The following is a 57,671-nucleotide window of genomic DNA, read 5'->3' on the forward strand; positions in this document are numbered from 1 at the left end:
TATGAGATTCGAAAGCATCATCAACTCCTCTAGTTCCCGAAGTTTTGAATCATTAATTTCTTTGATGTTGCTACCAACTAATTTGACTAAACTATCCACAAAATCATTTCATGATAATAAAAAAGTAGATAAGGAGAAATGTTTCTAGCTTTAATTGATTATCTACAGCATGAGTTGAATATCGAACATGCACATGTAAATATTAAGTATGATAATGATAATGGAATATGGGAAAAAGAATTTTAAAATGTTGTATAAGTCACATCTATATTGTTGTGACTTATTTTTTTATGTTGCATATTTCATGGATCGGAGATGGAAAAGTCTAACTAAAAAGAACTAGCAAACTCAATCATTTGCCAGTTCTTTTTATAATCTGTTCCTTAGTAAACTATGTTAAATGTTCTATAATTTCTTCGCTGCTTTCAGATTTAAACTTTAATGCTGAAGCTAGAAGGAGTAAAATACTTACCGTTCCAATCCAAGTAAGAGCTGATAATGATGCGTTCCAGGTAAGGCCTTCCCCAAAGAACAACAATTCTCGTAAACCTTCAACCATAAAACGCATTGGCAGCCAGGAGTAGATCCAATCACGATAAAAGGATGACATCATCTCTGGAGCTAATGCAATCAATGGTCCCCCGAAAAATAACAATAAAGCAAAAATCGCCACTCCTTTTATCCCTAACCATGACAGAACCGCTGAAATTAATAAAAAGAAGCTAAAGGCTGTAATCGATAAAAATAGCGCTGTATCGAAATAAGTAGGAATGTTGATACCTACCACTTCATTAACTATCCAAGTAAGTCCAAATCCTACAAAGAGAGCAACAATGGCCCCAACTAATATTTGCCCAACTTTTGTAGCTAAATATTCTTTTCGATTGTTAAGTGACAATTTGTTTGCTGCAATAAAGACAAAAGCTGCACTAATCATTATTGCCATCCATAGTGGTTGGAATAATGATACAGGAGCATTACCATTTGCGCTCTTTTCCCCTACTTCATTAATATTTGTTACTTTTTTTGAAACAGGATTTACTAAAGTAGATGCCTGTTCTACCGTTAAAGTTCCTCCTTGCGCTTCAATTCCTGATAATAGTTGGGTACGAACTGTATTATTCATATTGTCCACTACACCATTTAGAATTTGTCCTGCCATTGTTGAAGCAACCATATTCATTCCTTGATTAATATAAATCTGAACCTCTGGTGTGTCTGCTTCAGGTGACAGCTGAGAGGCTTGTTTGACACTAAAATCCTTAGGAATGACTAATGCAGCATAGTATTTTTTTGTATTTAGCCCCTCCTGTACTTCTTCATTAGATTTTACAACAACCCACTTTACTGCAGACTCTTCCCCTTTTTGGGTTTTAGAAGTAGCTTGTATCCCTTCAACAATTGTTTTCCCCACATTCAATTTTGCTTGATTAGGAATTTCTACGCCCCAATCCTCGTTAACAATTGCAATCGGTAAATTTTCTGGCTTTGGCTGGACCGATGGAAATAAGGTTAAAGAAAAAATAAACACAACGATTAATGCGAGAATCGGTGCAATCCATACTAGCTTATTTTTGAACATTTTCATCTATCTCTCCTCTTTTCGAGTTATAATAATGAACAACCTGTTGTTTATTACAACTTGAATTATAGATAGGAATAAATAGTCATTCAATAAGCAAAAACGGAGAAAGTGTTGTTTACGGAACACAATTCAAGAATGTGTCCGATTAAATTTTGGAGGATCCTGTATGCGAGAAAATTTCACAGATCTACGTGTAGTACGAACGATTGAGGCTATTAAAGAAGCATTGGTAGAACTAATTGAAGAAAAAGGCTTTGAATCAATTACAGTGAAGGATATTACATCAAAAGCAAAAATCAATAGAGGCACTTTTTACGCACATTACCGAGATAAGTATGATTTAATGAATCGTTATCAAGATGAACTCATGGGAGTAATGACCAATAATGTAAAACATAATTTATCAAAGTTGCTCACTGATCTTAGTACGAATAGTACGAACAAAATCCCAATAGAAATGACTGTACTAATTTGTGATTTTTTAGATCGGAACAGAAGATTTATGAAAGCCGTATTAGGACCAAAAGGAGATATATCATTTCAAACAAAATTAAAAAATTTCATCTCTAAAGCACTACTCGAAAATTACGGTAGTATAGTAGCACAAGAAAAATTACTTGTTCCGGAAGAATATTTAATTACTTATATAGCTTCTGCACATATTGGTATCATTCAACAATGGTTGCTTGAGGAAAAAAAAGAATCTTCACAGGAAATCTCTGAAATCTTATTAACTATCACACTGAATGGCCCGTTTGTTGCTGCAGGATTAAAAAAATAAAAACGTTTTATCTTATTTGCTTATTATTCGTGTTTTGTGAGTTTATTATAGTGTCCAGCCTGTGGATGTTTCGCATTCACGTTATAAAAAGGCGAATATTGTAGTTTTAATTTAATTATATTGTTCGTTAAATGTTCATGTTATTTTTAATCAATATCGTTTAAATTTTACTAAAATCCCATTTCCCTATAATTTCATAACCATTACCCCAGCCTTTAGGTTTTATGACAATCCCAGTTAAATAAGGTACGTCACCTAACATTACTTCTTTAGGAAAACTGTGGCCAATAATTATCCTATTTTGTCCAATGGCTGGTGGCAGTTCAAGTAATGATTTCGTGTCACGAATGATCGCACTCCGCTCAACATCAGAAATTGTCACTTCTCCACTGAGAGCAACAACTCCTGCCAATGAATAATTAATGCAAATATTCTTATTCGGAAAAGCGATCCTTGCTGTGTTTATTGCTCTACAAAACGGACTTGAAATAATAGTGGCTTCGACTGGAATTCCTTTATTGCTAAAGACAGTTCCAATAATCCTAGCCTGCCACCTTCCAGTCTCACTTAAATTCCTTTGGGTCTGACAATCCGAAAAAATAACTGTAGGATAATCTTTTCCGATCGTTGCTTCACCATGTCTAAAATAGACAATAAAACCACCATTCAGAAGCATGTTAAACTTCATAGAATCCTCCAATCCTATCGTAATAATGTTCAATGATAAGCTAGTCTATTGGATTTCATTTAAAAATGTTACTAATTCCTAAAGATGACTTGTGTCAATAATAAATACCAGGTACAAACCCATATAAAGGTCTGCACCTGGCATAATTTCTAAAAAATATAGTCTTAAAGGAGCTCCAATCGCATAAAAGCGTATTCTCCGTCTCTCAAAATCTCACATTTACGAACAGGAATAGGCTGTTTGAAGATCGGGCCATCGATTACGGTCGTATGGAATTCTCCACCTTCTCCGCACGGGTCAATGCCACGCGCTACGAGCTCCTGCACGTACTCATGAGTTAACGTTCGCCCCAAGTCATCTTCTCGCATGCCTAAGGACAAATTAACAGTAACTAGAATCGTTTGGAATCCTAGATTTATGAATTCTTCCACCGTTTCACGATGATCCATTTCCCATAAGGGCATGCCCAACTTCAAACCAGCATTCTTTGCTACTTTGTCATGCCAACAACCATGAGCAGGAGTATCTAAATCACCTGTTACTAACACCTCAGCACCTTGATTTTTCGCTTTTTTTAGAAGGCTCATAAATACTTCCTCATAATCCTCCCAGCTTGAAGCGGCAGTATATACTGGCAGACCGATAGATGTAGCTTGTGCACGAATAAGCTCTGGAGGCATACCATGGGACCTAGAGCGCTCACCCTCTTCTTCTAGCATAACAATCAGCCCAACTGCCTCACCGACCTTCATCGCTTTATAAAGAGCTAATACACTATCCTTCCCACCACTAAAGGAAGCAATAAATTTTCGGCCGCGCGCATTCGTTTTCCATTCTGTTCCGTCTGTCATACATATCTTTCCCCTCTACTATAAAAACCTATGTTTATTCGATTTTATCACGAATTGGTAATAGTAAGGTCATATTTATGGCAGATGAATAACAAAATTTCGTAAAAATATGTGGAAACGGTTCTCACATATTATAGGAGGCTATTGAAAGTTATGATACACGAGCAATTTTGAAATTTTCATCACTATTATTGAGAATAGCGGCTGATAGAACGAACTAAAACCTAATTTCTCATGCAATATACAGAGAAATTAGGTTTTATAAATTCGGATTATCTTAACGCTGTAAATTCGTCATGTCAGACGCTTGTACCTTTAAAAACAATACGTATCGTACTAACACATATAGGACCATACACGAAGCAATGAATAATTCAACAAAAGTTAAAACATTGAGCAGTTGTTGAGAATGGAAGAATTGAGCTGATGCATTCATCGCTGTCGCCGAAATGACTAACGGAAACGTAAATGCGGCGTAGCTCGGGTAGAATGGTAGCTTTAACAACTTTGGTAATCGCCAAAGTACACTAGCATAAAGCAATTGAGATACGACCAACATAAAGAGTACAAAATACAAATTAGGACTTGTAAAGTGTTGTAGGTATGCCGTTAAACATAGGGATCCTGGTGCAGCTAAAATTGTTGTCAGTGGCATTGTTGGCCCCTCTAGGCTGCGGATTCGTTGCCACACGACCGGAAGCAATAAGATATAAAAAAACAAAGCAATCCAAAACACGATGTCAGTAAACTTGGCTGCGAAATTCCCAGCTGTTATTGGCATAATGGCTGAACCAACATACACAATAAACCAGCTTGGATAGACGGAATGAAAATTCGCCTTAGCTTTCCATACAAATGTATACGTAAAATATAGAATAAGGACCATTTGTAAGCAGGCTGCTATTCCCCACCCTATCGTAGCAATTCCTTGAAGTGAAGTTTGCGCGGCTAGAATGCTACAAATAACCATCATCCCCATTGTAAAGGTTGGCGCTACTGAGGCGATAACCTGATTTTTCAAATCGTTTCGAACATCGGAAAACGTGAATACTATTTTACATAGTATTATTAAAAATATCGTAATTCCAACAGCAAAATAAAACTCTCCTAATAGGTTCATATTTAATGAAAAGTGCAATTTTGCTAGGGATACTAATCCCAGCATCAAGCCACTGATCGGAATCGGTATTGTTTTTAACAGGTTGCTCATCTATATTCCTCCTCGGCTTGTTGATATTTTTATCATAACGGACATTTTACTATTTGAAAAATACATATTATATATAATAATTATTAATAAAGTTAATAATTCAGGAGGAATTTGCATGATCGAGATACTAAAGGTTTTTACAAAGGTATACGAGCTTCAAAACTTTACGAAGGCATCGGAAATTCTATTTATTTCTCAGCCGACGATTTCATTGAAAATTAAGCAGCTCGAAAAGCAATTGAGAGTGCCATTATTTATCCGTCAAGGTCCTAAAAATGTTCAACCTACACCTGCAGCCTCGTATTTGTATGAGAGAGCCATTACGATGATTGAGCAATGGGAAAAAACAGAAGCCTTTCTACAGAATGGGCAGCTCTATGAAAAGAAATGTAAGATTGTATGCTCAAATACTTTTGGTTTATACTATTTGCCTACATTTATGTCTCACCTAATATCGAAATTTCCAAGCTTTGAATTTACAATGCTTGTTGTCAATTCTGAACAAGCAATTGACAAGCTAATGAAGCATGAGGCTGATTTCGCTTTTATAGAAAAGCCGATTGAAACAACAGGTCTCAATAAAAAAGTAATTTTTCAGGATGAGCTCGTTCTTGCTGGTAGGCTCGATTCAAACGACTGGATTATGCGTGAGAAGCATTCCGGTATTCGCTATTTCAATGAGCTGTATATAGCAGAAAATAATATTGAAGCGAACTATATATATGCCAATCATTCAGAGCTCATTATTCGCTTGCTACAGGAGGGAATCGGAAAATCAATCGTTTCTAAAAAAACATTACCTCCTTCGATTCCATTTAAGACACTACCTGAGAAGTATAATCGCCATATCTATTGGTGCAGTCGTTCGATTGATAACGGTCACCCACTACAATCAATCCAGCAATTTATAGCAACTTATTTTCATATAGAGGTGGATTGCAGGTAGCCGCGCCAAAAACAAATCATAAAATAGGGTCAAGCTACATAAACTAAAAGTAATTCATTGACATGTCTATTCTATACTCATACATTGAAGATAGTAAGATTCATGCGTGATGGATCTACAGTAGTACACAGGCGATTGGGTGGCTCCCAGTCGCCTTTTTTTACGCCAAAAACACCGCTCTGTTGGCTAGACAAAGCGGTGGTCCTGTGTATCTGAATGATAGATTTGTCCAATATATCCTCCTTTCAATGAAAAAGGGTACTAGCGATGCCTTACCTACATCCTTCCGTTCAATCAAAGTAATTATAAATAATATGACCTATGATTTCAGGTTGCCAGTATAGAATTTCACGGAGATCATTTGGATGAAGGTCATTTTTATTCATTACTCGCCCATTTTCGATCCGTACAAGTTCATTTAAGTCTTTAGCAGGTAATACTCGAAAAGAAGGCTCAAAGAACTTATTCACTTGAGGTATATCGATAAAATCTTTCATAAAAGGATATTCATAATATCGTGAAACGGCAACAAAAGGATACACTACATGTAAAAAGAGATGAATAGATTGATCATGGAATTGTATTTGGGAATGATAAAAATTTCGTGAAAAGTCCGGCTCCTCAAATACGATAACTTGTCCCTTATGAAAATTAGCAAGGTTATAACAAAGTTGTTTAAATAGTGTATTATCTATCGCAGGTAAATCATCTATCCCAGGGTAAAAAAATCCTGTAATCCCTTTAATTAAAATCATCTGTATTCCCCCACTCTCTATTGCCGATTGCACATCCTACAAATCTGTCATAAACACTTCACAAACGTAAGCAGCAGCACAAATACGAAAAATATTGGGACTTCGAAAAGGGACCGCTCAAAACGCCCGTTATAATACTCCCCTAATGCCTTCATTATGAACAAGCTCGTCATGATACTCGCAATAAATAACCCGTTATAGGAATGGAAATTGTAAAGGCTTATGCCTGCGACAATTGTATATAAGACATACGTTCCAAACACTACAGGAACGTAATAGCTTGCTTTTTTTGACTCTAATTTTTCTTTTCTTTTTGGACTTATTTGCATAATTACTAAAAGGTAGGCTATAAGCGACAGGATCATTAGAAATAACTTTACAACACCTAGGTAGGATTTCTTCGCAAAATTATATATTATAAACTCGATTTGCTTTGCTTCTTCCATCGTTAGAGGGAGGGCTTGCTTCGTATTAATATTTGCAAGTATATATTGATCTTTAGCATCCTCATACAACAAGGCTAGTTGTAAAATTTGACCGTTAGACATTTCTAATAATAGCTGCTCTTCTCGTAATTGCGGTAGTTCTTTCATACGAACATTTGAAGCAAATAATTTTGTTAGAAACGGTTGTACAGTTCCCAACTCATATTCACTTACTTTATTTTTATCAAAATAATACCACTTCGTCATATACCTTACATCTATGGCTGCATCCATATTTATCGCGTAGCCCTTTTCAATATGAAGCGAAGCGGCCGTATCGTTTTCCTCTATCATCGCAGGACTATTCATCATTGAGGTAGCTATAAAGATTAATAACACTGCAGTCGCTACTAAGACACTATAATAATTTCGTTTTTGCTGCCTTTTACGAGTGTTGATTTTTTTTTGAAGCTCACAAAATGATGATTGCTTCGTTTGATTTGATCGCCCCGGTGCCTGTAATCTCTGGAGCTCTTTGTCCATTCTAGTTTCCCCCTTTCATATCTTTTTCAAGTGCCTTCATTCCGCGCTCTGTGTTGTTTTTTACCTTCGCTTCATTCCATCCTAATATAGTTGCGGTCTCTTTAATCGAAAGTCCCTCGATTTTTCTTAACACAATAGCTAATCGATATTCAAGCTTTAACCTAGCAATGGCTGCATACAATGCTCGTTTTTCGTCTGCAATGGATATTAGCTGCTCGGGTGAAAATGTAATGGCTGTTTCTTCTTCATTTTTTGTAAACGGAAGAAACGTAAGTATTTTCTTTCGTTTAAAATGGTCGTATGCACTATTTTTGGCAATGGTTCGTAGCCATGTTAAAACATTTGCCTCCCCTCGATATGTATGCTTCGCTTCATAGGCACGTATGAAGGTCTCCTGCATTAAATCTTCAGCAACGTGCACGTCAAAGGTAAGAAAATATAGTAATTGATAAATTTGATCGCTATGCATTTCATAATGCCGCTCTAATTGAAACACAAGTTCACCCCCTTATTTACATAGACGATTAACTCTTTCATTTTACTCATCATGTAGAAAAAATTGCTAAAAAATAAACCAATCTCTATATTTTAGAAATTGGTTTTACGCAAATTATGTATTTTTATTCTAAAGTCTTTATTCCTCAAAAAACATCTCTACTAATCTCTCGTCATACAAGTCAGCCATCATATAGACTAGCCCGTCTTGATTACTACTTAGTGCTTCTTCCTCGATTAACGCTTCAAAGCCACGTTTTTTATACCATGCATAGCGTTCAATTAATGCTTCTAATGTAATAAATCTATCATTAACGGTATGCGCAATCTCAAAAATTTGATTGATTAAAAATGTTCCATATCCTAGCTCTTGCTTGCCTTTTTGCGTAGCTATACGCGCTATATCTAAACAAGGATAATCAATGGATTCATTTTCAAGCTCTAGCTGTAAACTAGATTTTCTCAAACTAAAAAAGCCTATTAGCTCACCACGATCGAATGCTAGCGTCGTGCTACACTCTCTAGTGATCGTCAGATAATAGGCCTCTTGCTTTAAAAAATTCTCAATACTTGTATTGCCACATGTGAAATTTTGAATACATTCAAAATCATCTAGTGTAATTAATCTAGTCTCGATGGTCACGTAATTTTTCATTCCATTTCTTCAGTGCTTGTTCTTTTCTACTCGCCAATAATTTCGAATTTTTTTCAGCCTTTGATAAAAATTTCATGGCATCTTTCCCTCGAATAATAGGACGCTTGCGCATTTCAATTGCCATATAATAACCTCCTTCTTCATCTTATTATATGCTATAAAGTCTTTTTAAAACAAGATGATGCTCAAACTTCCGTATACATACTATCTCTCAAACCAATCTTTTCGCACAATGTTCTTTATTTTTCACCTTTAATATTACCAGAAAAATTTGAATTGACAAAAACCGTTGCACATAATAACTTATAATTATAAACAAAATTGATTAAAAATACATCGAATGGTAAGGTGGATATAAAATATGGAGATAAGAAAAGCAAAGGTAGCTGATGTACCTGGGATTTATCACTTAATTGAGCAATACGCGAAGACAGGGCAATTATTGATTCGAACACATACGTCAATTTGTGAGGATCTATTAAGCTTCTATGTAGCAGTAGAAGAAGATGAAGTTGTCGGTGTAGGTAGCCTATATATTTATGATGAATCATTAAGCGAGATTCGTTCTCTTGCTGTTTCTGAAAATCATAAAGGGAAAGGAATTGGCAAGGAGCTTACTCAAATAATTGTGGATGACGCGAGGCTGCTAGGAATCGAACGTATGATTTCGCTAACATATCAAATAGAATTCTTTACAAAAATGAGCTTTTATATTATCGAGAAAGAAACGATTCCACAAAAGGTACGTAAAGATTGCTTAGGCTGTCCTAAATTTTTTGCCTGTGATGAGACAGCGATGGTTATTCAATTAAACTAGATTTATAGATTTGAGGAGGACATCATTTGCTTGGTGGTCGCCTTTTTATTTTCGGACTAGATGTGTGTCTAGTGAATATGGTATGGTAAACTTTCTAAATCATAAATATGTAGGTGAACGTGATGCTAGAAGTTAGCGAAAGTAAATTATTACGATATATTGTCCACCACGTTGGTGACAAGCTTATACTAGGAGACGAAGCATTCTCACAGCCTGAAGTGATGCTAGAGGCAGCCTTTGCACAATTGGCCTTCAGCAAAATTGACTGGGAGCAACCTTATGAATTTTTCCATGAAACAGAGCTCGAATTAAATGAGATGTTTACATATGTAAAGAGGATTTTTGACGAGCCCAATCTGTTTCTAGAACAATCTAAAGCAATTGCCTCTCATTTACAAAGTGTATCCGATCATCCAAACATAAAAAATGGCGAATTATTTATCGGCTTATTCGACAATTGTATGATGGCAACGGATATCAAAAAGGTTCTTGCTATTAGTAAAATTGAAGAAAGAGAAATGTTTTTAGATGTTAAAAATGAGCAGGATAAAATGGTTGTGGCTGGCATCGACGGCATTAATGTAAAGAAAGTCAATAATTTGGCTATTATCGTCGATATGGGTAAGGACACACCCCCTGCTGTATTTATTAAAACAAAGCGAAAAGAAGATGTTGTCTACTGGCAGGAACGATTTTTAAAAATTAAGGTGTCGGATGAGCATTATTATAATACAAACTTAGCATTAACAGAGTGCAAAAAATACATTTTAAAAGAAGAGAGCTTTTCAAACACGGAAAAACTCGGCTTTCTTAATAAGACACTGGATTATTTTAAAAATGAGGAAGCCTTTCAAGTGAATGCTTATATCGATTCGGTATTTGAAAAGACAGATGCTGTGCAAAAGGATGTTATTGTAAATTCCGTAAAACCATTTGAAACTGTAATCTCTGAAAGTGCAATTGCCAAGGTAGAAAAAAGCTATAAACGTAAAATAAAACTCGATTCCAACATTGAAATACAGGTGAATGTTCAAAATATCGAGGAAGTAAATGAACTTATTGAAGTCGGGTATGACGAAGCCTCTAACCGAAAATTTTATAAAATCTATTTTCAAGAAGAAGTATAAAGGCAAAACATCAAAAAACTAGGCATCGCCCAATAGACGATACCTAGTTTTTATTGATTACGCGTTCTGTATTGATTTTTTAAAGCTTGGCTTCACTTCTGCTACAATTATAGCAATAAAGATTAAGCAGGCACCTAAAATCATTCTACCTGTTAAAACCTCACTTAATAAGACCACCGAGAATAGTGTACCGAAGATGGCTTCCGTTGATAAGATTAACGCAGATTTTGTTGGATCTGCATATTGCATACCGATATTTTGGCAAGCATAGGCAACGAGCGTACAAAATACAGCCAGATAGACAATCATTACAATGCCTTCTGTACTTGCGGAAGTTGGTATTTCACCTAAAGCTAGTACGCCAATCAGGCTTAAAATTGAAGCTGTGAAAAATTGTACGATCGTCAGTGCTAAGGCATCTTCTTTTTTCACGAAAACATTCGTATAAAAAATATCAAATGCGAAAGCAACAGCACATAGAATCGATAATATATCCCCTAAATTCATAGTAAAGGAACCTTGTAACGATAAGAAGCCGATCCCGACAATTGCAATGAATGCCGCAAGAATTTCATATCGATCAAAACGCCTTTTATATATGACGTACGCAATTATTGGGACAATGATTACGTTTATGGCCGTTAAAAATGCATTTTTCGATGGAGTTGTATATTCAAGTCCCAATGTTTGCAAAGCAAATGCAATAAATAATATTGTCCCTAGAATTGAACCTTTCCAAAATACACTTTTAGAAATAAGCCGTAGCTTTTTATTAAAAATAACGGCTAAGAGAATTGTTGCTAATGTAAATCGGAGCGCCATTAGCTGCATTACACTCCAATGCTCTAAGCCAATCGCCATACCAACAAAGCCGCTCCCCCACATAACAGCGGTAATGAGCATTAACAGCTCACCTTTATATTTCCTCATAAAAACCCTTCTCTCTATATGTAACAATACAACAAATCATAAATTGGACATCCTTTTATGTTGTTTTCTCATGTAATTAATATACACATTAAGGCATAAGGATTCAACACTAGTCTTTGCTGTGCTAACTGTATACATTAGAATCATATAATGAATATAAAAGCAGTCAGAGGTGAGGGTCGCTGGATAAGCAAAATAGTCGCTTTAGATGGGTGGTATTCTCTACAGTATTATTTACTTATTTAATCATGGCCAGTCAGCGAACAGCTCCTGGTTTGATTACTGAACAAGTAATGTCAGATTTTCAAGTATCGGCTGCAACGATAGGATTGCTAACAAGTATACAATTTTTTGTATATACCGGTTTACAAGTTCCAATGGGGATATTAGCTGATCGTTTTGGACCTAATTATTTCCTCATTTTTGGCGCAATCCTGACAGGGATAGGGACGATCATCTACAGCTTTGGTACAAATGAATACGTTCTTTTTTTTGCTCGAATACTAACTGGCACTGGTGATGCGACGATCTGGGTGAATATGGTGCTAATTTTAGGTCAGTGGTTTAAGGCGAATGAATTTGTTCGCTTAATTGGTTTTACGGGAATGACCGGCAGTCTCGGTTTCCTATTAGCTACTGTACCATTTTCGGCATGGATTGACCTTCTAGGTTGGCGTACTGCTTTTTTTTCAGCAGGTCTAGTCTTATGCTTATGTGGAATCGCCCTTTATTTTGTTCTACAAAAAAAACCAAAAGGGCTAGGACTGAGAGAACCAGCGCCACACACTAATGAAAAACAGCACGAAAAAATAGCGGTGTTACTACGAAGAATATTTTCAAATCGGCAAGCTTGGGCTTTATTCTTTTGTCACTTTGGCGTTGTCGGGGGCTATGTTGGATTTATCAGTTCTTGGGCTGTGCCTTACGGGATGAATGTGTATGAATTGAATCGTTCTGATGCCAGTCAGCTCATTATGATTGGTTTAATTGGAGCACTAGTTGGAGCCCCGTTGATTAGCTGGATTTCAAGTCGATTAAAAATGATAAAAAGACCGTATATTATTGTTCATATGACGACGTTACTTGGTTGGATTTCATTTCTTTTATGGAAAGGTCACCCACCGTTCTTTTTACTTTTTCTACTATTCTTTATTGTCGGCTTTGGATACGGTGCAAGTGCGTTAACCTTTGCTCTTGCCCGCCAATCCTTTTCGATAAAAGATTCGGGCATTGTCTCTGGATTTGCAAATACAGGTGGTTTTTTAAGTGCTGTTTTACTTCCTAGTATTTTTGGAACGGTGTTAGATCACTTTCAAACCACATCGAGTTTAAATACCGGATATTTTTACGGTTTCTTTATCCCCGTACTCTTCTCGATTATTGGATTAATTGGCGTGCTTTCCATAAAGGAAAAGCAGAAGGAAATTGTAAACAGAGCGGAAGGAATTGCTTCTGAATAGTCACAAAATGGCACTAAAAAGGACCAAAAAGCAAATTCTTTTGGTCCTTTTAAATTTACCCTTTATTTAACCATAAGGTCATTGGACTTTTTTCAAGGTCCTTTAAAGGCATTTGCCTAATGCTCATCGTACGTTCATACTTATCTTTTTTTAATTCTTGATAAATAAAACCGGATTTATCGAGTCCAGCTTGTGCTGCATCCTCCACAGACTGAGCATAATATACTTCATCGATGCCCGCAAAATACATGGCTGTTAAGCACATCGCACACGGCTCTCCACTAGCATACATCGTAAATCCTGATAAATCATTGGTTTGCAGCTGCTGTTGTGCGCGGCGAATGGCAAGTAACTCCGCATGACCACTCACATCATGTACCTTATGTAATTCATTCACACCCTCTGAGATGATGTTATTATCTTTTACTAATACCGCGCCAAATGGTTGTCCACCTTCCTGCACATTTTGAATGGCCAATTGTACAGCCTTCTCCATAAAACGATTCAAGTTCCATTCCTCCTCCAGCGTATTCTCCACTATATTATCACCACCTTTGATCTTTTATCCATACATCTATCACAATTATTGTAGAGTATTTAATAATATGGGTATGCTCTTCCCCCGCAGCGTGGGCAAGGATGAGAGTTTTTATTCTTTTAAGGAACAGCGCTTCATATTTTCATCATAAATCTCTAAATATTATTCCTATTCAGAGCCAAAATCCTACTTTCTTGTACATTTTTCGTTATACTAGTATTAAGAAGTAGCTTCGGAGGTAATTTATGCTGAAAATAAAAAAAATAGAATTTATTAAAGTTGTATATGATGAATCTTTATCCCACAATATTTTCTCGATTGCCAATATTATCTTTTCTAATTATGAGTCAATCCATGGTGCGCTCCTCTATTGGCGAAAAAATAACGATAAAAAGGAATTTACAGCTGAAGGCGATTATAAATTTTTCTATGATATGGATAATATAACGTACTTTGCCTCTGTAAAATTCCCAAAGCATGTTCGTTTAACAAAGGATCAAAAGCAGGAGCTAGCGTATATTTTATTAGAGGAGCGCGGTTCTGTTGGCTCTTATAGCTTCCCAACACATCCGGCAAAAAAGAAAAGCTACCCATATAAAAAACAGTTTCAGGCATTAGCCTTCCCAGATAATTTTGATGTGAAGTCCATACCGTCGTATATTAAATCAATCGTTACAAAAGTTGATACCGACATGATTTTACACAAGCATCCTCAGTATGATCCCAGCTTTATTACTGAATATGCAAAATGGCGCTATAAAACAGCTCAAATTCATCCCAATGATTTGAAGCCTTATTTACCGTATATCGATTTTGATGTTATTTGTTATTTAAATCCTTATTTATCGGAAAGTTATTTGATTGAGCATCTTGATAACGTAAATTTTGAAATGCTAGCAGGAAATTATAGTGTATTGAATCGACTTTCGGAGTCATTCAGAAGCTTTATCTATTCACAACTTGAGCCTAGTCTTGCTAACGAGCTAAGAGTTCTATTAGAAAATGACGTGGTTGATGAAGAAATTGATGAATTTATCATCCCATTTGAAGAAACTGAAACGGCAGACTTACAGTTCTTCCAATATGATTTAGGCACTAACAAATGGATTGGCGGAGAGCATTTAGTGAAGGGAATTCCTTCCTTAGCTTGTCAGCAATATGATTCTTTAGGCTATAAAAAAGAATCCAATAAAGAGATGGATGCTAAATTTGAGTCTTTTAATGCAATTCAGCGTGAGCTTATATGCACGACACTAGCACCACATTGGATACACCGTTATCGTGACAAGGTAAATTGGACGATGATTTGTGAAACGAATCCCCATTTAACAGAGGATTTCCTATCCTCACATATCAAATATGTTGACTTTTATGCTTTAGGCAATAATACATTATGCTATCTTTCAGAGGAATTCGTAAACAAGTATATGAACCGATTTAACCATCAGCAACCGGTTCCGCTTGTTATTCGACATTTAACTCAGGCACTCTACTTAACACACAAGGATACAATTATGGTGGATAGCCATTTACTTCATATGTACAATGATTTAATCGATGACGAAGAATTTTTATCTCTACAAAACTTAATTGAACCATAAAAATATACTATTAAAACGTTAAAATCAACTCATATTATCAGGCTTAGCGCTCGCCGAAGGACAATGAAGTGACTGGGCTTGCCAAGTTCTACGTAACAAAAACAGTAAAAAGAGCGAGACATTATCTCGCTCTTTTTTATAGTTGAACTAATCCCTCTTCAATTAATTTTGAGAAATCTGTAGCATTTAAAGGCTTGCTAAAATAATATCCTTGAACATATTCACATGCCTGTTCCTTTAAAATTTCAAGCTCCTCGAACTCTTCTACACCTTCAGCTACAACCGTTAAATTTAAGGCATGGGCTAACGCGATAATTGCAGATACCATTGCTACTCCAGAAGGTTCATTACCTATATTCTGTATAAACGAACGGTCAATTTTTAAAGAATCGATTGGAAATTGCTTTAAATAACTAAGAGATGAATACCCTGTTCCAAAGTCATCAATAGCAATTAGAATCCCCATTGCTTTGATTTCTTGAATTTTATTAATAAGGTCATCATTTTGATCCATCATGCTCATTTCAGTAATTTCAATTTCAAGATGGTTAGGATCTACTCTTACGTCGCTAATGATCTCCTTTAGTCTCGATACGAATGTATTTTCTGCTAAATGGCGCGGTGAAATATTTACGGCCATTCGATAATCCGTGCCATATTTTTCGTTCCATTCTTTTACTTGCATGGACGCATTTCGTAAAACCCATTCACCTATGTCAGAAATAAGACCACATTTTTCTGCAAAAGGGATAAAATGATTTGGTGGTACAAAACCTAATTCAGGATCATTCCAACGAATTAACGCCTCCATCCCTACCTTTTTATTTTTTTGAATATTCATCTTTGGCTGATAATATAGCTCAAAGGAATTATCACGAAGTGCTTGATGAAGCTTTGTTTCAAGGAGTAGCCCTTGATCATTCATGCCGCTCATATTCTCGTTATATAATAGGCAGCTATTCCCTTTATATTTTTTTGCTTCATACATTGCTGTATCCGCATGCTTTAATAATTTTGTCGCATTTTCACCATGGTCAGGATAAATACTAATCCCCATACTAATGCTTGAATAAAATTCGTAATCATAATATGTAAAACGCTCGTTGAATACCGCCATTATCTTATTGGCCATTTCATCCATTCTAGAAATATCATTTAATACATAAACAAATTCATCTCCGTTTAATCGATAAAATGATTCTGTTCCAATATCAATTGCTGCTAATCTGTCCGCAATATTTATTAGAAACATATCGCCGGCTTTATGCCCTAATCCATCATTAATATTTTTAAAACGATTAACATCTAGGAGGAGTAACGCAAATTTAGAGCTGTTACGATAGTTGTTTATAATTTCATTTTCCAATCGTTTTAATAAACTTCTGCGATTTGGCAAACCTGTTAAATCATCGTGATAAGCGATATACGTAATCTTTTTAATATTCTTTTGTGCAGTAATATCTGTACGGATAGAAATATATTGATATGGCTTACCTTTTTCATTTAAGAAAGGAACAATAGTCGTTTGTACCCAATACAATGAGCCGTCCTTTGCTCTATTGCAAATTTCGCCATTCCACGTTTTCCCGTTACCAATGTTTCTCCACATCTCACGAAAAAAAGATTTAGGATGATGACCTGAGTTTAAAACTCGATGATCTTGACCTATTAATTCTTCGTGTGTATATTTTGATATTTCGCAAAAACGATCATTAACAGAAGTAATCGTACCTCTATGATCTGTTACAGCAACAATTGCAGACTCGTCTAATGCTGCTTTCAAATCCTTTAATTCTGATAATGATAAGTCCATTACTTCCAAAACTTTAGAGTAACTATAATCTAGCATGGCTTTCTCTCCATTCGAAATAGCATTACTACAAATTTATAGAATCAGATAATTATTGGTGAAAATTACTACTTTTTATTCTCATTCCCATTATATTGCTAGAGAATGTTTATTTACAATATATATCGGCAATATTATTCGATTAAATAAGACAAAATTCTACATAATGAATATTTTTTCTACAAAAGCAATAATAAGCTGCTATGAGATATCCATGGCAGCTTATCATTACTACTTAATTTTCTCAATTAGGCTGTACATACCGTCTGCAATTTTATTTAATGTTGTGATTGCTTCATTTAAAGATTCTACTGAATGATACTGATCGACAGAGGAATTAGATATTACTGCAATATTATTTACTGTAAGATTGTTTGTGTGAGCTACATTATTAAATAATTCCATTGATTGAACGGTTTGAGAAATCAAATAGTCAGTAGATTCGGCAATAGATAGGATATGCTGCTCGACATCTGAAATTGTACTTACAATCGAGTCGAACGTAGCCTCTGTTGTTTGAATTGATTCATTCCCCTGATAGATTTCATTCATTCCAAGATCCATTTTTTTTGCTACTGTAGCAATTTGATGCTGAATAGAGTCCATCACTTCATTAATTTCTTTTGCTGATGCTTGTGTTCCTGTAGCTAAATTCCGAATTTCTGAAGCAACGACGGAGAAGCCTTTTCCATGCTCTCCAGCTCGTGCAGCTTCAATTGATGCATTTAGGGCAAGTAATTGTGTTTGCTCAGAAATGTTATGAATGACATTTAATAATTTCGTAATTTCGGAAGACTGATCTGCTAAAGTATCCACTAACTCATTAATAGACTGTATTGTCGTTGTAATAGTCCCCATTTGCACAGTAATCGCATGAATGCTATCCTTGCCAGAAGCTGCCCTCGTCAGGCTATTTTTAGCTTGAATTGCAACTCTCTCTGTTTTTTCATGAATCGCATGGAATCTTTGGATATTTTCATTATTCTGCGTTATTGCTTGATTCATAGCAGCTGCTTCTTCATCCGTAGTTGCTTTTAGCCCTTGTAAGGCATTTGATATATTTAGACTTGCAGAAGCTGCTTGTGATGATCCGCCTGTTAACACGATTGATAATTCTTTTAACTGGGCACCCTCTGCTTCCATTTCATGAATGACTTCTGTTAACTGTTGCTCCGCAATTTGGGTTTCTTTTGCTAGAAGGGCTTCTCGAGCCTTTCCATTTCGAATAATAACAATTGTAGCCGCCGCAGTAGCTACTAAAAAGATTGCATGAATCATCAATAATGAAAATCGATAGTCCTCTGTTCCACATAGAAGTTGTGGGAAAAAGAAATAACCAGCAAAATGATGAATCGCAAAAATAATCGTACTGTAGATTACTAAAGAGATTCTTTGAAAACTAGCAATAATGGCTAATACCATAAAAATAGAAAAGTGATATTCTACTAAACCATTCCCACCAGCAATAATTGACACACTAGACGCTGTTAATGTAAGTGTTAACAGCACTGGTAACGTACTGTGATACTTATTCTTATAATACAGGGCTACGCTTATGGCGAATAAAATGATGGGTATAATAAAAATGAAATTTAATAGAACGAGTAAACCTCCAGTTACTGTTGCTATTCCTTGAAGAGAACGATACGTTTCTAACACATTAAAATAGCGGTGTAGTACATGAATGACAACAGATAACAATACGACAAACAGTGTGAGCATTAGCATTAATTTATTTTGACTGAGCTGCTTATTATGAACCATTCTAAACTCCCTTTCTAAGCAAATTATCATTAGTTCTATATTTTGAACATATATCCCATTTAGTCCTATTGTTGCATAATAATGCTCAACAATAAAGAAAAATATTCCGGAATACGTAAAAAGTAACTTTCGAAAATTAAATCCTACAAAAACAAAAGCAACCTTACATGATTTATTAATCAGTAAGGTTGCTAAGTGACGGCAATTTTAGCTGGCGTATTCATCCTGACCTCTTTTCTGTTGGGCCCGTTCATTATAGGCATCCAACTGCTCTTGAGATAAATTCAAAATAAAATAATGAAAATTAATTGGTTCTAACCCATGCTCCTCACATGCTTGTTTGTAGTGTTCATAAGCTTGGCGATAATCTGTCATTCTTTAATTACTTCCTTTCGAGTTACGTGCTTGTTCATTATAAGCATTTAACTGCTCTTGCGATAATTGAATTACATAATAATGAAAGTTGATTGGCTCAAGTCCGAATTGCTCACATTTTTTTAAATAGATTTCATATCCTTCACGATAAATTGACATACTATTATCCCCCATTCAGTTGTACTATAACAGATTGTTATTTATGTATTTAATATAGTACAGATTAGCTTGAGTGTCAACAAATATTCTGAAAAATTTTATAATACTAAAAGCCTGTAGTAGCATACAGGCTTTTAGTTTACATAATTAAATTATTGAAAGGATTATTGTTCATTACTTCTTGAATTTGCTCATCTTCAATATGTGTATATATTTGTGTTGTAGCTACACTAGAGTGACCTAAAATATGCTGTAAGCTTCGGATATCTGCTCCAGCCTTATACATCATTGTTGCTGAAGTATGCCTTAGCTTATGAGGTGTTAGGTTGTCTCTTTGCAGCGCGGCAACATTTATTTTCTTCACGATTTTAGCAACCGTTTGTCGAGTTAGACGTGTACCTTTTTGAGAAACAAATAAAGGCTCCTCTCCGCTCCCTTTAAAAATATGACGTTCCTTTAAATAGCTTTCAAGAGCCGTCATACATGCATCGTTTAAATATACTGTCCGTTCTTTATTCCCTTTCCCAATAACCGTTACCTTTCGATCTTGAATTGAATTCAAATTTAATGAACATAGCTCAGTCACCCGAATGCCTAAGTTTAATAGGAACATCATCATACATAAATCACGTTTGCTATGTAGACGACCTTCTATCGAATGAATAAATACTGTTGCCTCCTCCATATTTAAATAAACCGGTTTACGCTTCCCTAGCTTTGGTGCTTCTAATTCTTCTGCAATATTTTCGTCAATTAGTCTTCGCTTTCCTTTCAAGTATTTAAAAAAAGATTTTAACGTTGCAACTTTACGTGCTCTCGCTGCTGCTGAATTTTGACGCTGTACCTCACAATATTCTAAAAATAAGTAAAGATCTTCTAATGAAAGCTCCTTTATCCAATCAATAGTTATATCTGAAATATCAACTTTATGTATTTCATTCGTTGGTAGATCCTCCTGAACAGCCTTTAAAAATCGAAAGACTAACACTAAGTCATATTGGTATTCATTCCTTGTACGCTGAGATTTCCCTGTGATGGTAGTTAAATAAATTAAAAAGTCTTTTAAAATCTTTGGTAGCTTACCTTGTGTCATGTTGTCACCTCTTCATTCTATATTTTAGCATAAAAAAGGTTCCCAAATTCATATTTGGGAACTTTATTAAGATTTCTAGAATAAACCGACCTAAAATAAGAACATATGTTCCCTATCGTTAAAATCGCATTCAGAAGCATCGAAATATCCTTTCACGTATAGTTATCCATCTCGAATCGTCTGAGAGCACATTTCAGAAAGCGCACTTTTCAAGATAAAAAAGAAGATTCCTTTTGCATGCTACTAAAAAATAACAATACTAAAAGGAATCTCTGCCTGAGACGTTATTAAATTTTTTCAAGTTATTATAACCCTTCTATTCAATCGTATTTGGCAAAATTTTAAAAATAATACCTTTTCTCTATCTTTGGATTTAGCAGCTGTAAAATAGAATATGCTTGTTGCCTGTGCAACGACATTGCATACATTGTTGCCTGCATGAGAATACTCGCCTTCGTCATATTCATCATCTCTTTAGCAATATCTGCATCTCGAATTCTAGATTCAGCAGCCGTTAAATTTTCTGCTGTATTTTCTGTAACATTATAGGCATGCTCTAAACGGTTATAGGAAGCTCCTAAACTTGCACGTTCTTTTGATACTCTTTTTAATGATTCATCTAAAGCAGACATAGCCGACTCTGCATTTTCTCTCGTTCTAATATTCAAGCCATCTAATCCAATTGCTGCACCGCCCATGCCGTTAATAAAAACATCAATCGATTGTCCACTATTTGCTCCGACTTGTATTTTTATTGGATTATTTGCATGATCACCATTTAGCAGTGGTTTTGTATTGAATTCAGTGTCTGAGGATATTCGATTAATTTCCTTCATTAGCTCTTGGAATTCTAAATCAAGTAACTCCCTATCACTATCAGTTAATGTGTCATTTGCAGCTTGAACGGATAATTCACGCATTCGTTGAATAATTGCATGCGTTTCATTTAACGCTCCTTCAGCCGTTTGGATGAGAGACATGCCATCTTGAATATTTTTACTCGCCATATTCAATCCCCTGATTTGTGCGCGCATTTTTTCTGAAATAGCTAACCCGGCCGGATCATCCGCAGCACTATTTATTCGATACCCTGTAGAAATGCGAAGTAATGCTTTATTCATTGCATTCATATTACGTTGGTAATGACTATACATAGATAGCCCGGTTGCATACCATGCCCCAATACGCATTTTAGCACCCCCTCTCAATTATATTATCGGTAAAATGTTCTATATAATGAACTCTATTCCAATAAAATATTAGTGAATACTAATATAAAAAAGCCTAGCTCTAAAATAGAACTAAGCAAAAATCGACTGAAGGTACGCAGGTATACTTTCATAATTTTTATAAAGTAGATATAGCAAAAAAACTATTATAGCGAAAAAAATCAACTTTTTTGCTATCTTAAATAAAATGTAAAGTACGACAAAAAAGATAATAGTGGATAGTAGTACTTCCACATCATTCCCCCTTCACTATTATCGACAAGCCGCTTTCATCCCTTAGAACAGTCCAGTTAGACGACAGCATATATCGAATCCTATCCTCAATTTCTTCATCTGTTTGTAAATGAAGTATCCCATTTTCTACAATTGTATATTGCGTTTCCTCTATATTAAATTTTAACCGTAATAAATTTTTTAATCCGTTTATCGTTACGAATTTAATTTTATATTTGCTCTGATACGCTTCTTTGAATAGAGAAGGATTTGCTTTATACAATTCCTGTAACAAGGAGAAATCTAATTGAAATTTTTCATTCCAATCTTCAAGCTGACCTGATTCGAGCTTCTTTGTTGCTCTATCTAATGTAATTCCTTGCTCTTTTAATGCTTCAATACTATATGCTTCCATTAATGAAATGTCCATTATAATTCCTCCTGGTGTAATCGATGTTGTCTCTCCGCCAATACTCCTTTTCTTGCATAACCAAGCTGGATGTAAATGTCTTCTAATTCAGCCTCTTGCATTAAACGATTTATCACCGTATATCGTAAATTTGTGCATGAAATTTTAAAACCAATCATCTTGGATAACTGCTGAAAAATACGCTCGACTGTTTTGACAGTGATCGGTGATCCTAGCTTATTTCCAACGCCCAACCATAATTCCTCAACATTATCTAATTGCGGGAAAAATTTGTGCGTTTCTTCTTTATATTGTAGCAGGATTTGCATAGTATCGGTTGGTAATTGTAAAGTTCGATAGGAATTCCGTTGCAAAATAACAATTTGATGTGTATCTTCATCAATATGTGTCCATTTCATTTTAACAAGCTCCGCTGGCTTAATACCTAGAGTGGCAATTGCATGAGTAATTGCTAGGTTTCGCATAGCTAGCCATTTATGCTCATCCTTTTCAGCTATTCTATAATATTTTTCCCAGCAGGCTAGCACCTCAATTAATTGTTGTTCTGATAATGTGTTTAATTTTTCAGGCATTTGCTGAATGGGATGTAATAATGTTTCTTGGAAAGATTCTATATATTGTCTGGATAGTAAAAATCCTAAAAAAGCTTTTAACGCTGCTAATTTCCGGTTAATGGAGCTTTTTGAATTATATTTTTCATGCAAATCGTTAACATAGTTTTGAATTACCTCATTAATATCCTCTTTAGGCTGTTCATGAAAAAAATTAGCAAATTGCTTTGCATCATTTTCATATTGCTTTATAGTGTGCTCAGATTTTCTTGCTGAAACTAAATATGCCTTGTAGGCAGGTATATATTTTTTCATTAGCCTTGAACCCCCTTATTACTATGCGGATATAATTTCCGCTTTATATAAATCTTGTGCGTGTGTATTTATATTTCTATATTCAAAAGTGTCGGATAATATGCATATTGAAGTAGAAAGAAACGAATGATAAGAACAAACGTTCTCCTTTAGTTATTATAAAGCATAGCACATATAGAGGCTATAGTTTAATTAAAATATATTCTCTGTACTGTAACAGTTACAACTTTTGTTTCGTGTTTGCAATGTTTTGCGTCAAAATTTACATAATTATGTGACGATTTGTTTTTCTAGGATATAATATTGAGTAATTACATTTCAGGGGGCGAAAGAATGCAAGTACGTACGACTCGTCTAGAGGCAGAGGAAGCAAAAATTATTTATCAAGAAACAGCAGGATTAGCAATTATTACAATTCATCGACCACAGTTGAAAAACGCTTTAACAGCAAATATGTGGGATCAATTAGCTAAAATTGCCCTAAGTACATTAGAAAACCCGAAAAATAAAGTGTTAATCCTACGTGGATCTGGAGAGAACTTTACGGCTGGCTCGGATATTAAAGAATTTAACTCTATTTCATTAGAAAAAGCAGAAGAAGCGTTTATTCATATGGAAAAAACAATTTCAACAATCGAAAATTTACCGATACCAGTTATCGGTGTCATTAATGGTCCGGCAATGGGAGCTGGCCTAGAGCTTGCCCTTGCTTGTGATATCCGTATCGGCTCTGATAAAACAAGAATGGGTATTCCGGTTGGCAAATTAGGCATTACGCTAAACAATAAATTTGCTAAACGATTGGTTGACTTAGTAGGACCAAGTGCAACAAAGGATTTCGTCTTTACAGGACGAATGTATAAAGCAGAAGAGGCTTTTAAGGCGGGCATGTTAAACTATTTAGTTGCTGAAAAGGATTTAACAAAATTCTCTATCCGTATGGGGAAACTAGTAGCCGGCATGTCACCCGACTCCCTACTAGCTGTAAAGCGTTCTGTACGCGAATGTATAGATTCAACACCAAAATTGTGGGAAGGGTCTACACCTTTCGTTTCACAAACAGATTTCTCGGAAGGTGTACGTGCTTTCGTAGAAAAACGTCAGCCTGAATTTAAACGTCAAACGAAATAATCAGAAAAAACGCTAGTGTTAAGCTAGCGTTTTTTATGTTCTATCCCTTTTATAAAGAAGTTAATTTCTGATGGTTCTATACCAAAGTGCAGTTGGAATGCTTCTGCAATCTCATGCTGCAAGCCGCGTAGCTTAGTTGGTACAGAGTAGTTTAGAGGTGCAGTAAGACTAATCGTGATTGTCATTTTTGGTAATGATTCTATAGATATTCGAATGGAATCTACCTTTGCAACAAGTTCGTTTTCATTTAACAAATGAGTAAGGATTTGTATGTACACCGAACGCGCAATAGTAATCGTTTGCCCATGAAAATCTGGACGAACAATCGTTGTTTCTCCAATCTTTTCTCGTTTATGTGAAAAAATATCCTTCCCTTTTTTTATAAGTCGTTTAAAGAAATTTTGCTCAACTTGCGCATGAGGTATAGGCATGACATGTTTTCCTTGCGTTTCTCGAATAAACCGCGCGATTTGAATTTCTTTTGGCGTTCGAATATCTGACACGTAATAGTAATGATGGATCGGAGCAACGTCAAGTCGCTTCGCAATTTTTTGAGTCATTCTATCTGATGTCCCGATAATCAATAAGGATTGTATAGCCTCTGCTTGAATTGCTTCAGCAACCTCCAGACGATGTGATTCTTCATCAAAAATAGCTCTTCTCACAGCTGTTATCGTATTTTTTTCAAACTTTGCACTTATGCCTGCTTTTTTTTCACCGCGTACAATAAGCAGTCCATCATCAATGATAGCGTCAATATTATGCTTATGAGCAAACTCTAGCGCACTTGTGCTTTTTCCTGTACCACTCTGACCACTTAAAGAATATACTTTCATCTTTTTCACCATCCCTATAGTTAGTGTAATGGATTTAAAGCCATTTGACGACCTTCTGTATGCTAGTATTTCTATTAGATTCACAGCATTTGCTTTAATGTATGAATATATTCTTTTATCTGAAATCCACCTTTTTTTCCTAGACTGTTATGGTACAATGAATTTTACATTTAACTTCTCTAAAAGGATAGGAGTTAAAGCCTCAAAGAGAATGGCCAAAATACTGTACGTAAAAGGCAGGTTCTAAAAAAATATACCGAGGCGGAATCGAAAGAATTAGGAGTGTTACAAGTGAAAGTTCAACCATCACAAAAAATGTCGCTATTTTCACCAGCAATTTTTGGTGACTTAAAAAACTATGCAAATATACAAAAGGCGAAAGGAACAGAGCTTATTGACTTAAGCTTAGGTAGTCCTGATATTCCGCCAGCCCCAATGCTTCGACAAACACTATCTGAGCTTGCTAGCTTAGAAGAATCATATGGCTATACATTAACTGGTGTTCAGGCATTTAATGAAGCTGTAAGTAGGTACTACGAGCGTGTAAATGGCGTCGATTTAGATCCAAAAACAGAAGTCGTTCAAACAATGGGCTCACAGGAAGGATTAGTACACCTCCCGATTGCCTTTTGTGATCCTGGCGATATTGTATTAACGACAAATCCAGCCTATGTTGCGTATGATGCAGGCATCAGTTTAGCAGGCGCTACACCTTACTACATGCCACTTACAAAAGAAAATAACTACTTACCTGACTTAAATGCTGTTCCTGAAGAAGTGGCACAAAAAGCAAAGCTACTTATATTAAATTTACCTGGTAATCCAGTACCTGCGATGCCTTCTATCGAATACTTTACAAAGGTTGTCTCATTTGCGAAAAAATATAATATTATCGTGCTGCATGATGCGGCCTATTCGGAGTTTTACTTTACGGGCGATGCACCAATTAGCTTCCTGGCGACACCTGGAGCAAAAGATGTTGGCTTAGAAATTAACTCCCTATCCAAAAGCTTTAGCTTAGCAGGCACACGTATTGCATATATTGTTGGGAATGCCGAAATAGTTAATATAATCAAGCAATTAAAATCAAACTTAGATTTTGGTATTTTCGAGCCGATTCAATTAACTGCTGTAAAAGCTTTAGATCATGCAGAGGAAATTACAGCCAATTTACGAAGCACGTTTGCAAGCCGCCATAAAACGTTAATGGAAGGTTTATCATCAATTGGCTGGGAAGTAGCTCCGAGCAACGGTGGGATGTTCGTTTGGGCAAAATACCCGTATGACATGGACTGTAAGGATTTTACCTTTACAGCAATTGAGCAGGCAGGTGTAATTATGGTACCTGGTACAGCATTTGGCACAGCAGGACAAGGCTATGTCAGATTAGCACTAGTTCAAGAATCTACAACGTTAGCTCGCGCAGTAGAAAAGCTAAGCAAGCTAACAATCTAATAGGATAAAACAAAAGCAGAGGATTCGCTCCTCTGCTTTTGTTTACTAATTATTCTTCATACATATTATTTAAATCCGTTTGAAATTTATTGTAACGTCGCTTATATAATCGATTAAAATGTGTTACTAACACTTTAATTAATGCATATGTAGGAATACCTAAAATAACCCCTGGAACTCCAAATAAAGCACCTGCTGTTAACAAGACAAAGATTATTGTAATCGGATGAATACTGAGCGATTTCCCCATAATCTGAGGAGAAATGAACTTTCCTTCAATTAATTGAACGATTGTCCAAACGATAGCTAGCTTAACTAACATAAACGGAGATGACACGATAGCAATAATAGCTGCTGGCGTAATGGCAATTACCGGGCCTAAATACGGAACGATACTCGTGACCATTGCCAATGCACCAAGAAGTAGTGCATAATCTAAACCGATAATTAAAAACCCAATCGTAACCATCAAACCTATACAAATGGAGACTAATATTTGACCTTGGATATACGAGCTAATTACCTTGTCCATATCATGCAAAATTTCTCCAACAAAATTACGCTTCCGTGGCGGGAATAAGCGTAGGATAAATCTTGGCATCTTCTCGCCTTCCCACAGTAAATAAAACAAAATAAATGGAACAATCACAAGGGATAGCACAATACTTGTCAAGGTTGTCACAAGCCCCGTAACACCCGTTGCAACACCTGTTGTAATATTTGTTGCAATATCCTTCACTGTATTCACTAAATTACCTGACACATCTTCTAGAATTGTATTATAGTCAACATTCACTGTTTCTAAGTATTCACTTATTCTAGAGTTATTTATAGTGCTAACGATACTATCAATTAGCTTCATAAAATAAATCGGAAATTCTTGTACAAGGTTAGAAAACTGATCTCGTAAAAATGGGAAAACTAATAAAATTAATAGTGTAACAAAACTCATAAGCCCTAAAAATATCAGTACGATTGCCGATAAGCGTGGTACTTTCCAATGCAATAAAAGACGGAGAAACGGGCGTAATAAATAATACAGAATCACACCTAGTACTCCAGGTAAAATAACGACCTCGAATAACACTTGTAGGGGCTCAAAAATAAACGATATTTTATCGTATATATAAATAACACAGCCAACTAGTAGAATGATAAAAAGTAAAAATAACAAATTTTTACCGCCTAAAAAACGAATAAACTGCGTTGAAAAAAAGTGTGAAGATTCTTGCTTAACCTGTTGACTTTTTCTATCTTGTTCCAAAATACCACCTCAATATAATATTCAATTTACTGTAGAATAATTGTACCACGCTTAATTTAGTCAGTGATAAAATCTACTTTATTTCATTTGTAAAAAATCATGAATGGCCTGTTGATTTTTTTCTATATCAATTTCCAGCACCGATCCCGCATGACTATACGATTGAAATTGATACGTCCCCTCTAGTGGTATTGTCATTTTATCTATATTGACGCCGCCACCAACTGCAATAGAAAGTACTGTCTTCAACTGGTCCATAGAACCAACATCTGTGGATACATAGCCTTGCGCAGCTCCAATTGCTTTAGGTAGATTTTTTACATTTTCAAGGGACAATACTTCATCCTTTAGCGCTTCAATTACCTTTTGCTGGCGATTGACTCGCCCAAAATCTCCTTCCTTATCCATACGGAATCGAGCATAACCAAGCAATTCTTGTCCATTCAGTTTTTGTTTCCCCTTTTTTATTGAGACATCGATATTTTCAGACATATCCTTTTCTACGTCCATTTCTACCCCATTTGGCACTAAAATATCTACTAACGATTCAAATTGCTTGAAATCGATTATTGCATAATGATGGATGGGTACATGGAACATTTGAGAAATTGTATCCTTTGTTAATTGCACACCTCCTAAATAATAGGCAGTGTTTAGCTTATACGATTGATAGCCTGGAATTTCCGCATAAATATCTCGCATAAAAGAAACGAGCTTCATGTCGTTTGTTTTTTTTTGCCATGATAAGAGCATCATCGTATCTGTTCTTGACTTTTCCTCCCCTCGACTATCTACTCCAAGAATTAAATAGTTCTCCATATCGTCAGACGGCTTATCAGGAGTAAATGCCTCTTCGGGTAATTTAGAATCACCAGCTAGCTTTGCCCCTGCTCGAAACTGAATAAAGCTATAACTGCCTATGATTGATATTAGTAAAAATAATAGTAGAAAAAAAATACGCCCTTTTCTTAAACGCTTCTTTCTATATCGGGTCATTCGTTGTTCTTCCATAAGACCACCTTCTAATTTTTATGTTTTAAAGACGAATTCTTTATGTAAATTGTTTCCTAAGTATCACCATTATCATACCACTAAACATAAATAATTGTATTGGGATGACTCCCCTTTATATAGGAGTATGAGCTATGTTACAATACTTTTATTTTAGGAGGCGATTTGATTGGAAAAGGCAACATTTGCTGGCGGCTGTTTTTGGTGTATGGTAAAGCCGTTTGACCAATGGGATGGGATACATAAAGTAACATCTGGCTATATGGGTGGGCACTTAGCAGACCCAACGTATGAGGATCTCAAAAAAGGGAATTCTGGGCATCGAGAGGTTGTGCAAATTGAATTTGAGCCGACGATTTTTAGTTATGAGAGGCTACTCGAGATTTTCTGGATGCAAATTGACCCAACAGATGCTGGAGGTCAATTTCATGATCGAGGTGAGTCCTATCGTACCGCGATTTTTACTCATACTGTCGAGCAGCATGTACTTGCTGAGAAATCAAAGACAGCTTTAGCAGCAAGCGGTCGATTTAAGAAACCGATTGTTACCGAAATTTTAAAGGCAACTACGTTCTATCCGGCTGAGGATTACCATCAGAATTACTATCAAAAAGAGCCTGAGCATTACACGGAAGACCGCGATAAATCAGGGCGCGATGAATTTATTAAAGCTCATTGGAAATAAGAAAAGCGGAAGCGCCCTGTTTTGCCCCCGGTAGCTGCTTGCAGTCCCTCGATCGAACTTCCGATAGCGATAATTCTTTCAGGAAAAAGCCCGAGTCACATTAATGGCTCGGACTTTTTTCGAATTCAGTTATAGCTTCAAGGAACGGCTTCCCATATTTCTGTAATTTATTTTCACCTACGCCACTAATGGATAAAAATTCCTCATCTGTTACAGGTTTTTTATCTACCATATCTCGTAGTGTTTTATCTGAAAATACAACATAAGGTGGGACGTTTTCCTTGTCGGCAATGGTTTTTCGTAGCGCACGTAAATGCTCGAATAACGGATCATTTTCTGCAATTGCCTTTACTAATGGAGCCGCTCGACGATATACTCGTTCCTTGCCAATCAATACAGATTTGCCTCTATCGGAAACATAAATTATTGGAAACTGACCGTTGCTAACAAGTAGTACTTTTTCTGCAATAAGAAATTCAATAAAATTGGCAATCTCCTTTGCATTCATAGCGCGTAATATCCCGTACGTTGGTAAGCGCTCAAATCCGAATTCAATTACCTTTTTATTACGTGAGCCTGCTAATACCTGTGCCGTAATCACTTTCCCGAATTTTTGCCCCATTCGCACAACACATGATAATACCTTTTGTGCTTCCTCCGTCATATCGATTTTCTGTCGTTCATCCTTACATTGACTACATTTCCCACATACTTCATTACTTTCTTCACCAAAATACGAGGTAATATAGCTTTGTAAACAGCTCTCCGTATGACAATAATCGATTATTTGCTGTAGCTTTGTCAGTTCAAAGGGAATACGACTACGATCCTGGGCTTGATCAATTAAAAAGCGCTGGGTTTGCTCATCACTTGAGGCATACAATAAGATACACTCACTCGGTAAACCGTCGCGTCCTGCACGCCCTGCCTCCTGATAATAGCTTTCCATATTACGTGGCATTCCGTAATGTAGAACAAATCGGACATTCGTTTTGTTAATACCCATTCCAAAAGCATTTGTCGCTACCATAACCGTCGTTTCATCATTTAAGAAACGATTTTGCTCGTACGTACGGTCCTCCTCAAACATCCCTCCATGATATTTTCCTACACGGACTCCGGATCTATGAAGTAATTCATACATTGCCTCAACAGATTTTCTAGTTGTGCAATAAATAATGCCCGCTTCATTCTTATTATTCTCTACATATTGCTTAATATATCGTTCTCTATTTTCACCAGCCATAACCGAAAATGATAAATTATCGCGTGCAAATCCGGTAATAAATGAATGCTCCTCATGAATTTGTAATAGGCTGCAGATATCTTGACAAACTTCAGGCGTCGCTGTTGCTGTTAATGCAACTACGGCTGGCTTTTCATCCCATAGCCCTACTATCCTATGAAGGTTTCGATACGATGGTCGGAAATCATGACCCCATTGAGAAATACAATGCGCCTCGTCGATTGCAATAAGTGGCACATGAATCTGAGCTAGTTCCTGACAAAATGGCTCATTTTCAAGTCGTTCAGGTGCGATATATAGGAGCTTAATATAGCCGGCACGAACGTCCTGCATCACCTCGTTTACTCTCTCGTAATTGAGTGAGCTATTAATAAAGGCGGCACGCACACCACTTTGCACGAGCATATCCACTTGATCCTTCATTAATGAAATAAGTGGTGATATAACAATTGTAGTGCCTTGTAATGCTAAAGCTGGCACCTGATAGCAGAGGGATTTCCCTCCCCCTGTTGGCATTACGACGAGAGTATTTTGCTTCTTCAAAATTGATTGGATTGCTGCCTGCTGCCCATTCCGAAACTCCTCATAGCCAAAGTAGGTTTGTAGAATTTGCTGAGCTTTTTGTAACATATCATACCTCACTTTTAGTTGTTTCTATTTTAGTTTACATAATATGATTATAATAAAGAAACTGCATAATCTTTTGCCTGTTGCAGCTTTTGTAAATCGAGTCCTGTCTCGATATTCATTTCATGTAGCATTTTAACCACAGATTCTGTTGCAACATTCCCTGTTGCTCCTGGTGAAAATGGACAGCCTCCCAATCCACCAATTGATGCATCAAACTTCGTTACACCTGCCTGCATCGCTGCAATAATATTAGCTAGTGCTAAGCCGTTTGTATCATGAAAATGACCAACCCATGTTGTCGTTGGGAAATCCATTTGTAGTTGCTGAAATCTTTCAAATACAATCCGAGGATTCGCCTGACCATTTGTATCTCCTATTGAGATTTCGTCTACTCTGCCATCGATAAAACTTCTAACAACTCGTTTTACTTGACTGTACTGTATCGGTCCCTCATATGGACAGCTAAAGCACATTGATACATAGCCTCGAATAAATAACCCGTGCTGTTTTGCCATGGCAAAGATCTCGCTGCATTCTTGTAATGAGTCGTGTATGCTTCGGCGAATATTCTGTTCGTTAAATGTTTCAGAAGCCCCTACAAATACCGCAATTTGTGGCACTTTCGCTTCGATTGCAAGCTCCAGTGCTTTACGATTCGGTGTTAACGCCATATACGGAATCCCCAGCTCGTTACAATAGGCGACTATTTCCTGCGCATCGGCCATTTGTGGCAAGACCTTTGGATGTACAAAGGATGCCGTTTCAATTCTGTTAACACCAGTGCTTGCTAATAAACGAATTAGCTCCTTTTTTCTTTCTGTACTCACAAATTTCTTTTCATTTTGTAAACCGTCTCGTGGCCCTACTTCGATAATTTCAACATTATTAGGAAAAATCATCATCACACCACCTTTTCTTACTATTCTAGCATTTTTCGGAAGAAATAAAGGGAATTAATCTTTTATTCATCTTATTTTTCATCCAATTGAATGGATATCATTTTAAACTGTCCATCCACCTCTATTAATTTATACGTTGCGTCTATATTTTTTTTCTGTTTATTTTCGTTCACTTCGAGCTCCACCCCCACGATATATTGAAAATCCGCGAGCGTAATGGAGTTCACTTGCACCTTTGTAAATTGTGCGATTGCTTTCTCTGTAGAATACGATTTTTCAATTTTATCTAATAATAGATCGGATCCTATGTATTCGCTAATCATTTCTTTTTCACCGTTTTGCAAGTATTGCTCGTACTGCTGCTGAAACTTGTAGATAAACTGCTCAATTAATGTAGGATTGTACGTAAATGTATTTTTATCATAAGCTTCTAATCGTTCTTGGCTATATATAATCGGCTTTTCCACTTCGGCAAATGCATCCAATAGGGCTAGGCGTTCCTTATAAGTCAGTTCCTGCTGCTGTTTTAGAAGCTTATCAATTACAGGCTTGTCCCACGCTGTAGCCTCATTTGTTGCTGTTACTTCCGCGCTATTACGAATATGAACGATCGCAATGTTTTGCTCTACATTATACGCGGTTACTCGACCTTCAAGGAGCTGTTTATTAGACGTTTCAATCAGTGCTACTGGATGCTCGCTAATAATCGATGCCTGGGTTGCAATCCATTTATCCCTACCCTTTGCCTTTACTACGTAACCATCCCCATTGCTATAATTACTATATACCTTTACTTGACTATCCATGACTTCCGTTTGCTCTATTTTTACCTCTTTTTGTAGCATCGAATCTACAGAACGATTATGATCACTACAGCCGACTAAAAAAAGAGCAGCAAGAGTAGTTAGTTTACATAATATTATTATCTTCTTCATTGTTCACAACCTACTTCCAATCCGACAATATCTTTTGAAAATTAATTGAAAAAAATTCCGATACGAAAAAGCAGCCCTCATTTGGACTGCTTTCATTATACATGACGTTTTTGCTGCTGTAATAAATAAACTGCAACAAACATCGCAATAAAAAGACCTATTATTATTCCTTTACTATAAGCATGACTGCCCGTCTCATCATAGACAAATCCGATAAGCAGTGGCACAATCGCACTCATCATAAAGCCGCCAGAAAGTACCATCGAGCTCCACGATCCTGCTTCCGCATTATTTTTCGCTTCATCTAATGGAAGCATTAAACCAATTGGGAATAAACCAGATAAGGAGACTCCTAAAATAACCGCCCCAATCCATATAGACCATTGAACATCTATTAATAAAATAGCTGCCCCAATTAAACCAATTGTTAATAGTATATATAGCCACATAATTCTATTCGGAAATTTATTAATTAAAATCGGAATGAATATATTACCAAACATCTGCACAACCGACATCGTTGTAAGAACGGAGCCAGCCTTAATTAGGGAAAAGCCTTGTTCCTGTGCAATCGGTGAAAGCCAAGTTGTTAAGCTAAAAAATACAGATGTTTGTAAGCCGAAGTAAAATAAAATGAGCCAGGCCGTTTTATTTTTCCAAGGGTTTCGACCTTGTCCAACTGATTGCATTGGATCCGATACTTTTTTCTTACCACCTGATGCTATCATCCATAAAATTACTGCTGGAATAGCAAGCAATCCCCAAACGCCCAGAGCAGTCTGCCAAGAATGAGATCTTTCAAAAATTAAACCCGTAAAGCCTGCACTGATTGTTGCACCAGCTCCCATTGCTAACGAATATAGACCAATGACGGGCTCTATTTTATGTGAAAATCGTTCTTTTATAAATGCATTAATTAACGGGCTAATAATAGCAATAGCTACGCCTGCTATAAAGCTTGTTAGCAATAAGGAAAAATAATCGTTAATTAACAGGCGTGCAGCAGTAACAATCCCAATCGCCAGCAATAACAAATTTATCGCCCATTTTGAACCAAGTTTCCTTTGCAACGCTACAGCAAACGGTGCAAATAATCCCATGCAAAATACGGGAATTGATGTTAATAAACTTACTTGTGTATTCGTAATTCCGAGTTCCTCTGTAATTGTATTAAGAAGTGGACCTACACTTGTAACAGAAGGTCGTAAGTTAATGGATACGAAAAAAATTGCTGCAAGAGTAATCCAGACAGACAATCCCTTAACACTTTTCATAAAGCTACCTCTATTCTTTACTTTCATTATGATAGTAAAACATATTTCAAAATGTCTGACAACATATATCCGAATGAAATGTTTCAAGCAGACACCACGCTTTGCCATTTCATTTACAAGCGAAGTCATGCTATAATAGAAACATTGTGTATTAAACAGAAAAAGTTTAAAGCAATCAGTAGATAGTATGAGGAGGAACTTACATGATTGGAGTAAGTGGTGTAGGTCTTCGCTATGGCGACCGTAAATTATTTGACGACGTAAATATTAAATTCACACCAGGAAACTGTTACGGACTAATCGGTGCGAACGGTGCTGGTAAATCAACATTTTTAAAAATTTTATCTGGTGATATCGAGGCGCAAGAAGGTCACGTATCAATGGGTAAAGACGAGCGTTTATCGGTTCTTAAACAAAATCATTTCGAATACGATGAGTTCACAGTTTTAGAAACAGTGATTATGGGGAACAAACGTCTTTATGAAGTAATGCAAGAAAAAGACGCGATTTATGCAAAACCAGACATGACTGATGAAGATGGCATGCGTGCAGCTGAGCTTGAGGGCGAATTTGCAGAAATGAACGGCTGGGTAGCAGAATCAGACGCAGCAACTCTCCTAAATGGCTTAGGTATTGGTGATGAGCTACATTATACAAAAATGGCAGATCTAGAAGGTGCTGAAAAAGTAAAAGTATTACTTGCACAAGCACTATTCGGTGAGCCAGACGTATTATTACTAGATGAGCCTACCAACCACTTAGATTTAAAAGCAATCCAATGGCTAGAGGAATTCTTAATTAACTTTGAAAATACAGTTATCGTTGTATCCCATGACCGTCACTTCCTAAACAAAGTATGTACACATATTGCGGACCTTGACTTCGGGAAAATTCAGCTTTATGTTGGAAACTATGATTTCTGGTATGAATCAAGTCAATTAGCACAAAAAATGCAATCTGACCAAAATGCCAAAAAAGAAGAGAAAATTAAAGAATTACAAGCATTCATTGCACGCTTCTCGGCGAACGCTTCTAAATCGAAGCAAGCTACATCTCGTAAAAAAATGCTTGATAAAATCGAGCTTGACGATATCCGCCCATCAAGCCGTAAATACCCATTCATCAACTTCCAAATTGGCCGTGAAATTGGGAATGACGTATTAACAGTAGATGGATTAACAGCTTCATTAGAAGGCGAAACACTATTTAAAGACATTCGCTTCTCGATGAACAAGGAAGATAAAATCGTCTTACTTGGTAGTCCAAATGCAAAAACTGCTCTTTTCGATATTTTAATGGAGCAAGAGCAGCCAGACGCTGGTACATTCAAATGGGGTGTAACAACGTCTCAAAGCTACTTCGAAAACGACCATGATAAATACTTCACTGGCTCTGAAAAATCATTAGTAGAGTGGTTACGCCAATACTCTCCTGACGATGAAACAGAGAGCTTCCTACGTGGCTTCTTAGGACGTATGCTATTCTCTGGTGAAGAAGTAAAAAAATCCCCTTCTGTCCTATCAGGAGGAGAGAAAGTTCGTTGTATGCTATCAAAAATGATGCTATCAAACTCAAACGTGCTTATTTTAGATGAGCCAACGAACCATTTAGACCTTGAATCAATTCAGGCACTAAACGAAGGCTTAATCCGCTTCAAAGGTGCAATGCTATTTACATCACATGACCACCAATTCATCCAAACAATTGCAAACCGTGTAATTGAAATCCGTGAAGACGGTTCAATCTTAGATAAGCAATTAACATACGATGAGTTCCTTGAGTGGAAGGACAGCCAAGGGTTGAAATAGTCCTGCAAGTCCTTAATCATTTATGCTACAAGTAATTAGACAAACTATTTTTTAGTTGCATAGTAATCTTCAAGCCCCGCCACTCTAGTCTTCGTGGCGGGGCTTGCTTTATTTTCTAAAATGATTTTAATACAATCTTCTAAGATATAAAATGTTCACATACTATCTTTAGCAACAAGGTAATCAAAAGAAAAGGCTATGGATATAGAAAATACGAACATTTTAAAACAAAGATCTTTTGAATATAAATGTGGATGTGCATCTTGTTTAGAAGTATTCTGTTGATTGTAGCGAAGGGCATCCCAGTGTAGCTGTCGGCGGTCGCCTTTCGCTACAGAGCATAGCTTTCTGCGGGAACAGCCATGTTTTCTGCGGCGAAAGCGTAGCGGCAGTCGCACGGGCGGAAAATCCATTTTTTCGGGATGAATCCCAAAAAAATAGTTGCAGCCGTGCCCGCGAAAAGCGAGCTGCCCGTAGCGGAAATCAACCTCTTTCGTAAGAATGAGTAGAGTAAAATGATTTACTAACAACTAAACATTTGACTTAGAAACTTATTTTTTCGTACATAAAACACTATATAGTTGAATATCCCCTCTCCTCTATAAACAGCTACATATTATAGCTATAGAAAGGAGGAAATTTTTATGGGATACTATGGTAACTGCGGAGGCTCTGGCTCTGGTTATGGTTCAACATTCGTATTAATCGTTGTTCTATTCATTCTTCTAATTATTGTCGGCGCTACGGTTATGTACTAAATTTCCAAATTATGTATACTCTACCTTCTATTCAATGCATAAGGGAACAAATCAGATTGAACATTACATGATAAATATCAATACTGCCATAACCTTACGCCCCCCGCCCTAAGGTTAATAGACTAAGGTCACTTTCTTTTCGAGAAAGTGACCTTTATTAGTCCTATAGCTATCGTGACAATTGCTGGGCTAATTTTGACGAGAAATATTTACGTGCATCCGCCATTTTAATGTGTAGCGTTTGTTCTGTACTATGAATCCCATGAACGAAAGTCACATAGGCTCCTTCTAAATCTTCTTTAACAGCTTTAAACTGATAATTTTGTGATAGGAGCTCATCTATTTTTTGAATCTCTTCCGCTACTAATACATATTCTGACATCTCTACACCTCCGTACTTCTAACTAACTATCGGCTTTCAATACACTTTATTTTTCAGGTGTTTCGTCAATCACCCAACTACGTCCTACTGTCAGCCCTAAATATTGAGAATCATCAGGGTGTTCAATTTCCGCTTGTGGGTATTTTTTAAACCACCAATATTTTGCAAGTACATAATATAGAGCCGCACCAACTGCAAAACCAATTAACGATGAATACGTTGGGTACATATTGGCAATTACGCCGCCGACTACCCACGAAATTAAGCCTGCCATATTCATACCGCCCATATAACGATATTGCCCATTTGCTTCATATAGCTCAGTTACATTCACTCGTCGTTTACGTAATAAATAGTAATCTGCAAATAAAATACCGACAATGGATGTTAAAATTCCACCAACAATTAACAGTACACTATTTAAAATTTCAAATAAACTCCACGGCTGTACAACCGTACCGACAATACCTGCAAATACTACACCTACCCAAAACGGCACTTTTGGTCCACCGATATTCGAGAAGATTGTTGCAGCTGGCACAACATTCGCTGAAGTATTTGTCGACCACTGAGCTAGAACGATCATTAATAATAAAATTGCTAAAATAATGCCGCCAGCAGATTGCTGCAACGCATTTACTGGATCTCCTGAACCTGTAGCCATATAACAAACCGCGCCAATAACAATCATCAACGTATTAAAAATCGGCTGTACAACTAATGACCCTAATAATTGAGATTTATTACGCTTAATCCAATTACGCTCATTTTTGGGCGCTTTGAAAAATCGAGATAACGAGGGCATGTCTGCCGCCAAGGTTGCCCAGAAGCCCATAACGGCCATTGCTACAATCATAAACGCTGTAAAAGTACCAAAGCCCGATGTTGGCATTTCTACCCAAGCCCATACCTCTTTCCCCTGTGCCTGTGCTTCACCAGACAGAGCGATATACATCCAAATAGAAATCAAAATAATAATAGGTGCAGCTAAGTCTGCAAAGCGTTCGATCGATTTAATACCTAAAGATACATTGAAAAGCTGTAATGCAGCAAAAACGATAAAGCATATAAACCAGTTATCAAACCCAAACAAAATATTTAAAATACCGTTTATCGCTGCTGATCCGAAATACGTATTAATCCCAAACCAACAGGAAGCTGTAAATGCACGTACGAATGATGGAATATGCGTCCCTATCGTCCCAAATGGTGCACGCATATATACTGGAAACGATAAACCATGCTCAACGCCAATGTCTCCAATCACTACCATAAAGATACCGATTAAAATCGATCCCACTAAAGCCGCAACAATAAGTAGCGGCATCGACAAATTCACAATTCCTGCCGCGCCAATAGCAAACGCCGCTAAAACGATTGCCATACCAACCCAAATAACACCAAATCCAATAACACCAATTTTTCGATCCTCATGAGCAATAGGGAATAAATCTGGAGACTTCAAATAATCATTACTTGCCTGACCTTTCCGTCCATCGTTTGACATCGACATTTCCCCTCATTATTAAATTTTCACTTCATCACCGTACCAGTTTCATTAGAAAAAGCCTTTAACAATGATTGACGTTGATTCCATGTCATTGGAGGTTGCGTGTGTGGTAATTCCTTCATTGTAATGGCTCCCTCTACTGGGCATACAATGGAGCATAAATTACACCCTACACAGTCCACTTCACGAACCTTTAACATCGGCCTACCATTTTCAGCGTATAGCTCGATACATTGATGCGATGTATCCTCACAGGCAATATGACACTTATTACAATTAATACAAACATCGTTATTAATCTCGGCAACGATCTTATAATTTAAGTCTAAATCACCCCAATCAGAATATTTTGGTACAGATTTCCCTACTAAATCTGTGACAGAGGCTAACCCTTTTTCATCTAAATAATTGTTAAGCCCATCAATCATATCCTCTACAATGCTAAAGCCGTGATGCATTGCAGCCGTACAAACTTGAACACTAGATGAACCCATGAGAATAAATTCTGCCGCATCTTGCCAATTTGAAATACCACCAATGCCTGAAATAGGCACATTAATATGTGGATTTCGAGCACATTCACCTACCATATTAAGCGCAATTGGCTTTACTGCCGGACCACAATAGCCACCATGAGCACCCTTCCCAGCTACATTAGGAATTGTATTCCACGAATGTAAGTCAACACCGGCTAAGCTATTGATTGTATTAATCATACTAATTGCGTCAGCACCGCCTCTTACTGCTGCTTCCGCTGTCACGGTAATATCTGTAATATTAGGTGTTAACTTAACAATTACCGGTACTTTCGCAGCTTCCTTCGCCCAGTATGTTTGTTTTTCAACAAGCTCTGGCACCTGTCCAGAAGCAGAACCCATGCCGCGCTCTGCCATACCATGTGGACAGCCGAAGTTTAACTCGAAACCATCCACCCCAACATCTTGTACACGTTTTACAATCTCATGCCATTTGTCTTGCTTTGGCTCTACCATTAAAGAAGCAATAATAGCATGGTTGGGAAATCTCTTTTTCGTTTCATAGATTTCTTTTAAATTCACCTCTAACGGTCGATCGGTAATAAGCTCGATATTATTAAAGCCCGCTACCCTTTGTCCATTAAAATTAACTGCTGCAAAGCGTGAGGAAACATTCAAAATGGGATCTCCAAGCGTTTTCCAAACGGCACCGCCCCAGCCAGCTTCAAAGGCACGCTGCACTTGATAGCCTGAGTTTGTTGGAGGCGCTGATGCAAGCCAAAATGGATTAGGTGATTGAATTCCAGCAAAATTAATACGTAGATCTGCCATATAAAACCCTCCCTTTATGCAATTTCAGAATTGACACTAAGCTCTTGATGAATAGCATAGGCTGAATCTTTTCCTTGTTGTGCTGCGGATACAACGGTTGCTTCTCCGTATCCGTTACCAAAAATAACGTCACCACAAGCATAAATTTTTGGGTTTGATGTTTTTAATGTTTCCATATCAACATCAATGACTCCACGTGTATGATCAAGCCCCAAATGTTGGATCAGCTCCACATGCTTTGTTTGACCAATTGCTCGAATGACTGCATCTACCTCAATAACAAATTCAGAATTTGGAACTTCATGTAAAGTTGCCTTTCCATCCTCCTCTTCACCTAATTCCATTCCTACGCACTGTAAACCTACTACTTTTCCATTCTCATCGCCGATAATCTGCTTTGGCAACGAAAGCCAACGGAATTCCACCCCATCTTGCTTTGCAAAATCATATTCAAATGGATAGGCTGTCATTTCGTTTACGGTACGTCTATAAACGATTTGGACTCGCTCTGCTCCCGAACGAACTGAGCATGTTGCAGCATCGATCGCTGTATTGCCAGCTCCAATAACTGCTACCTTTTTTCCTAGCACTTTGTCTGTTACACCCGCTTTTGATTCTTTGACAAAATCAATCGCATCGTACACACCGTCAAGATCTTCACCTTCAACACCTAGCGTTGGTACTTTCCCCATCCCAACGGCTACTAAAATACGATCATAGGATGCTAGTAATTCTTCTGCCAGAACATCCTGTCCAATCTTGACACCAGTTCGAATCGTTACGCCAAGTTTTTCAACCTGTTGTACTTCCCATTCCACAACATCTTGAGGTAAGCGGAATGAAACAATGCCATAATAATTTAACCCACCTGCTTTTTCACTTGCTTCATAAACCGTTACAGCATAGCCTAGACGTGCAAGCTCACGTGCTGCCGATAGCCCCGCTGGCCCACTACCGATAATCGCAATTTTTTTACCATTTGCACTACCAGCCTTGAACAGTTCAACATCATTGCTTCTTAGCCAATCCGTTGCATAGCGCTGTAAATGCCCAATTTGAATTGGCTTTTCCTCACTATTTAATACACAAGCACCCTCACAAAGCTCAATTGTTGGACAAACACGGGCACAGCTTGCTCCGACTGGATTAGATTCCATAATGACCTTTGCAGAGCCCTTTAAATTATTGGATGCTATTTTTTTGATAAAGCTTGGAATATTGATACTTGTTGGACAAGCAGTAATGCACGGTGCATCATAGCAATATAAGCAACGATTCGCTTCTACAGTTGCCGTATAGTTTGTTAAACCACCAAATATTTCTTCAAAGTTTTTGTCTAATGCCTTCATAACAATCCCCTCTCCAGTGTGACTTGTTATCTTTTAAGAAATAACCGCTGTATCCTTTGCACTTTCCACTTCTCGGCGAATATACTCTCCACTACCTAATGAGCCGACAAATTCTTTTTCTTTAATTACATACTCACCTCGAACGAGTACAGTTATCGGTTCACCCGTTACCTCAAGCCCCTCAAACGCGTTATAATCTACATTCATATGATGTGTTTCTGCAGAAATCACTCGTTTTACAGTAGGGTCAAATAACACGATATCCGCATCCGAACCGACCGCAATTGTCCCTTTTTTCGGGAATAGACCGAAAATTTTTGCTGATTGCGTAGAAATCATATCAACAAATTCATTTAAAGAAATACGCCCCTTTGCTACACCCTCTGAATACAGAACAGAGAAACGGTCCTCGATGAATGGTCCACCATTTGGGATTTTGGAGAAATCATCTTTCCCTAATGATTTTTTACCGTTAAAGCTAAATGAGCATTGATCAGACCCAATTGTTTGTAATTGCTTCGATTTCAACGCATCCCATAATACTTTTTGATGCTCTACTGGACGAAGCGGTGGTGACCAAACATATTTAGCCCCCTCAAAGTTCGGCTTCTCTAACGCTGTTTGGTCTAGCACTAGATACGGCGGGCAAGTTTCGCCAATTACGTTATACCCTTTGTTACGTGCAGAAATAATCTCATCAACTGCCTCTTTACACGTTACATGCACTACATATAATTTAGCTCCAGCTAAATGAGCAAGCTCAATAGCACGCTTCGTTGCCTCACCCTCTAGTTGTGGAGGTCGTGTTAATGCATGATAGATCGGCTTTGTTTTTCCATTTGCTCGTGCTTCTTCGACAAGCTCATCGATAACTGAGCCATTTTCACAATGCACCATAACAGTAGCACCGAGTTCTTTACCTACTTTAAAGGCTTGGAATAACGTGCGGTCAGATGCTTGGAATTCTTTTGCATACGCTAAAAACACCTTAACCGAGCTAATACCCTCCTGTTCCATCACTTGGGGAAGTTCCGCTAATCGCACTTCGTTTAAATCTCCAATCATTAGATGGAAACCATAGTCGATTACCGCCTTATCCTTGGACTTCTTATGCCATGTTTTAACAGCATCTGATAAAGTTGGCGAGCCAGCTGAAATACAAAAATCAATGATCGTTGTCGTTCCACCAAATGCCGCAGCCTTTGTCCCAGATTCCCAATCATCATCCGTTACCGTATTATTGAATGGCATGTCTAAATGTGTATGAGGATCAATTCCTCCAGGAAATACATATTGCCCTGTTGCATCTACGATTTCGGCATCTTCGTCTCTAATATTTGGAGCAATTTGTGTAATGACGCCATTTTCGATTAATACATCTGCCTCATACTTATCAGAAGCCGTTACGATTGTGCCACCAGATATAATTTTTTTCATAAAAACGCCTCCAGCCTTTAAAATATTGTTTTTCCTTTAGTTTCTCTGTTCTTTTACGGTTGAAAATAGTACGACAAAGCTTGCCCCCTTCTATTATTTTATGCTTATTTTTTGGTGAGATATTCCTAGATTCAGCTATTCGAGAAAGAAAGTTTACTAGATAACAAGACTAATATGAGTAATGGGATGAAGAATGAAATGTGCGAATGGGCTTTAAAATGAAAGTAGAAATGGTGCTGCCAAAGTTTATAAATACCTTTATGCAAATCTTGATGGGAGTACTAAAAAAGAGGATTTCTATAACAGTGATCGTAGTTACATTACAAAAAGTATTCGCCTTAGACGAGTTCTGTAAAAACATTTTATCTTAATCTATACCGATCAAGAATATACAATTCGTCATATATTATTGGAGTAAGACTAGACATTTCGTCTAATTGATGGCAAAACAGCATCCGTTTATAACAACTAATTCACGATTTTTCACATTCATTACTAGTTGCTAAGAAAAAAAGCGTTAAAAAGTACTGGACTTTCTAACGCTCTGGATGCATAAAACAGTTATTTTTTAATCGTTATTACTTGGGAAGGCAAAGGTAGACGTAGTAGCCTCTGATGGTGTTAGCCAGCGCTCTGAAACAGTTTTTGTTTTTGTATAGAAGCGAGCTTGATCAGGGCCAAACATATGCCCTTCACCAAATCGTGATCCTTTAAAGCCTGCAAAATTATGATAGCCTACAGGAATTGGAATTGGCACATTAACGCCAACCATTCCTACATCAATTTCAGTTGTAAATTTACGAGCGGCATGCCCATCATTCGTAAAGATTGTTACACCGTTGGCAAGCTCTTGGTCATTAATAAGCCCAATCGCTTGTTCTAATGATTGAACACGTACAATATTCCGTGCTGGACCGAATACCTCATTATCAAAAATATCCATCTCCGGTGTAATGTGATCAAGCAATGTTGGCCCAATATAAAAACCATTTGAATTTTTTACAATATCTAATGATCGTCCATCACATACGACTTTTGCGCCTTGTTTTTCGGCTTGATCGATAGACTCAATAACACTTTGCTTCGATTCATTTGAAATTACCGGACCAAAATCTGTTCCTTCTTCTTCGTAAGAGCCAACCTTTAATGCATCAATTTTTTCTTTCAATATCGCGACAATTCGATCTGCTGTCTCTTCACCAACAGGCATTAACGTTGAAATCGCCATACAACGCTGTGAGGCAGCTCCATAAGCAGCTCCGATAAATGCATTTGCTACCTGCTCTAAATCAGCATCAGGCATGACTACCATATTATTTTTCCCGCCGCCTAGTGCTGTTACACGTTTACCATGCTTTGCCCCTGTCTCATAAATATATTTCGCAACAGGTGTGGAGCCTACAAACGAAATGGCGTGCACTGCTGGGTTTTCAAGTAGCTCATTCACTGCTACCTTATCTCCATTTAATACAGTCCATATACCATCCGGCAAGCCTGCTTCCTTCCAAAGCTCACTCACAAATAGGGCAGTCATTGGTACTTTTTCAGAAGCCTTAAGAATAACGGCATTCCCAACAGCTACTGCCATACTTGTTTGTGCAAGTGGGACCATAATAGGGAAGTTAAACGGAGAAATAGCTGCAACAACACCAAGTGGATATTTTGCAGAGTAGGCATTGATTTGCCCACCAACATTAACCGAATATTCCCCTTTTAGAAGATGTGGCGCGCCAATGGCTAAATCCACTGATTCTAGACCACGCGTTAGCTCACCCTTTGCATCCTCCTTCGTTTTCCCGCTTTCTGTGCAAATCAGCTCGATTAATCGATCCATATTTTCTGTTAGTAGGTTGCGGAAGCGCATCACGATTTCTGCACGCTTCGCAACAGCTGTATCTCGCCATGCAGGAAATGCCGTTTTTGCGGCTTCAATTGCTTCACGTGCTTCTTCTACAGAGGCAAGTGGAACTTTTGCAATGATTTCGCCTGTTGATGGATTGGACACATCGCCATAACGGCCGCTTTTTCCGTCCACAGCTTTCCCATTGATAAAATGTGTTAATTGTTTGATGGCTACAGATTCTGCCATGCTCTTCATCCCCTTAAAAATTTTATTTGAATTGTGCTAACACGTCACTTACTGTTGTAATGATAAAAGATTGCTCTTCCGCTGTAATTGTTAGCGGCGGTGATAATGTCAACACATTATTGTATCCTGCAACTGTGACACCATTTTTCCCAATAATTAGCCCTTTTTCTTTACAACGGGCAATAATTTCATTTACTTTCGCTACAGGTAACGGCGATTGAGTGTCTTTATCCTCTACAAGCTCTATACCAATTAGAAGGCCTTTACCTCGAATATTTCCTACATATGGATGAGATTGTAGATTCTGATTCAACGCCTCAAGCATCCTTTGTCCCTTTGTGGCTGATCTATCGGAAAGCTGCTCTCTTTCCATTATTTCAATATTTTTTAGCGCGACTGCACAAGAAACAGGAGAACCGCCAAATGTATTCACATGGCGCATAAAATCATACTCCTCTGCCCCATTAAAGGCCTCATAAATTTCACGACGAACAGCCGTTGCCGAAAGAGGCATATATGCACTTGTTAAGCCCTTTGCCATCGTAACAATATCAGGCTGAATCCCGTAGTTTTGGAAGCCGAATGCCTTTCCAGTACGACCAAATCCACAAATGACTTCATCAACAATTAGGAGTGCTCCATGCTTCTCACAAACTGCCTTAACCCCCTGTAAATATTCCTCATGTGGCATAATTACACCGCCACCAGTAATAATCGGCTCCATTATCACCCCTGCAACTGTCTCTGCCATTTCCCATGTAATCGTACGGTCAATCGCTTGGACAGACGGTAGTGTAGAAGGATCATCCCCTATTTTTTGCTCTGGCGCTCGGTATTCATCTGGCGGGGCAACATGTAAAAAGCCCGGAGCAAGTGGTTCGTATTTATACTTTCGCTGCGCTTGCCCTGTTGCAGCTAATGAGCCCATGGAGTTGCCATGATATGCTCGATACCTCGATATAAATTTATAGCGCTGAGGCTCGCCGCGCTGCTGATGATACTGACGAGCTATTTTAAATGCGACCTCATTCGCCTCTGACCCACTATTCGAAAAGAAAACAACATAATCGTCACCTAGTAGCTCGCTAATTTTTTCACTTAATAGAATCGCTTGTGTATGTCCATAAGCTAACGGTGTATAAGAATTGTTTAGCATTTGTTCATAGGCAACCTCCGCGATTTCCTTGCGGCCGTACCCAATATTTACACACCATAGACCCGACATTGCATCTAAATAACGGTTGCCATCAATATCTGTTAGCCAAGCCCCCTCTGCCTTCTCAACAATAAAGGTAGCTTTCGGATTATACGGCTTCATCGAATGCCAAACAAACTTCTCGTCCTTTGCCTTCCAATCATAATCTACAGACTGATTCATAATCGTCACCCTTCCACGTGAAATAAATGCTCTTATACAAATTTTGCATGTTTTTCCTTTAGAAAGCACTATACACAATGTCAAATAGATTACGCTGTTTATTTCACACTAAGAATAGAGGTGTCTCTTCAACTACGATTAACCTGTATAATTTTTTTCTGTCATAAGCAGCACCATTTCTAAATAGAGACGATTTTCATATGCCATAAAATCAGAGCCTAAGATTTGTTCAATCTTTTCTAGTCGATGATAGAGGGTTTGTCTTACGATAAATAACTTCTCAGCCGTATCTTTTTTTAAGCCATTACACCGTAAATAAACCTTTAATGTGTGAATTAAATTGCTATTATACTTTTGATCATATTGCTGTAGTAGATCTATTTTTTCCTCTGCCACTCTCATAATAAGATGGTTTTGCTGCAAAACCTGTACGAGATGATATAAATATAAATCCTCATAAAAGTAAGATAGTCCCGTTTTTTTCCACCTAATCCCAACTGTATCTTGAGCAGTTAAAAAGCTTTCCTCGAGTTGATTAAAATGCGAAACATAACGGCCAACTCCAATATGTGCTTCAAATTGCGCTTGCTGGACGGATTCATCCCAAGCCCTTTTCAACCTTTCCTTATAACAGCCCTTTCCTCGAATATCACAGACGATAAAGATCAATCGTTTGGACTGTTCTACAGTAAAAGCTTGAAATCCTTCCTTTTCTAACGCCTTCCGTATAGTAATCTTGTAGTAGGTTATATCCTTTTTCTTAATTTCCCGCTTCAATTGATGGATCATAACAATCCAATGCGCCTCTTTCAGCCTTGGATTCCATTCATCTAAAAATAATGAAATTTCTTCATTGGAGCTTTTCCCGTTTACCCAATTTTCAAGAAATTGACGATATTCACTTTCTGACTTTTCTTCAATATATAAATCTCTTAAAACACATTGCGATAACGTCACGATTGTCCTATCCAAAATGAGGGTATCGAAATCCGTTAATTCACGAACCGGCGAATAGATATACACCTTTCCATACGGCTGTTGGAATAAGTTTAATTCACAGCAGGCAATATTTCTAGACTCTTTATCTTTATAATATAAAAAATATTCAGAATCCTTGTTCGGTATAAAAGTATAGGATTGATTTTTCAGCTCTAAAACAACATTCACTTGTAAATAGCGCTGCATATAGAGCAATATTTGATTAATATCATTGATTTTTAATGAATATTTATTAATTTGCTGTGCGTAATCCTCGAGCCTCTTTAACGCTTCGAACTGCTGATGAATAATAATGGCATGAACGTCCTGTGTTATTTCTATAAATTTTACGACTTCTGTAAAAACGATAAGCGGAAAATGCAAGCGATCTGCTAGTTTAATAACACTTTGCGGAATTTCCGCTATATACTCACCGAGCTCTACACAAAGTCCGGCTACATGTAACCCATTAAGCTGCTCTATAAAAGATAAGAACCCCTGTTCATTATCCTTTAGTACGACACCCGTTGTTAAAACAAGTTCATTTCCTTGGATTAGTTGCTTTACTTCAACGATTTCCAAAATATGTACCCATTTAATCCCTCGGGCTAACCCTTTTTCACCAGCAACAACCTTAGCACAATCAAAGTGTTTTCGATTTAATACGTCCTGAACCGTAATCATTAAACAACACCTCGCTCGATTAACTTTACACAATGTCTATTAATTTATTGTATTATTTTACAGCGTGTTAGTACAACTAAACGCTACTTTATGTTATATTTTCTGTATTCTGGCACGAATATGCCTAAGAGTAGGAGGGATATAAATGCTAAAAACAAATCGGCAACGACTGCAAGAGACTTTGACCCTTTTTAGTCAATATGGGGCCACTGAACATAACGGTGTTACCCGTCTTTCTTTATCCGAGGAGGATATTTTGGCACGGGACAAGTTTAAAGAAATTTGCGAAAGCAATGGTTTAAACGTAACCGTCGATGATATGGGCAATATGTATGCTACACTGCCAAGCACAACGAATAATCCCCCGATTGTGATCGGCTCTCATTTGGATTCTGTTATTAAAGGGGGACGCTTTGATGGAGTATTAGGTGTATTAACAGCATTAGAAGTTGTCCAAACAATTCAAGATGCCGATATCAAATTAGATTACCCTGTAACGATCGTAAACTTTACAAACGAAGAAGGCGCTCGCTTTGAACCTTCACTTATGGCTTCTGGTGTCTTATCCGGCAAATTTGTTAAGGAAGTAATGCTGGCCTCGAAGGATCGCCAAGGGATTACCTTCTGTCAAGCCCTGAGAGAAAGCGGGTATGAAGGAAGCGAAGCTCATCGCTTAAAGGAAGCAAAGGCTTATGTAGAACTGCATATCGAGCAAGGACCTGTCCTAGAACATTATCAAAAGGATATCGGTGTCGTTACAGGTGTTTTAGGGATGGTCTGCTATGAAATTTCAGTTGACGGAGAATCGAATCATGCTGGCACAACACCTATTTCGATGAGAAAGGATAGCATGTTTGCCTCTATGAACATTATTTCGATCCTCCGGCAAAAATTAAAAGGGCTTCCTGAGGATTTAGTTTATACAATTGGAAGAATCAACGCTACTCCTAATATTCATACCGTTATACCGAATAATGTAACCTTCACACTCGAATCACGCCATCAAGACCCTCACGTCATTTCACAGGTTGAGCAAATCATTGAAGAATTACCGAAAGAAATCGAACAATGTCATGTGAGCACAAAAAAACTATGGGACCGAGATACAGTTCATTTCGATGCTGCAATCGTCGAAGCAGTCAACACGAGTGTGGATGATTTAGGCTATACAAAGCATAAAATGTTTAGCGGCGCCGGACATGATGCACAATTTATTGCGTCCTATATACCTTCTAGCATGATTTTCGTACCAAGTGCAAAGGGCTATAGCCACCGTGAGGATGAATATACTTCTTACGATGAATGCTCAAAAGGAGCAGACGTTCTCCTTCATACAGTCTTAAAAATCGCAAAGGCAGAAGTCTCACTTGCCGACAGTTTGGCAAATCAAAAGACCCCCTAATCTCTTTCTTATATAGCAATAATAGAAGGACCACCTCATTCGTTTGAGGTGGTCTTTACAATAGATTAAATACTTGTAGCTGTTTGATAAAGCTGATCGGCAGTTGAAGCGACTGTTCTTGTTTCTTTCTCGATTGAGTCAATGACGCCAGATAAATTAGAAATGTCTTTCGCTACTAGCGAAATTTGTCTCTCATTTTGTTCAATGGCATCTAGTATTTGCTGAAACTTCTTTTGTGTACTAATGGAAACATTAACCCCTGCTTCTACTCGTACTTGTACTGAGTTAATCATATCGACTGCACTTGCTGTTAATGAAGTCGAGTTTTGTACAAGACTTGTAATATTTTCAACAGATTCTTTTGACTGTTCAGCTAGTTTTCTCACCTCTTGTGCCACTACGGCAAAACCCTTTCCATGCTCCCCCGCTCTAGCTGCTTCTATGGAGGCATTTAGTGCAAGTAAGTTCGTCTGATCGGCAATACCCTTGACAATCGACACAATCGAAATGATTTGATGGGATGACTGCTCTAAACTATTAATCCTATCCGCCATTTCTTTTGTACTTGCCATTATTTCGATCATTTCGTTTTCTAAAGTTGTCACCTCGTCTTTTCCAATCACGGCGTCACTATGAATCCCTTGAACAATTTCAACATTCGAATCAATCGTTTTACTAATATCATCGGTATGTACATTTACTTGCTCAATCGATACACTCGTTTGTTCTGTTAATTGGGCCAAATCTTCACTTATGGCTGACATTTTATTCTTTAGTTCATTCTTCACAATATTATATTGCTCATGTCGTAGATTAATATTCTCTTTTTCATATTCTTCTAGAACAATTTGCATTTCAAGATTGATTAGCTTTGACACGTTTAACGTAACTTGCTCTCGTATTGTCGAATCCTTTATGTCTTGCACGATCAGTCCTACAATAACTTCCTGCAACTTTTGAAATGTCCCCATATACCACTTCGGCTCTAATCCAATTTTAAAATGCATTCGAGCTAATCTTCTTTTTCGCTCAATCGTCTGTTCATTAAAAATACCATCAAACATAGCTATAATATAGGTACCGAGTGTTTTCTTTAACGCGTCTATTTTTGTCCGTTCCTCAATAATTTTTCGTAGCGATGGGATGGAAAGCACATTTTGGTAAAAAACCTCTGTCACCTCTTCGATGCCATTCATGATATGAGGTTGATAGGATTTAATCTTTCGTAGCTCAGCTTCATGAATACAGATTAACTTCATCTGTTTTTCTAATTCTGGCATACCTTCAAAATCCATTATAGGCTTAAAATTCGAAATTTTTTCTGATGTAACATGGCTATCTTGTCGTACTTCACGTTTCCAAAATTTCATCATAACCGTCTCCTCAGTCTTTTATACGTTTAAATAATTGTATATCATGACTCGCTTTTTTTCGTCAATCTTTCTGACTCAAAAGTTGTACAAAGATTGTACAACCAACTCTGCTCATATAGTATAATATTAATAAAAGCTCACTCGCGCCCGATTACAACGGTACAGCTGCTTGCGAGCCCGAAGCGAAAGGAAACTCTCAGACACTTTCGCCCTATGGAGCAGTTCGCAACATCGTGCATGCGGCGCCAATGCTTACACACTCTTTAAACTTGAAAAAACTTATACTTTCCAATTTAAAAAGGTTGATGGATCTAACACATTAAAAACTCATAAAAATGAGAAAAATGTTTTATAGAGAGGTTGATAAAAATGAATTCAAATGCTGCTAAATGGCATTATAATATAACACAGGTTTCAGAAATTACAGGGTTATCAAAACAGGTGATTCGTAAATGGGAGGAGCGATATAGATTAGTTCAACCCGAAAGACTTGAAAACGGTCACCGTGTTTATAATGAGAAGGATTTACAATTATTATTAAAAGTTCGAAATTTATCTCAGCAAGGCTATTCTATAAAACAGGCTGTAGTAATAGCTCAGGAACAAGAGGCTAAAGAAGAACTATCTTCACCTTCTATTAAACATGTAGAAGAAGGGATGAACGATTTTTTCTTTTTGTTACTAGAAAAAGGTGCACACTGTAACGAAAATGAACTAAACCGTATTCTTCAGCAGGCACATCATTCCCTTGGACTATCCAAATTTCTTTCGACGGTTGTGATTCCCTTTATGAAAGAGATTGGAAATCGGTGGGAGAAAAAGGAGTGGACTGAATATCAAGAAGCCGTTTCATCAATGATTGTACGAGATTATTTAGTACAAATACGAAGGAACTTTCCCTATAAAGAAGATGCACCTCTCATAATGGGTGCATGCCTACCTGGAGAATATCATGAAGTACCGCTCCATATTTTGCTATTGCAGGCGATGATGGCGGGCTGGAAATCATTCTTAGTTGGCAGCTCTCCAGCTCTAGGTGCAATCGAATCATTAGTCGAACAGTTGCAGCCAAAGGTCGTTTTACTTTCTGCTTCAACTACTCTGCCTTTTGAATCCCATCCAACATTACTAGAGGGATTGGATCGTTTTGCCGCAAAACATCGGACTACACGGTTTTATATTGGGGGCGCTGGCTCTATCGAATTTATTAAAGGATATCCGTTACAATCGATCAATGTGGTAAATGATATTGAAGAGATAATTAATCTTCCATAAACTAGTCAAAATAGGCGTTTGCATATTGTTTTTTGAAGCAACATTTAAAATTGGTATGAATGGAGGTTATTCAATAATGAGTTTTAGTCAAGCTATATTGGACTCTCTTCCAGACAATATTGCTGTGGTCAACAATGCAGGAATCATTCTAGCAGTTAATAAATCTTGGATTAACTTTTCCGAAGAAAATAGCGGGAACTTATGCAAAAGTTCAATAGGAACTAATTATCTCAACGTTTGTCAAAAAGAGGTAAAAGACGGAATCTCTCTTGTTTTAAGTGGTAGCTTAACGCAATATACTTTTGAATATCCTTGTCATGACGAAAATCAATTAAGATGGTTTCTATTGCGGGCAACACCAATAAAAGTAGATGACTTTGCCCATTACGGTGCAGTCATTTCCCATGTGAATATAACGGACAGAAAAATTGCTGAGCTACAACTAGCCCAAAAGGAAAAACGCTATCGATTAATTACTGAAAACTCAACTGATTTTATCTCAATTCATACTATTAAGAGTGTTTTTACATTCGCTTCTCCTATTTGTGAGTCCGTGTTAGGCTACGATACATCCGAATTAATCGGAAAATCGCTATTTGACCTATTGCACCCGGAAGATAGAAAGAAAATACAACAATTTTTTGAGTTATCAATAAACCAGCATGAGGTTCAAACCGCCCTATTTCGAATAGGTAAAAAAAATAAGGAATATATTTGGTTTGAAACAAAATGTAAGTATATCCACTCTCCCGAAGATAATGAGGAAGAAATTATTTGTATTTCTCGAGATGTTACAGCGCAGCAATTAAAATTAATACAGCTCGAAGCAGAAAAAAAATCTCTTCAGAAGGCAATCTATACTGATGAATTGACAGGTATTTATAATCGCAGACTCTTTAATAAGTTGTTACAAGAGCAGTTTGTAAAGCTTGAACAATTTCATCACAATTTTTCGTTGCTAATGATTGATATTGATTACTTTAAACAATATAACGATACATACGGGCATCCACAGGGAGATCAATGCTTATATAGAGTGGCAAATACAATTAAACAAGAAATTCGTGAAAATGATTTAGTTTTTAGAATCGGTGGAGAAGAATTTTGTGTATTCTTACCAAAAACAACTAAACGAGATGCAATTTCTTTAGCAAATAGGCTTCGTAAATGCATTGAAAGTTTAAATATTCCACACGCTTCTTCTTCTGCTAGTCCATTTATTACGATCAGCATAGGTGTATCAACCTTTACAAAAAACGAAGGCACCAAGTTGGATGCTCAATCTCTTATAAAAAAAGCAGATCGAGCCCTATACAAGGCGAAGGAAAAAGGCAGAAATATCGTCATAGCTCAATAGGAATACATACCGATAAAAATTGGAGGAATAATTATGCCTTGTAAAAGCTGTTTAGTATTAGAGCTTGAATACGAGATTGGATTAATGGGCTCTAAAAATATATCACTACGTCAAACAATCATAAACCATCTTACTAGAAGAGGTTTTCGAATTGACGGATCGAATGATTTTTTGAAGATCGGTGAGTCGGCTGTTAAAGAATTTTTAGACTTTTGTCAGGACTATATGGATCAGGAGAATGTGTATTTTCGCCTTGAGGAAAAAGAATGGCGACCAATTACAGAAATCGAACATATAGTCAAAATGCAGTGGATTGATGAAGTTATACGTAAAAAATTGGTTGTAAGCTTTTCACAGCCTATTGTTAATAGAGATGAAGAAATCTTTGCCTATGAAGTTCTTTCGAGATTTACAAAAGATGATGGCTCTTTTATATACCCAAATGAAATTTTTTCGGCTGCGCGAAATCGTGGTCGCCTATATGCATTAGATCGAATGTGTCGAATGGCTGCCGTTCGGTATTCAGCTATCCTACAGAAAAAAACATTTATCAACTTTATTCCAACCTCTATTTATTCGCCGGAACACTGCCTACAGTCTACTGTTCAGCTTGCGAATCAATTAGGAATTGACCCGAATCAATTTGTTTTTGAAGTCGTTGAATCAGATAAAGTAGATGACATTGAGCATTTGAAAACAATTTTAAATTATTATAAAGAAAAAGGATTTCAATATGCACTCGATGATGTCGGAGAAGGCTATAGTACCATCGAAATGCTTGCCGATTTGCAACCACATTATATGAAATTAGATATGAAGTTTGTTCAAGGAGTAAGTTTTGATAGCGAGAAACAACGAGTAGCCCTATTATTTTTAGAAAAAGCGAAGGAAATTGGAGCAACTCCACTTGCTGAAGGGGTTGAAACTCGTGAAGATTTTGAATGGTTGAAGGGAAATGGCTACGAGCTTTTCCAAGGATACTTATTCGGCAAGCCTAGTATTACTCCTCAAAGATAATTGAATAGTGAAATGATTCCCATGGACAAAGGTGAGACAGTATCCTTTGTCCATGTTTTTTTATTGAAAATTTGCATTATAGCAAGCCACCTTCCCCCTATTTTCTTAACTTATAGATTTATATGTTGCACATTTCTGTACAACACTCGTATAATAATTGTATAACTATTGTATAACTCATTTTCGCACAAGTTATACATACTACATACATTTTGTACATAATTGATAGGCTAACATACAGCCCAATCCAACTATGTAAAAAAAGACCAGACAATTGATATGGAGGAGCTATCTTATGAAAAAGAAAATAATTATCGTCGGAGCTGGCCCTGGAGGATTAGCCTCTGCAATGCTACTAACAGCAAAGGGCTTTGATGTAACAATATTTGAAAAACAGCCTTATATTGGCGGGCGAACAAGTGAGATACGTTTAGGAGATTACAAGTTTGATATGGGACCTACCTTCTTAAACATGTTATATATTGTTGAAGAAATTTTTGAGTTAACAGGAAGAGATATCCATGACTATGTAGACTTGATTGATTTAAATCCGATGTATCAGTTAATCTTCCACGATAAAAAAATCAATATGACACGTGATCGGAATGAAATGCTTCGACAAATTCAAGAGCTATTTCCTGGCAATGAAGGTGGCTTTGAGCGATACATGAAAGAAACGAATCAAAAGTTAGAAACATTAGCCCCTGTATTGCAGGCTAGTATGAATCGCTTTACAGATTTATTGCAGCCTAAAGTGTTAAAAGCACTCGGTGAGCTTGAAATTGGCAAATCATTAATTGATACACTTTCCCGTTATTACAAGCAGGAGGATTTGCAGCTAGCCTTTACGTTCCAGGCTAAGTATTTAGGAATGTCTCCTTGGGAAAGTCCAGGTGCATTCTCCATTCTTTCGTATATTGAGCATGCGTACGGGGTTTACCACATTAAAGGCGGTATTAACAAGCTAACAGAGGCAATGGCAAAGGTAGTACGTGAAAATGGTGGAGAAATTCACAAGAGTATGGGTGTATCTAAATTATGGAGAGATGGGCGTAAAGTAAAGGGCGTTATTTTAGAAAATGGCGACAAAGTAGCGGCAGATGATGTTATTATTAACGCTGATTTTGCTCATGCAATGACGAACTTTGTGGAACCTGGCGTGCTGAAAAAATACTCAAAGGAAAAACTAGACAAGAAAAAATATTCTTGTTCAACATTTATGCTATATCTTGGTGTAAACAAAAAATTTGATATGCCACATCATACGATTTGGTTTGCAAAGGATTATCGCAAAAACGTAGAAGAAATTACAAACTCAAAAATATTATCAGCTGACCCTTCAATTTATATTCAAAATGCTGTTGTTACGGATTCAACTGTAGCACCAGAAGGCAAATCGACGCTGTATGTTCTAGCACCTGTACCAAATAACTCCAGCGAAATCGACTGGGAAAAGTGTGAAGGTGATTATCGTAATCTACTAATAAAAATGCTAGAAGAAAAACTTGGAGTCGACAACATAGAGCAATATATTGAGGAAGAAAAAATGATCTCACCAAGAGGATGGGAAGAGGATATTGCTGTCTATAAAGGAGCGACGTTCAATCTTGGACATCAGCTCACTCAAATGCTTACATTCCGTCCACATAATAAATTCGAGGAATTAGACAATTGCTGGTTAGTTGGTGGCGGTACTCATCCAGGAAGCGGTCTACCTATTATCCTCGAATCGGCTCGTATTACGTCAAATGGTATTCTTCGAAAAGAAGGAATTGAAGAATTACCTGTTAAACCTTTACCGAAAGTCGATGGTTTCCAACCTAAGAATAAAAATCGTCATGGCAACCAAATTGACACAGTACAAATATAGCTCTCCTAATAATACATTGTTGGTCTCTTCGCCAACAATGTATTTTTTAATGCACATCACTCTTCCAAACTCTCAAGTACGGATTGCAAATCTTGTCAAGCTACACGCTGCTACGGAAAACAAGGATATTAAATTACGACAGCTTCACAAAGAATGCAATACACCGATTAGTTATAAAAAAGTATGTGAAGGATGCAATAAGGAAGTGACGGAAGAAGACATTGTGAAAGCATATGAATATGCAAAAAATAAATTTGTCGTGTTAGGCCCAGAAGAGCTAGAGAACTTAAAAAAGGAAAACGAGGATAAAGCAGTTGAGATTATCGACTTCGTACAATTAGAAGAAATCGATCCTATTTATTTCGAAAAAACGTATTTTTTATCCCCTGACACAACCGGTGCAAAAGCCTATGCCCTTTTACGTCAAACCTTGCAACAATCAGGAAAAATTGGTGTGGCAAAAATCATAATTCGTTCAAAGGAGCAATTAGCCGTTGTTCGTGTATATCAGGATGCGCTTGTGATGGAAACAATTCATTATCCAGATGAAGTTCGAGCGGTTGCCGACGTACCTAATATTCCAAGTGCTGAAACTGTTATTCAAAAAGAGCTCGATACCGCGCTTATGCTTGTAGAGCAATTAACAACAGAATTTGACCCTACAAAATACAGTGATGAATATCATACAGCACTTATGGAATTGATTGAAGAAAAGAAAGGGAGTAGCACGGTATCAGTTAGTGATAAACGCCCGCTTCCTGACAATGTAACTGATTTAATGTCTGCACTTCAAGCCTCATTAGACAAAACAAAAAAATCAACCTTTCGTAAACGAACATCAAAAGCAAAAAAGAATGCTTAAAAGGTGAAGTGACCAGTCTCATCTATGGGGTGAGCTGGTCTTTCCTCATACAAAACGGTTGTAGGAGGAGAAGGAACTCGCTAT

The 57,671-nt window shown here is 37.2% G+C and carries 53 protein-coding genes; 17 read left to right on the forward strand and 36 right to left on the reverse strand.

The features are described 5' to 3' along the window. Window positions 1–391 precede the first annotated feature (391 nt). Window positions 392–1,582, reverse strand: coding sequence for a YhgE/Pip domain-containing protein (locus V4T18_RS01360; RefSeq protein ID WP_332645901.1), 1,191 nt, complete (start codon window positions 1,580–1,582; stop codon window positions 392–394). 169 nt (window positions 1,583–1,751) lie between these two features. Between V4T18_RS01360 and V4T18_RS01365 the strand changes: the two genes are divergently transcribed. Further along, complete coding sequence (locus V4T18_RS01365; RefSeq protein WP_332645699.1) at window positions 1,752–2,366, forward strand: TetR/AcrR family transcriptional regulator; 615 nt, start codon at window positions 1,752–1,754, stop codon at window positions 2,364–2,366. Window positions 2,367–2,526: 160 nt separating this feature from the next. On the opposite strand, the gene V4T18_RS01370 is transcribed toward V4T18_RS01365, so the two are convergent. The 3 genes from V4T18_RS01370 to V4T18_RS01380 all read right to left on the reverse strand — a co-directional run bounded on the left by V4T18_RS01370 (window position 2,527) and on the right by V4T18_RS01380 (window position 5,115). Continuing rightward, entirely contained in the window at window positions 2,527–3,054 is a 528-nt protein-coding gene (locus tag V4T18_RS01370) for a histidine phosphatase family protein (protein ID WP_332645702.1), read from the reverse strand. Between the two features lie 164 nt (window positions 3,055–3,218). After that, a complete protein-coding gene (locus tag V4T18_RS01375; protein WP_332645704.1) occupies window positions 3,219–3,905 on the reverse strand; it encodes a diphthine--ammonia ligase in 687 nt (228 codons plus the stop codon). 277 nt (window positions 3,906–4,182) lie between these two features. After that, window positions 4,183–5,115 carry a TDT family transporter gene (locus tag V4T18_RS01380; RefSeq protein WP_332645706.1) on the reverse strand — a complete coding sequence of 311 codons (933 nt, stop codon included), beginning with the start codon at window positions 5,113–5,115 and terminating at the stop codon, window positions 4,183–4,185. Between the two features lie 115 nt (window positions 5,116–5,230). Between V4T18_RS01380 and V4T18_RS01385 the strand changes: the two genes are divergently transcribed. Beyond that, a complete protein-coding gene (locus V4T18_RS01385; protein ID WP_332645708.1) occupies window positions 5,231–6,061 on the forward strand; it encodes a LysR family transcriptional regulator in 831 nt (276 codons plus the stop codon). Window positions 6,062–6,351: 290 nt separating this feature from the next. On the opposite strand, the gene V4T18_RS01390 is transcribed toward V4T18_RS01385, so the two are convergent. The 5 genes from V4T18_RS01390 to V4T18_RS01410 form a co-directional block, all read right to left on the reverse strand. After that, window positions 6,352–6,816, reverse strand: coding sequence for a hypothetical protein (locus V4T18_RS01390; RefSeq protein WP_332645711.1), 465 nt, complete (start codon window positions 6,814–6,816; stop codon window positions 6,352–6,354). 47 nt (window positions 6,817–6,863) lie between these two features. Continuing rightward, window positions 6,864–7,784, reverse strand: a complete 921-nt coding sequence (locus V4T18_RS01395; protein WP_332645714.1) for a hypothetical protein — start codon at window positions 7,782–7,784, stop codon at window positions 6,864–6,866. A 1-nt stretch (window position 7,785) separates the two neighbouring features. Beyond that, window positions 7,786–8,280, reverse strand: coding sequence for an RNA polymerase sigma factor (locus tag V4T18_RS01400; protein WP_332645717.1), 495 nt, complete (start codon window positions 8,278–8,280; stop codon window positions 7,786–7,788). Window positions 8,281–8,418: 138 nt separating this feature from the next. Next, window positions 8,419–8,934 (reverse strand): GNAT family N-acetyltransferase, encoded by a 516-nt coding sequence (locus V4T18_RS01405; protein ID WP_332645720.1) that lies wholly within the window; start codon window positions 8,932–8,934, stop codon window positions 8,419–8,421. Continuing rightward, window positions 8,906–9,058, reverse strand: coding sequence for a hypothetical protein (locus V4T18_RS01410; RefSeq protein WP_332645722.1), 153 nt, complete (start codon window positions 9,056–9,058; stop codon window positions 8,906–8,908). Before V4T18_RS01410 ends, V4T18_RS01405 begins: the two co-directional genes overlap by 29 nt. 237 nt (window positions 9,059–9,295) lie before the next feature. Between V4T18_RS01410 and V4T18_RS01415 the strand changes: the two genes are divergently transcribed. Beyond that, window positions 9,296–9,751, forward strand: coding sequence for an N-acetyltransferase (locus tag V4T18_RS01415; RefSeq protein WP_332645724.1), 456 nt, complete (start codon window positions 9,296–9,298; stop codon window positions 9,749–9,751). A gap of 122 nt (window positions 9,752–9,873) precedes the next feature. Next, a complete protein-coding gene (locus V4T18_RS01420) occupies window positions 9,874–10,878 on the forward strand; it encodes a hypothetical protein (protein WP_332645726.1) in 1,005 nt (334 codons plus the stop codon). A 57-nt stretch (window positions 10,879–10,935) separates the two neighbouring features. Here the strand turns inward: V4T18_RS01420 and V4T18_RS01425 are convergent, their stop codons facing one another. Further along, complete coding sequence (locus tag V4T18_RS01425; protein WP_332645727.1) at window positions 10,936–11,808, reverse strand: DMT family transporter; 873 nt, start codon at window positions 11,806–11,808, stop codon at window positions 10,936–10,938. Window positions 11,809–11,990: 182 nt separating this feature from the next. Between V4T18_RS01425 and V4T18_RS01430 the strand changes: the two genes are divergently transcribed. Next, entirely contained in the window at window positions 11,991–13,268 is a 1,278-nt protein-coding gene (locus V4T18_RS01430) for an MFS transporter (protein WP_332645904.1), read from the forward strand. Window positions 13,269–13,323: 55 nt separating this feature from the next. Here V4T18_RS01430 and V4T18_RS01435 read toward each other — a convergent pair whose 3' ends face one another. Continuing rightward, window positions 13,324–13,776, reverse strand: a complete 453-nt coding sequence (locus tag V4T18_RS01435) for a nucleoside deaminase (protein ID WP_332645728.1) — start codon at window positions 13,774–13,776, stop codon at window positions 13,324–13,326. A 275-nt stretch (window positions 13,777–14,051) separates the two neighbouring features. On the opposite strand from V4T18_RS01435, the gene V4T18_RS01440 reads away from it, so the two are divergent. Further along, a complete protein-coding gene (locus tag V4T18_RS01440; protein WP_332645730.1) occupies window positions 14,052–15,407 on the forward strand; it encodes a nucleoside-diphosphate sugar epimerase in 1,356 nt (451 codons plus the stop codon). A 136-nt stretch (window positions 15,408–15,543) separates the two neighbouring features. Here the strand turns inward: V4T18_RS01440 and V4T18_RS01445 are convergent, their stop codons facing one another. From V4T18_RS01445 to V4T18_RS01480, 8 genes are all read right to left on the reverse strand, one after another. Then, window positions 15,544–17,256, reverse strand: coding sequence for a putative bifunctional diguanylate cyclase/phosphodiesterase (locus tag V4T18_RS01445; protein ID WP_332645732.1), 1,713 nt, complete (start codon window positions 17,254–17,256; stop codon window positions 15,544–15,546). A 231-nt stretch (window positions 17,257–17,487) separates the two neighbouring features. Further along, window positions 17,488–19,020 (reverse strand): methyl-accepting chemotaxis protein, encoded by a 1,533-nt coding sequence (locus V4T18_RS01450; protein ID WP_332645734.1) that lies wholly within the window; start codon window positions 19,018–19,020, stop codon window positions 17,488–17,490. Between the two features lie 207 nt (window positions 19,021–19,227). Further along, entirely contained in the window at window positions 19,228–19,395 is a 168-nt protein-coding gene (locus tag V4T18_RS01455; protein ID WP_332645736.1) for a transcriptional regulator, read from the reverse strand. Window positions 19,396–19,398: 3 nt separating this feature from the next. Beyond that, on the reverse strand, window positions 19,399–19,554 hold the full coding sequence (locus V4T18_RS01460) for a transcriptional regulator (RefSeq protein ID WP_332645739.1): 156 nt from the start codon (window positions 19,552–19,554) through the stop codon (window positions 19,399–19,401). 139 nt (window positions 19,555–19,693) lie between these two features. Further along, window positions 19,694–20,647, reverse strand: coding sequence for a tyrosine recombinase XerC (locus tag V4T18_RS01465; protein ID WP_332645742.1), 954 nt, complete (start codon window positions 20,645–20,647; stop codon window positions 19,694–19,696). Between the two features lie 341 nt (window positions 20,648–20,988). Next, entirely contained in the window at window positions 20,989–21,837 is an 849-nt protein-coding gene (locus V4T18_RS01470) for a flagellin N-terminal helical domain-containing protein (RefSeq protein WP_332645744.1), read from the reverse strand. A 274-nt stretch (window positions 21,838–22,111) separates the two neighbouring features. Next, window positions 22,112–22,519 (reverse strand): hypothetical protein, encoded by a 408-nt coding sequence (locus tag V4T18_RS01475; protein WP_332645747.1) that lies wholly within the window; start codon window positions 22,517–22,519, stop codon window positions 22,112–22,114. Further along, window positions 22,519–23,385 carry a tyrosine-type recombinase/integrase gene (locus V4T18_RS01480; protein ID WP_332645750.1) on the reverse strand — a complete coding sequence of 289 codons (867 nt, stop codon included), beginning with the start codon at window positions 23,383–23,385 and terminating at the stop codon, window positions 22,519–22,521. The genes V4T18_RS01475 and V4T18_RS01480 overlap by 1 nt, the downstream gene beginning before the upstream one ends. Before the next feature lie 333 nt (window positions 23,386–23,718). Here V4T18_RS01480 and V4T18_RS01485 point away from each other — a divergent pair, with 333 nt between their 5' ends. Continuing rightward, window positions 23,719–24,516, forward strand: coding sequence for an enoyl-CoA hydratase/isomerase family protein (locus V4T18_RS01485; RefSeq protein ID WP_332645752.1), 798 nt, complete (start codon window positions 23,719–23,721; stop codon window positions 24,514–24,516). A gap of 23 nt (window positions 24,517–24,539) precedes the next feature. Here V4T18_RS01485 and V4T18_RS01490 read toward each other — a convergent pair whose 3' ends face one another. Beyond that, a complete protein-coding gene (locus tag V4T18_RS01490) occupies window positions 24,540–25,436 on the reverse strand; it encodes a hypothetical protein (protein WP_332645754.1) in 897 nt (298 codons plus the stop codon). 207 nt (window positions 25,437–25,643) lie between these two features. Here V4T18_RS01490 and V4T18_RS01495 point away from each other — a divergent pair, with 207 nt between their 5' ends. Next, window positions 25,644–26,807 (forward strand): aminotransferase class I/II-fold pyridoxal phosphate-dependent enzyme, encoded by a 1,164-nt coding sequence (locus V4T18_RS01495; RefSeq protein WP_332645756.1) that lies wholly within the window; start codon window positions 25,644–25,646, stop codon window positions 26,805–26,807. A 49-nt stretch (window positions 26,808–26,856) separates the two neighbouring features. Here V4T18_RS01495 and V4T18_RS01500 read toward each other — a convergent pair whose 3' ends face one another. Next, the gene (locus V4T18_RS01500) at window positions 26,857–28,071 is read right to left on the reverse strand and encodes an AI-2E family transporter (protein ID WP_332645758.1); all 1,215 of its coding nucleotides are present in this window, start codon (window positions 28,069–28,071) and stop codon (window positions 26,857–26,859) included. A gap of 78 nt (window positions 28,072–28,149) precedes the next feature. After that, window positions 28,150–29,082: an LCP family protein gene (locus V4T18_RS01505; protein ID WP_332645759.1), complete on the reverse strand. Its 933-nt coding sequence runs from the start codon at window positions 29,080–29,082 to the stop codon at window positions 28,150–28,152. A gap of 169 nt (window positions 29,083–29,251) precedes the next feature. Here V4T18_RS01505 and msrA point away from each other — a divergent pair, with 169 nt between their 5' ends. After that, window positions 29,252–29,767 carry a peptide-methionine (S)-S-oxide reductase MsrA gene (gene msrA, locus V4T18_RS01510; RefSeq protein ID WP_332645761.1) on the forward strand — a complete coding sequence of 172 codons (516 nt, stop codon included), beginning with the start codon at window positions 29,252–29,254 and terminating at the stop codon, window positions 29,765–29,767. A 100-nt stretch (window positions 29,768–29,867) separates the two neighbouring features. On the opposite strand, the gene recQ is transcribed toward msrA, so the two are convergent. The 4 genes from recQ to V4T18_RS01530 form a co-directional block, all read right to left on the reverse strand. After that, window positions 29,868–31,643, reverse strand: a complete 1,776-nt coding sequence (gene recQ / locus V4T18_RS01515) for a DNA helicase RecQ (RefSeq protein WP_332645763.1) — start codon at window positions 31,641–31,643, stop codon at window positions 29,868–29,870. A gap of 47 nt (window positions 31,644–31,690) precedes the next feature. Then, window positions 31,691–32,542 (reverse strand): hydroxymethylglutaryl-CoA lyase, encoded by an 852-nt coding sequence (locus V4T18_RS01520; protein WP_332645765.1) that lies wholly within the window; start codon window positions 32,540–32,542, stop codon window positions 31,691–31,693. A gap of 71 nt (window positions 32,543–32,613) precedes the next feature. Beyond that, complete coding sequence (locus V4T18_RS01525) at window positions 32,614–33,477, reverse strand: hypothetical protein (protein WP_332645768.1); 864 nt, start codon at window positions 33,475–33,477, stop codon at window positions 32,614–32,616. A gap of 95 nt (window positions 33,478–33,572) precedes the next feature. Beyond that, a complete protein-coding gene (locus tag V4T18_RS01530) occupies window positions 33,573–34,751 on the reverse strand; it encodes an MFS transporter (protein WP_332645771.1) in 1,179 nt (392 codons plus the stop codon). Between the two features lie 203 nt (window positions 34,752–34,954). On the opposite strand from V4T18_RS01530, the gene V4T18_RS01535 reads away from it, so the two are divergent. Continuing rightward, the gene (locus V4T18_RS01535) at window positions 34,955–36,559 is read left to right on the forward strand and encodes an ABC-F family ATP-binding cassette domain-containing protein (protein WP_332645774.1); all 1,605 of its coding nucleotides are present in this window, start codon (window positions 34,955–34,957) and stop codon (window positions 36,557–36,559) included. A gap of 155 nt (window positions 36,560–36,714) precedes the next feature. Here the strand turns inward: V4T18_RS01535 and V4T18_RS01540 are convergent, their stop codons facing one another. Next, window positions 36,715–37,089: a hypothetical protein gene (locus V4T18_RS01540; protein ID WP_332645776.1), complete on the reverse strand. Its 375-nt coding sequence runs from the start codon at window positions 37,087–37,089 to the stop codon at window positions 36,715–36,717. Between the two features lie 114 nt (window positions 37,090–37,203). Here V4T18_RS01540 and V4T18_RS01545 point away from each other — a divergent pair, with 114 nt between their 5' ends. After that, entirely contained in the window at window positions 37,204–37,317 is a 114-nt protein-coding gene (locus V4T18_RS01545) for a YjcZ family sporulation protein (protein WP_332645778.1), read from the forward strand. Window positions 37,318–37,486: 169 nt separating this feature from the next. Here V4T18_RS01545 and V4T18_RS01550 read toward each other — a convergent pair whose 3' ends face one another. The 8 genes from V4T18_RS01550 to V4T18_RS01585 all read right to left on the reverse strand — a co-directional run bounded on the left by V4T18_RS01550 (window position 37,487) and on the right by V4T18_RS01585 (window position 48,431). After that, a complete protein-coding gene (locus V4T18_RS01550) occupies window positions 37,487–37,699 on the reverse strand; it encodes a hypothetical protein (RefSeq protein ID WP_332645780.1) in 213 nt (70 codons plus the stop codon). A gap of 46 nt (window positions 37,700–37,745) precedes the next feature. Next, entirely contained in the window at window positions 37,746–39,206 is a 1,461-nt protein-coding gene (locus V4T18_RS01555) for an NCS1 family transporter (protein WP_332645782.1), read from the reverse strand. 26 nt (window positions 39,207–39,232) lie between these two features. Then, window positions 39,233–40,516: an NAD-dependent dihydropyrimidine dehydrogenase subunit PreA gene (gene preA / locus V4T18_RS01560; protein WP_332645784.1), complete on the reverse strand. Its 1,284-nt coding sequence runs from the start codon at window positions 40,514–40,516 to the stop codon at window positions 39,233–39,235. Between the two features lie 14 nt (window positions 40,517–40,530). Continuing rightward, complete coding sequence (locus tag V4T18_RS01565; RefSeq protein WP_332645786.1) at window positions 40,531–41,865, reverse strand: NAD(P)-dependent oxidoreductase; 1,335 nt, start codon at window positions 41,863–41,865, stop codon at window positions 40,531–40,533. Between the two features lie 33 nt (window positions 41,866–41,898). Beyond that, window positions 41,899–43,302: a dihydropyrimidinase gene (hydA, locus tag V4T18_RS01570; RefSeq protein WP_332645788.1), complete on the reverse strand. Its 1,404-nt coding sequence runs from the start codon at window positions 43,300–43,302 to the stop codon at window positions 41,899–41,901. Window positions 43,303–43,870: 568 nt separating this feature from the next. Next, window positions 43,871–45,391 carry a CoA-acylating methylmalonate-semialdehyde dehydrogenase gene (locus tag V4T18_RS01575; protein WP_332645790.1) on the reverse strand — a complete coding sequence of 507 codons (1,521 nt, stop codon included), beginning with the start codon at window positions 45,389–45,391 and terminating at the stop codon, window positions 43,871–43,873. Window positions 45,392–45,413: 22 nt separating this feature from the next. Continuing rightward, window positions 45,414–46,769, reverse strand: a complete 1,356-nt coding sequence (locus V4T18_RS01580; protein ID WP_332645791.1) for an aspartate aminotransferase family protein — start codon at window positions 46,767–46,769, stop codon at window positions 45,414–45,416. 138 nt (window positions 46,770–46,907) lie between these two features. Continuing rightward, window positions 46,908–48,431 (reverse strand): PucR family transcriptional regulator, encoded by a 1,524-nt coding sequence (locus V4T18_RS01585; protein WP_332645794.1) that lies wholly within the window; start codon window positions 48,429–48,431, stop codon window positions 46,908–46,910. 145 nt (window positions 48,432–48,576) lie between these two features. Between V4T18_RS01585 and V4T18_RS01590 the strand changes: the two genes are divergently transcribed. After that, on the forward strand, window positions 48,577–49,833 hold the full coding sequence (locus tag V4T18_RS01590) for a Zn-dependent hydrolase (RefSeq protein ID WP_332645796.1): 1,257 nt from the start codon (window positions 48,577–48,579) through the stop codon (window positions 49,831–49,833). A 65-nt stretch (window positions 49,834–49,898) separates the two neighbouring features. Here V4T18_RS01590 and V4T18_RS01595 read toward each other — a convergent pair whose 3' ends face one another. Beyond that, entirely contained in the window at window positions 49,899–51,203 is a 1,305-nt protein-coding gene (locus tag V4T18_RS01595) for a globin-coupled sensor protein (protein WP_332645799.1), read from the reverse strand. A gap of 372 nt (window positions 51,204–51,575) precedes the next feature. Here V4T18_RS01595 and V4T18_RS01600 point away from each other — a divergent pair, with 372 nt between their 5' ends. From V4T18_RS01600 to ku, 5 genes are all read left to right on the forward strand, one after another. Beyond that, the gene (locus tag V4T18_RS01600; protein WP_332645802.1) at window positions 51,576–52,481 is read left to right on the forward strand and encodes a MerR family transcriptional regulator; all 906 of its coding nucleotides are present in this window, start codon (window positions 51,576–51,578) and stop codon (window positions 52,479–52,481) included. Between the two features lie 76 nt (window positions 52,482–52,557). Beyond that, on the forward strand, window positions 52,558–53,838 hold the full coding sequence (locus tag V4T18_RS01605; protein ID WP_332645805.1) for a sensor domain-containing diguanylate cyclase: 1,281 nt from the start codon (window positions 52,558–52,560) through the stop codon (window positions 53,836–53,838). 33 nt (window positions 53,839–53,871) lie between these two features. Then, a complete protein-coding gene (locus V4T18_RS01610; protein WP_332645807.1) occupies window positions 53,872–54,855 on the forward strand; it encodes an EAL domain-containing protein in 984 nt (327 codons plus the stop codon). Window positions 54,856–55,150: 295 nt separating this feature from the next. Then, the gene (locus V4T18_RS01615) at window positions 55,151–56,725 is read left to right on the forward strand and encodes a phytoene desaturase family protein (RefSeq protein WP_332645809.1); all 1,575 of its coding nucleotides are present in this window, start codon (window positions 55,151–55,153) and stop codon (window positions 56,723–56,725) included. Window positions 56,726–56,762: 37 nt separating this feature from the next. Continuing rightward, entirely contained in the window at window positions 56,763–57,587 is an 825-nt protein-coding gene (gene ku / locus V4T18_RS01620) for a non-homologous end joining protein Ku (RefSeq protein ID WP_332645811.1), read from the forward strand. Window positions 57,588–57,671 lie beyond the last annotated feature (84 nt).

Origin of the sequence: Lysinibacillus sp. 54212 (assembly GCF_036662795.1) — a bacterium.
In the GTDB taxonomy this organism is placed as follows: Bacteria; Bacillota; Bacilli; order Bacillales_A; family Planococcaceae; genus Lysinibacillus_B.

Bases quoted from the DNA above. Each gene is read 5' to 3' on its own strand.
- V4T18_RS01530 (WP_332645771.1), bottom strand. From the start codon at position 34,751: ATGAAAAGTGTTAAGGGATTGTCTGTCTGGATTACTCTTGCAGCAATT.
- V4T18_RS01360 (WP_332645901.1), bottom strand. From the start codon at position 1,582: ATGTTCAAAAATAAGCTAGTATGGATTGCACCGATTCTCGCATTAATC.
- V4T18_RS01505 (WP_332645759.1), bottom strand. From the start codon at position 29,082: ATGGAAGAACAACGAATGACCCGATATAGAAAGAAGCGTTTAAGAAAA.
- V4T18_RS01585 (WP_332645794.1), bottom strand. From the start codon at position 48,431: ATGATTACGGTTCAGGACGTATTAAATCGAAAACACTTTGATTGTGCT.
- V4T18_RS01425 (WP_332645727.1), bottom strand. From the start codon at position 11,808: ATGAGGAAATATAAAGGTGAGCTGTTAATGCTCATTACCGCTGTTATG.
- V4T18_RS01555 (WP_332645782.1), bottom strand. From the start codon at position 39,206: ATGTCAAACGATGGACGGAAAGGTCAGGCAAGTAATGATTATTTGAAG.
- V4T18_RS01590 (WP_332645796.1), top strand. From the start codon at position 48,577: ATGCTAAAAACAAATCGGCAACGACTGCAAGAGACTTTGACCCTTTTT.
- V4T18_RS01580 (WP_332645791.1), bottom strand. From the start codon at position 46,769: ATGAATCAGTCTGTAGATTATGATTGGAAGGCAAAGGACGAGAAGTTT.
- V4T18_RS01595 (WP_332645799.1), bottom strand. From the start codon at position 51,203: ATGAAATTTTGGAAACGTGAAGTACGACAAGATAGCCATGTTACATCA.
- V4T18_RS01390 (WP_332645711.1), bottom strand. From the start codon at position 6,816: ATGATTTTAATTAAAGGGATTACAGGATTTTTTTACCCTGGGATAGAT.
- V4T18_RS01525 (WP_332645768.1), bottom strand. From the start codon at position 33,477: ATGAAGAAGATAATAATATTATGTAAACTAACTACTCTTGCTGCTCTT.
- V4T18_RS01600 (WP_332645802.1), top strand. From the start codon at position 51,576: ATGAATTCAAATGCTGCTAAATGGCATTATAATATAACACAGGTTTCA.
- hydA (WP_332645788.1), bottom strand. From the start codon at position 43,302: ATGAAAAAAATTATATCTGGTGGCACAATCGTAACGGCTTCTGATAAG.
- V4T18_RS01445 (WP_332645732.1), bottom strand. From the start codon at position 17,256: ATGCTAGATTATAGTTACTCTAAAGTTTTGGAAGTAATGGACTTATCA.
- V4T18_RS01420 (WP_332645726.1), top strand. From the start codon at position 9,874: ATGCTAGAAGTTAGCGAAAGTAAATTATTACGATATATTGTCCACCAC.
- V4T18_RS01410 (WP_332645722.1), bottom strand. From the start codon at position 9,058: ATGGCAATTGAAATGCGCAAGCGTCCTATTATTCGAGGGAAAGATGCC.
- V4T18_RS01385 (WP_332645708.1), top strand. From the start codon at position 5,231: ATGATCGAGATACTAAAGGTTTTTACAAAGGTATACGAGCTTCAAAAC.
- V4T18_RS01615 (WP_332645809.1), top strand. From the start codon at position 55,151: ATGAAAAAGAAAATAATTATCGTCGGAGCTGGCCCTGGAGGATTAGCC.
- V4T18_RS01415 (WP_332645724.1), top strand. From the start codon at position 9,296: ATGGAGATAAGAAAAGCAAAGGTAGCTGATGTACCTGGGATTTATCAC.
- V4T18_RS01450 (WP_332645734.1), bottom strand. From the start codon at position 19,020: ATGGTTCATAATAAGCAGCTCAGTCAAAATAAATTAATGCTAATGCTC.
- V4T18_RS01610 (WP_332645807.1), top strand. From the start codon at position 53,872: ATGCCTTGTAAAAGCTGTTTAGTATTAGAGCTTGAATACGAGATTGGA.
- recQ (WP_332645763.1), bottom strand. From the start codon at position 31,643: ATGTTACAAAAAGCTCAGCAAATTCTACAAACCTACTTTGGCTATGAG.
- V4T18_RS01465 (WP_332645742.1), bottom strand. From the start codon at position 20,647: ATGACACAAGGTAAGCTACCAAAGATTTTAAAAGACTTTTTAATTTAT.
- V4T18_RS01460 (WP_332645739.1), bottom strand. From the start codon at position 19,554: ATGTCAATTTATCGTGAAGGATATGAAATCTATTTAAAAAAATGTGAG.
- V4T18_RS01395 (WP_332645714.1), bottom strand. From the start codon at position 7,784: ATGGACAAAGAGCTCCAGAGATTACAGGCACCGGGGCGATCAAATCAA.
- V4T18_RS01370 (WP_332645702.1), bottom strand. From the start codon at position 3,054: ATGAAGTTTAACATGCTTCTGAATGGTGGTTTTATTGTCTATTTTAGA.
- V4T18_RS01535 (WP_332645774.1), top strand. From the start codon at position 34,955: ATGATTGGAGTAAGTGGTGTAGGTCTTCGCTATGGCGACCGTAAATTA.
- V4T18_RS01480 (WP_332645750.1), bottom strand. From the start codon at position 23,385: ATGAAAAAATATATACCTGCCTACAAGGCATATTTAGTTTCAGCAAGA.
- V4T18_RS01365 (WP_332645699.1), top strand. From the start codon at position 1,752: ATGCGAGAAAATTTCACAGATCTACGTGTAGTACGAACGATTGAGGCT.
- V4T18_RS01485 (WP_332645752.1), top strand. From the start codon at position 23,719: ATGCAAGTACGTACGACTCGTCTAGAGGCAGAGGAAGCAAAAATTATT.
- V4T18_RS01605 (WP_332645805.1), top strand. From the start codon at position 52,558: ATGAGTTTTAGTCAAGCTATATTGGACTCTCTTCCAGACAATATTGCT.
- ku (WP_332645811.1), top strand. From the start codon at position 56,763: ATGTATTTTTTAATGCACATCACTCTTCCAAACTCTCAAGTACGGATT.
- V4T18_RS01375 (WP_332645704.1), bottom strand. From the start codon at position 3,905: ATGACAGACGGAACAGAATGGAAAACGAATGCGCGCGGCCGAAAATTT.
- V4T18_RS01565 (WP_332645786.1), bottom strand. From the start codon at position 41,865: ATGAAGGCATTAGACAAAAACTTTGAAGAAATATTTGGTGGTTTAACA.
- V4T18_RS01575 (WP_332645790.1), bottom strand. From the start codon at position 45,391: ATGGCAGAATCTGTAGCCATCAAACAATTAACACATTTTATCAATGGG.
- V4T18_RS01440 (WP_332645730.1), top strand. From the start codon at position 14,052: ATGCTGAAAATAAAAAAAATAGAATTTATTAAAGTTGTATATGATGAA.
- V4T18_RS01470 (WP_332645744.1), bottom strand. From the start codon at position 21,837: ATGCGTATTGGGGCATGGTATGCAACCGGGCTATCTATGTATAGTCAT.
- V4T18_RS01550 (WP_332645780.1), bottom strand. From the start codon at position 37,699: ATGTCAGAATATGTATTAGTAGCGGAAGAGATTCAAAAAATAGATGAG.
- V4T18_RS01545 (WP_332645778.1), top strand. From the start codon at position 37,204: ATGGGATACTATGGTAACTGCGGAGGCTCTGGCTCTGGTTATGGTTCA.
- V4T18_RS01455 (WP_332645736.1), bottom strand. From the start codon at position 19,395: ATGACAGATTATCGCCAAGCTTATGAACACTACAAACAAGCATGTGAG.
- V4T18_RS01405 (WP_332645720.1), bottom strand. From the start codon at position 8,934: ATGAAAAATTACGTGACCATCGAGACTAGATTAATTACACTAGATGAT.
- V4T18_RS01380 (WP_332645706.1), bottom strand. From the start codon at position 5,115: ATGAGCAACCTGTTAAAAACAATACCGATTCCGATCAGTGGCTTGATG.
- V4T18_RS01475 (WP_332645747.1), bottom strand. From the start codon at position 22,519: ATGGACATTTCATTAATGGAAGCATATAGTATTGAAGCATTAAAAGAG.
- preA (WP_332645784.1), bottom strand. From the start codon at position 40,516: ATGGCAGATCTACGTATTAATTTTGCTGGAATTCAATCACCTAATCCA.
- V4T18_RS01520 (WP_332645765.1), bottom strand. From the start codon at position 32,542: ATGATTTTTCCTAATAATGTTGAAATTATCGAAGTAGGGCCACGAGAC.